Genomic DNA, 49436 nt, shown 5'->3' with positions numbered 1-49436 from the left:
CGGTGGCGGGTTCGGCGGGCAGGCCGGCAACGGCCCCGTCGCGGGCGACTTCGTGAACATCCAGGACGTCCAGCCCAACGTCTCCCAGCCCCGCCAGAAGCGCGGCGCCTCCCGCGGCACCTTCACCACCGACTGCGGCGTGAACGCAGGCGGCCTCTTCAACCCCGACAACGTCATCGTCGCCCCCGGCGTCGCCAACGGCGCCCACCACATGCACGACTACATCGGCAACCAGGCCAACGACGCCTTCGCCAGCGACGACGACCTCGCCAACGGCGCCACCACCTGCCGCAACCAGGGCGACCGCTCCACCTACTACTGGCCCGTCCTGCGCCTCCAGAACGGACAGCAGGAGAACGACGCCCAGGCCGACGGCGGCGGCAACGACCAGAACGTCGGCGAAATCCAGACCCCCACCCAGGTCACCCTCAACTTCGTCGGCAACCCGCGCAGCAAAGTCACCGCCATGCCCCGCTTCCTGCGCATCATCACCGGCGACGCCAAAGCCTTCGTCAACGGCAACGCCAACGCCAACGCCTCCTGGAGCTGCACCGGCTTCGAGGACCGACAACTCAAGGACAAGTACCCCATCTGCCCCGAAGGCAGCCAGGTCGTCCGCACCTTCACGTTCCAGAGCTGCTGGGACGGCCAGAACACCGACAGCGCCAACCACCGCACCCACGTCGCCTTCGCCGACGCCAACGGCCGGTGCCCCAGCGGCTTCCGCGCCATCCCCCAACTCGTCCAGCGCATCGTCTACGACGTGCCCCCGCCCGTCCTCGACGGCGACAACCCCGTCGTCTTCGCCGTCGACTCCTTCCCCGAACAACTCCACAAGCCCGTCACCGACCACGGCGACTTCATCAACGTCTTCGACGAGGCGCTGATGGCGGAGCTGGTGGCCTGCGTCAACGAGGGCCGTCAGTGCGGCCCGGACGACGCGGGCGGCACTTTGCCGGACGCGGGCGAGCAGCCCCCGGGCGACGGCGACGGCCAGGACACCGGCGGTCAGGACGGCGACGGGGGCGACGGCGGACAGAACGGAGGCGGACAGAACGGCATCGCGCCCGAGCAGCCGGGCGACTCCGGTGGTCAGCCCGGGCAGAACGCCGGCGCGACCGGTGGCAACGGCGGCCAGGACGGCGGCGACCCGGGCCAGGGCGGCAACGGTGGCAGTGGCGCCGACGTGCCCGGCGCACCCGGGCAGCCCGGCGCCCCGGACCAGCCGGGCGAGGGCCAGGGCCAGGGCCAGAACCAGGCCGGGCAGGACGGATCCGGTGCGGGCGGCGGCCAGGACGTACCCCCCGGCGCCGCTGAGGACAAGGGCGTCCCGGCGGACCGCCCGGCGGCCGGGCGTCCGGCAGCGGAGGACGGCGGGGCCACCGCGCCGGACGTCCGGCGCGCGCCCGATGTCCTGGGCGACGGCGGCGAGAAGCCGGCGGCCGGCAAGGGCGACGCGCCCGCCGTCCGCGAGGACGCCCCGGAAGGCGGGGAGGCTTCGGCGGCGCCCGCCCCGGCGCCGTCGGCGGCGGACCGTACGGACACCCCGCAAGGGTCCGGTGCCGGTGACGGCACGGCGCCCTCCCCCGCGGGCGGTACGGCGCCCCAGCAGTCGGCGGGCGGTTCACTCGCCTCCACCGGCGCCCAGTTGTGGCCCTCGGCCGTGGGCGCCGCGCTCCTCGCCGCGGGCGTGGTGCTGCTGAGGATGCGCAACCGGCGTGAGCCGGTCAGGGGCCGCTGACCGCATCTCCGGGACCCGGCCGCAGGGCATCAGGTGCCGCGGCCGGGCCCCGTCGTGCCGTCCCCGGTCAGGGCGCGAGGTACGGCAGGTCGTCGTAGCGTTCCCCGGCGCAGAAGCGGGCCATCAACTCCGCGAATTCGGGGACGCGTTCGATGGGGGCGAGGTGGTCGGTCTCCTGGATCGTCAGGAACCGTGCGCCGGGCAGGTGCGCAGCGAGGTCCCGGCCCATCGCGGGGGTGGTGAGGGTGTCGTGCTCACCGGTCACCACCAGGGTCGGCACGGCCGGCAAGGGGTCCGCCCGGTACCAGTCGTGGCGCATCAGCCGGAGGTTGTGCTCGGCCGACTTGGCCATCTCCTCGGGGCTCTGCCCGGCGATCTGCTGGTGGACGAGGCGGGAGACGGCCGCGTGGCGGCGGACGGCGCCCGCCCCGGCCGGCGACATGAAGCGGTCGGCGAGTTCGCGGGCGACCGTGGCGGTGTCACCTGCCCGGATCAGCCCGTCCCAGCGGACCATCGCGGCCGCGTAGTCGGCCGGGATGGCCCGGGTCATGCCGACGAGCATCAGCCGGGCGACCCGCCGCGGATGGCGCTGGGCGACGCGCAGGCCCACGGCTCCGCCGAAGCAGGCGCCGACGAGGTTGACCCGGGGCAGGTCCAGTTCGTCCAGCAGATGGGCGACGGCCTCGGCGAGGAAGTCCGTACCCCGGTCGGCGGGCAGGAAGTCGGCCGAGCCGTACCCGGGCAGGTCGGCGGTGACGACGTCGCACACCTCGGCGAGCCGCCCCTCGTGCCGGGTCCAGGAGTACCGGTCCTGGGAGGACCCGCCGAGGACGAGCGCCGGTTCGGCCACCGGCGCGGTGCTGCGCACGACCCGCGCGGCGTAGCGATAGCCCTGGACACGGAGCCGGTGCTCCGTGACACCGGACCGGCGTACGTCGTCCGGACGGGCTGTCTGGCCGGGGAAGGGGTGCTGGACCGTGGTGACGGTAGGGGGCGACGTGCGCGGCACCTGGGCTCCTGTGCTTGCGGGCGGGTCGGGGTGTCCAACGACGCCGGAGCGGGAGAGGTGTGCCGGGGATGGTTCGCGAACAGATGTGCCCGGATCGGGCTTTGCGGGGCGGGGGGGGCGGCGCCGGGGCCGTCTTGCGGCCGCGCCCGGCCACGGGGCCGTCATGTGCCGGGGCGGCGTGGGCGCGGGGCCGCCGCCCGGTCGGGGGCGGGGGGCGGGGTGGCGAGGGCGGCGGCGAGCGGCGCGGCCCGGATGATCGCGGCGACCCGGTCGTGCGGGGCCGCGCCCGCGCGGTGGCCGGGCCGCGCCGCCGGGGTGCCGCCGTCAGCCGCGGGGCGGTGCGGATCGCGGGCGGGCGGCGACCCGCCGGCGGGGACGTGGCGCACGGTGCGGCCCGCCCCCGCCCGGGGCCCGGTCACGACGTGCCACTGCGGCGCTTGCGGCAGCGGGCCGCCGCGCGGCGCAGGAGCCGTTCCATTTGCGGGCCGACGCCGTCGGCATCGTGCACGGGGGCGGCGAAGGAGATCCGGACGTCGGCGTGGCTGCGCGGGTACTCGCAGCGCAGCGTGATGCCGTGGCGGTCCAGGGCGAGGGGGCGCACCCGCACGGCGCCCTGGAGCACCTCCGGGTCGAGGAGGCGGCTGAGCTGCTCCACGACCTCGTGGTGGTCGTCGTCGAGGTGGGTGAGCATCGCCGCCTCCTGACAGGCGAGCACATCCGGTTCGGCGAGGGCCAGTTCGTCCAGTCCGACGTACTCGACGAGGCCGCGCCGTTCGATGCCGGCCCGGGCGGCGTCGAGGCGGAGGACCAGGGCGCCGGCCGTGGGCTGCTCCTCGCAGGGGGTGAGCCAGCCCGAGAGGGTGACCCGGGAGCGGACCCGGTCCCGGACGCCGGTGGGGGCGACGTCGGTGAACTCCAGGAGTCCGGCCAGGACACCCCGGGGAGCGAAGGCGATCTGCACGGCGAGCGGGCTGTCGGCGGGCGGATGGAGCCTCAGCCGGCCCCGCCGGTCGGTGGTGTGCATCGCGATCAGGTCGTAGCTGCTGCCGTCGGTCGTCAGGCTGAGCGACGTGGCTGCGGCGACGACGGAGCGAATGCGCTCCGCGTTGCTCGGCCCGGCGGTGCGGACCTTGGCAAGGACCATCGGTAACTCCTAACTAAGGTAAGCCTAACCTAACAGACCTTGAGAGCCGCCTGAAGCCCTCCGGACGCACGAGCACCGGGCGACCGGCGCCCCGCCGGCACCTCGGCGCCCGGCTCGGACCTGGTCGCGCGGCCGCCTTCTGCGGCCGCTGCGCGCCGCCGGGCAGGCGGGCGGCCCGGACGGGCGGAGCGTCCACCGCTGCATGCCGGACCGGGACCCGACCCGCCGCCGGCCATCCGGTGGTCCAGGGGGACGCGGGCCGCGCCGGGGCCCGAGGCGCGGGCCGGTGCCCGGCTCCGCGGGCCGGGCCGGGTCCCGAGCCGGGGGATGCGAACGCCCGGAAGCAGGGAGGAGCGGGCCGGGGACCGGCCCGGCGAGCGCCGGGCGCGCCCGCTCAGGCGAACGGCCCGCCGGACACGACCGCGCCGTCGGTCCACGTGCCCAGGACCTCGATGTCCCCGATCCGGGAGGGATCCACGGCGCGCGGGTCGTCGCCGAGGACGACCAGGTCGGCGCGCTTGCCCGGGGTGAGGCTGCCCAGGGTGTCCTCCCAGTGGCAGGCCCGCGCGGCGGCGACCGTGCAGGCATGCAGGGCCTCGTCGACGGTGACGCCCTCGTCCGGGCCGATCACCCGCCCGGAGGCGGAGGCCCGCTCCACCATGAACTGGACGGCGAGCAGCGGGGATCCGTCGGCGACGGGTCGGTCGGAGCTGCTGACCAGGGGGATGCCGTGATCCAGGAAGGACCGGCCGCGGTAGAGCCATGGGGCCCGCCCCTCCCCCATGACGGCCGCGTAGTCGTCGCCGAAGTACCGCAGGAAGCTCGGCTGGACGACCGCGCTGAGGCCGAGGCGGGCGAAGCGCGGGAGCTGGTCGGGGCGGACCAGCCCGGCGTGCTCGATGCGGTGACGGGCGCCGGGGCGCGGCCGGTGGCGCTGGGCGCGCTCCACGGCGTCCAGGGCGAGGTCGGCGGCGCGGTCGCCGATGGCGTGGACGGCGAGCTGCCAGCCGGCCCGGTGGCCGTCCACGATCAGGGCGGTGAGGGCCTCGGGGTCGTCCTGCAACTGGCCGGTGTGGTCCAGCCCTTCGTACGGCTCGGTGAGGGCGGCGGTGCGGGCCATCATGCCGCCGTCGGCCCAGATCTTCAGTGCGCCCAGGGAGAGGCGGTCGCCGCCGAAGCCGGTGCGCAGTCCGAGGTCGAGGGCCCGGGGGATGCCGTCGCCCCGGTGCGCGGCGACCGGGCGAAGCCGGTCGGCGGAGACCATCAGCTGCACCCGCAGGGGCAGCAGGCCCTCGTCGTGGGCGAGTTGGTAGGCGCCGAGTTCGACCGGGCTGTGGCCGAAGAGGGCGCCGCCGACACCGGCCTCGGCGCAGGCGGTGACGCCCTCGGCGAGACAGGTCCGGGCGGCGCGGCCGATCGCCTCGGCCAGCTCCCGCTGGGAGTGGGGCAGGCGCAGCGCGCGGGCGGCCCCCATGGCGGCCTCGACGAGGAGGCCGTCGGTGTGCGGGACGCCGGCCGGGAGGAGGTCGAGGACGGCGGTGCTGACCACGCAGCCGTGCCCGGAGTCGTGCAGCAGGAAGACCTTGCGCCCGTGGGCCGCCCTGTCGAGTTCGGCGGCGGTCAGATGGCGGCCGAGGGCCCGCTGGTCGTATCCGGCCAGGGTGACCCAGTCCCCGGGTTCGCCGGTGCGTGCGGCGGTGTCCGCCACGACGGCGAGGACCTCGTCGGCCCCCCGCAGGCCCGCGATGCTGACGGTGTTCTCCTTGAACCCCGTCCAGGCCAGGTGCACATGGGCGTCGACGAAGCCGGGCAGCACGGTGGCGCCCCGGAGGTCGATCACCTCGCGTGCGGGCAGGGCCGTGACGGCCTCGTCGAGGCCCACGATCCGGCCCCGCCAGATGCCCAGTTCACGGGCGAGGGGGCGGGCGGGGTCCATGGTCACGAAGCGCGCGTTGGTCAGCCTGGTGCAGAGCACGTCGGGGGTCCCGCTTCGCCGTGGGGTCAGTCGGTGGAGGCCGCGAGGGAGCGCGGGCGCAGGTCCTTCCAGTGCTCCTCGACGTACTCCAGGCACGCCTCGCGGGTGGTCTCCGGGAGGGCGACCGTCCAGCCGCCGGGGACCTCGGCGAAGGAGGGCCAGAGGGAGTGCTGCCCCTCGTCGTTCACCAGGACCAGGAAGCGGCCCTCGGGGTCGTCGAACGGGTTGGTGCTCATGTGCCGGTGCCTCCTCGGCCGTCTGCTGACTTCACGTCACATACCGTGCGGAAAGGAGTGGTTGAGCCCTCGGGGCAGTGGGTTTTAGGTTAGGCTCACCTAATGCAGGCCGAGCCTAACGTCTCTGCGCACCCCTCACAAGAAGACCCCGCCCCGGGCCCCGGCGAGGGGTTCGCCCTGCCCGGCGCACCGGGCTCCGAGGAGTTCTGGGCGGCGGTGCGCACCCCCGTGATGGTGCCCGGCCCCGGCGGCGGCTGGCGGGCCCTGTTCCTGTGGCGCGGCTCGTCGCCCGCCGGGATCGACTTCGAGAGCTGGTCGCCACCGGTCTCGCTGCGCCGCTGGGCGGGCACGGACTGCTGGTACGCGGAGGTGCGGATGCCCGCGCGGCTGCGGGTGACCTACCGGTTCCTCGCGGACGGCACCCCGGCCGCCGACCCGTTCAACCCGGTCGGCGCGGGCCCCGGCCGGTCCATCGCCTCGACGCCGGACGCCCCGGAACAGCCGCACTGGCCCGCCCTCGGCTCCGACGAGGCACTGCCCCTCCCCCGCACCAGGCTCCGCTGGGCCGGCGGACGCCTCGGCGGACGGCGCACCGTGCGGGTGCACCCGGTGGGCGGCGGGGGGCCGGTGGTGCTGCTCCTCGACGGCGACGACTGGCTCTATCTGCACCCGGCGGCGCAGGCTTTCGACGCGGCCTTCGAGGCCGGTGAGCTGCCGCCCGTCACCCTGGTCTTCCTGCCGGCGAAGGACCGGGAGGCCGAGTTCGGGTGCGCGCCCGCGCTGTGGGAGGCGGTCCGGGACGAACTCCTGCCGCTGGTCGCGGAGTCCGGGGTGCCGGCCGGTCCGGACCGGCTGGTGGTCGCCGGGCAGAGCCTCGGCGGGCTGAGCGCACTGTACGCGGCGCTGGAGTTCCCGGAGCTGGTCCGGCGGATCGCCGTCCAGTCCCCCTCGTTCTGGTGGACGCCGGGTGCCGCGGGCCTGGCGGACCCGCTCGGCGGTCCGGCCGGGGGACTGATCGCGGAGCGGCTGCGCCGGGGCCCCGATCTGTCCGGGCTGCGGTGCGCGTTCGACGTGGGCGAGCACGAGAGCCGGATGCTGCCGCACTGCGAGCCGGTGGAGGCCCTGACCGAGCGGGCGGGTGCGGTGGTCAGGGTCTCGCGGTCGGCGGCGGACCACGACCGGGCAGGCTGGCGGCACGCGCTGCTGCGGGACGTCGCCTGGGCACTGGGCTGAGCCGGACGGCCGGACGACCGGACGGCACCGGACCGCCGGGCTACCGCGCGACCGCCCGGCAGTAGTTTTGGTCGGTGGCGAGCAGGTTGCGGTGGGTGTCCTCCGCGGTGACCACGCCGTCGTCCAGGACGAGGACCCGGTCGGCGGCGTCCAGCAGGGCGGGGCTGCTGGTGATCACCAGGGTGGTGCGGCCCCGGCGCAGGGCGGCGACCCGGCGGGCGATCAGTTGCTCGGTGACCGCGTCGACGGCGGTCGTCGGGTCGTGCAGCACCAGGATCCCGGTGTCGGCGGCCAGGGCGCGGGCCAGGGAGAGGCGCTGCCGCTGGCCCCCGGAGAGATTGGCGCCCCGGTCGCGGACCGGGTAGTCCAGCCCCTCGGGGTGGAGGGCGACGACGTCGGTGAGCAGGGACGCCTCGACGGCCTCGGCGACGGTCCGGCTGGTGCCCGAGGGGTCGATGTTGCTGCGCAGGGTGCCCGCGAAGATCTCCCCGTCGTACGGGTTGACCAGCAGGTGTTCACGGACCGCCTCGACCGACAGGTCCGCGAGCGGCTGCCCGCCGAGACGCACCGCCCCCTCGTACGCGCCGGGCGGGACGTTCAGCGCGAGGACCGCCGCGAGGTCGGCCGCCGCGCGCGGCTGGTAGGCGGCGACGGCGACGAACTCGCCCGGGGCCACGTCGAACTTCAGGGTGCGCAGGGCGCCGTGGCGGACGCCGTCCACCTGGAGTCCCCCGCCCGGGGCCGGGCGTCCGCCACCGGGGACGGCGACGGGCGGGGCGGACAGGACCAGGGCCATCCGGTCGGCCGAGGCGCGGGCCGTCATCACGTACTTGGGCATCTCGGAGAACATCTTGAGCGGTTCCATGATGAACTGCGCCAGGCCCACGGCCATCACCAGTTCCCCGATGGTGATCTGCCGCTGGAAGGCCAGCCAGCCGGCCGTCAGGGAGACGGCGGCGGCGAGGACGGCGTTGAGGGCGAGCGCGGTGCCCGCGTAGACGCCGTTCACCCGGGCGACGGTGATCGCCTGGCGCTTGGCGTCCGTGCTGAGCCTGCGGTAGGAGCCGAAGGCCGCGTGGTTGCCGCCGAAGCCGTGCAGCGGGCGCAGGCCGATGATCAGATCGGCCACCTTGGCTCCGGCGCGCGCGACCCGGGCCTGCTGTTCCCGGGTCCCGGCGCCGATCCGCCGGGACATCACACTCAGCACGGCGAGGATGGCGACGGTTCCGGCGACGACCAGCAGCCCGAGCCGGAGGTCGGCCAGGCTCAGCGCGACGGCGGTGACCACCACGGCGGCGAGGGAGCTGACGAGCAGCGGCACCACCTCGATGATGTCGGCGGTCTGGTCGGCGTCCTCGGTGGCGACGGTCAGCACCTCGCCCGATTTGAGGCCGCCGCCCCGGGCCACCGGCTGGAGGGCGCAGGAGGCCACCCGTACCCGCCAGCGGTGGGCCTCGGTGGTGTTGGCCTTCTGCAGGATGCGCATGCCGAAGCGCCACGACAGGGACACCGTCGTGATGATCACGGCGAGGGCACCGATGGACAGGGCGAGGGCGCCGGGGCTGCGGTCCTTGAGGGCGTGCTCGACGATCAGGCCGAGCGCGATGGGGAAGGCGGTCTCCCCGGCCTGGTACAGGCCCATCAGGACGGTGCCCCAGACCATCGCCCCGACGTTGCGGCGCAGCGCGGTCCGCAGGATGGCCGATCCCGGGCGGGGCCGCTGGGTGTCAGGAGTGTTCATCAAGGTGACGGGCAATCGCTTCCGGGGTTCGCAGGGTGAACAGATCGCGGATGGTGACCACAGGACCGTACTCCCGGCGGAGCAGGCCGATCAGCCGGACCGCCGTCATGGAGTGCCCGCCGAGGGAGACGAAGTCGCCGACCGCGCTCACCTCGTCGTCGTCCAGGTCCAGGGACTCGGCGAAGAACTCGCAGACCGCGGTCTCGGTCGCGGTGCGCGGGCCGCGCTCGCCCGCCGTCCTCAGCGCGCCGAGGGGCCGGGCCTCGGGCAGCGCCCCGGTGTCGGCCTTGCCGTTGACGGTGAGCGGGACGGCGTCGAGGCGGGCGTAGTGGGTCGGGCGCAGGAAGTCGGGCAGGGCGGCACCCACTTCGGCGGCGACGTCGGCGAGGTGGGCGCCGTCGAGGACGAGGTAGGCGGCCAGCCGGTACGCGCCGTCGGCACGGGGGTCGGGCTGGGCGACGACGGCGGCGGAGCGGACCGCCGGGTGGGCTGCGAACGCGGCCTCGACCTCGCCGGGTTCGACGCGGTGGCCGCGGATCTTGACCTGCTGGTCGGTGCGGCCCAGGTACGCCAGGTTGCCGTCGGGCCGCCGGGCGACCAGGTCCCCGGTGCGGTACATGCGTGCGCCGGGCGCGCCGAAGGGGCAGGCGACGAAGCGGTGCGCGGTCTGGGCGGGCTGGCCGAGGTAGCCGCGGGCGATGCCGGCGCCCGCCACGTACAGTTCGCCGGGGACGCCGTCGGGCAGGGGCCGGAGCCAGGGGTCGAGGACGTACACATCGGTGTTGTCGATCGGCACGCCCACCACGGGGTCCTGGCATTCGAAGGTGCCCACGCCGAGGGTGTTGATGGTGTACTCGGTGGGCCCGTACAGGTTGTAGCCGACCGTGCCCTCGGTCTCGGCGAGCCGCTGCCACAGGGCGGGGGTGACGGCCTCGCCGCCCAGCAGAACCAGCGCGGGCCGCCGGCCGGGGGTGTCGAGCAGGCCCTCGGCCACCAGCTGCTGGGCGTAGGTGGGCGTCACATTGATGACGTCGATGCCGTGTTCGAGGCAGTAGGCGGTGAGCCGGGGCGCGTCACGGCGCAGTTCCTCGTCGCAGATGTGCACCTCGTGGCCGTCGGCGAGCCACAGCAGCTCCTCCCACGACATGTCGAAGGCGAAGGAGACGGTGTGGGCGATCCGGAAGACCCGGTGGCCGTGCCCGGCGAGGACCGGTTCGAAGATCCTGCGCCGGTGGTTGATCAGCATGTTGGTGAGACCGGCGTACTCGGTGACCACGCCCTTGGGCTTCCCGGTCGATCCGGAGGTGTAGATGGTGTAGGCGGGGTGCCGCAGGCGGTCCGGGTCGCCGGGGGTGAAGGTGGTGAACGGGTCCGCGGTGGGCAGCGGGCGGTCCAGTTCGATCAGCTCGCCGCCGAGCGGGGCCAGCCGGGGGGAGACGGCGCTCACGGTGAGGATCACCTGGGGGCGGGCGTCCGCGACGATCGCGGCGATCCGCTCGTCGGGGTGGTCCAGCTCCAGGGGGACATAGGCGGCGCCGGTGCGCAGCACCGCGAAGAGGGCGGTGATCGAGTCCAGGGAGCGGGGGATCGCGAGGCCCACGGTCGTCTCGGGGCCGATACCGCGTGCGGCGAGGACACCGGCCACGGCGCGGCTGCGGTCGCGGAGTCCGGCGAAGGTCATGGTCGAGCCGCCGGCGACCAGGGCGGTCCGCTCGGGGGCGCGGCCGGCGGCCCGGTCGAAGCGGTCGACGACGGTGTCCGTGCCGATCCCGGTGCGCGGGGCGGGTACGGGAGGGGGTGCGAGTCCGGGCAGGGCGCCGAGCGGGCCGCTCGCGCGGGCCAGGTCCAGCAGGACACGCAGATAGGCGCCGAGGAGTTCACGGGCGGCGGCCGGGTCGCCGTCGCGCTGCTCCAGTTTGACGGTGAGCCGGTCGCCGGGGGTGACGACCCAGGTGTACGGGTAGTGCGTGGAGTCGTCGGCCTGTACGGAGGTGATGCCGTGCCGGGCGTTCATCGCGGCGAAGGCGTCCAGGTCCAGGAAGTTCTGGAGCACGAACAGGTTGTCGAACAGGGTGTCGTGGCCGCAGGCCCGCTGGATCTCGCCGAGTCCCAGGTGCTCGTGGTCCATCGCCGCGGCCCGGGCCGCCTGGACGGCCGTCAGATACTCCCGGGCGGTGTGGTCGGGGCGGGCCCGGGTGTGCATGGGCACGGTGTTGAGGAGGACGCCGACGATTCCGGCCGCCCCCTCGCTCTCCCGGCCGGAGACGGTCACGCCGAACACCGCGTCGCTCCGGCCGGTGTACGCGCCGAGGAGGAGGCCGAAGGCCCCGGTGAGGAGGGAGTTCAGGGTGACGCCGTGGGTTCTGGACGCCTCGCGCAGCAGTCCGGACTCCTCGGCGGAGAGGGTGTGGACGAGGGTGTGCGGCAGCGCGTCGGAGAGGGCGGGCGAGGGGCCGGCGAGCAGGGTGGGGCCGGTGAGGCCGGCCAGGTGGCCGGCCCAGAAGCGTTCCGCGGGGGCGGGGTCCCTGGCGGCGAGGGCGCGGGCGTGGTCCTCGAAGGAGGGCGCGGCCGGGGTGTGCGGCAGGGGGGTGCCGTCGGTGGCGGCCCGGTAGGCGTCGAAGAGGTCCCGGAGGACGATCTCGCGGGACCAGCCGTCCCACAGCAGCAGGTGGTAGCTGAGCAGCAGGCCGTCCCGGCCTCCGGGCAGGCGCACCACGGTCAGCCGGATCAGCGGGGGCGCGGCCGGGTCGAAGCCGGTCTCCCGGTCCCGGGCGCGCAGGGCCGCCACGGCGGCGTCCGCTCCCGCCCCGGCCCGGGCTTCGGCGCCGGTGCCGGCGCCGGTGCTGGTGCCGGCGCCGGTGCCTTCGGTGAGGTCGACGGTGCGGACGGGGACCCGGCGGCCCGCGCCGAGGACCTGGACCGGGTTGCCGTCGTCGCCGGTGCCGAAGCCGGCGCCCGCGACCGGGTGCCGGGCGGTCACATACGCCATCGCCTCGGCCATCGCCTCGGGGTCCAGTCGCCGGTCGAAGGTGAACCAGCTCTGGGCGACGTACTGTCCGGCGGTGCCCCCCAGCTGGGCCTGGAAGTAGAGGCCGCGCTGGAGCGGGGTGACGGGCGCGGTGCGTTCGGCCGTCGCCGAGACCGCCGCGATCTCCTCCAGGGCCGCCAGCCAGTGGCCGGTGAGCTCGTCGGGGACGCCCGCGGCGAGGGTGAAGCGGGCGTGCAGGCGGCCGGTGGCGTCGTCGGTCCACGCGTCGACCTCGACGGCGTACGGGCTGTGCCGCTCGCCGCCGGTGATGCGCGGCACCTCGGACTCGCCGCCGCGGCCCAGGTAGTTGAAGAGCACCTGCGGCCGGGCGGTGAGCAGGGGCGCGGTCTGCGGGTTCAGGTAGCGGAGCTGCCCGTAGGCGAGGTGTCCGTGCTCGTCGGGCCGGCGGCCTGCCAGTTCGCGGGCGGCGGCGACGGGGTCGGTGTGCGCGGTGAGCCGTACGGGGGCGACGGCGGTGAACCAGCCGACCGTGCGGGTGTAGTCGTGGTGCGGGAGGACGGGGACCCGGCCGTGGCGCTCCAGGTCGACGGCGAGGTCGGTGGGCTCGGGCTGGATCCGGGTGAGCGCGGCGCGCAGCGCGCCGCACAGCAGTTCGGTGAGTCCGGTGCCGAGGGCGCCGGGCGCGGTGCGGGTGAGCCGGTCGCTCGCCTCGGCCGCCAGGACGGCCGTGGTCTCGCGCGTCGCGCCGGTGGCGGGCAGCAGCGGCGGCGCCTGGAGGGTGGTGATCCAGTGGCCGAGGCCGCCGGCGGCCCCGGCGGCCCGCGCGGTCAGCGCTTCGGCGTACTCGGCGTAGGAGGTGGTCGGCGGGGGCAGGGGCGCGCCGCGCAGGGCGGTGGCCAGGTCGTCGAGGAGGATCAGCCAGGAGACCGCGTCCACGGCGAGGTGGTGGGCGGTGACCACCAGGGTGCGGGTGGCCTCCAGCCAGGTGAAGGCGACCGTCTCCCCCGCTTCGGGGTCGAGCCGTCCGGCCGCCTCGTTCGCGGCGGCGGTCGCCGTCGGCGCGTCGGCGCGGGCGAGGGTGACCGGGCGGACGGGTTCGGTGCGCAGGGACCACACGCCGTGGTGGACGTCCAGCCGCAGCCGGAGGGCCGGATGGGCGGCCACGACCGCGTTCACGGCGCCTTCGAGGCCGGCGAAGGTGATGTCCGCGTCCACGGTCAGGGTCCTGGCCTGGGCGAACCGGACGAGGGAGCCGCCCAGTTCGCGTTGGCGCAGGACGATCGGCGTCGGGGTCACCGGGCCGTCCTCGGCGAGCGGTACCGCGGGTGCGGCGGGCCGGGGGGCGGCCGTCGCAGCCAGGTGCCGGGCGATGGCGCGCGGGGTCTTGTGCAGGAACACGTCCCGGGGCGCGATCGGCAGGCCGAGGGCGCGGGCCCGGTTGACGACGGCGATGGCGACGATGCTGTCGCCGCCGGCCCGGAAGAAGTCGGTGTCCTCGTCCACGGCGGAGCCGGGCAAGGCCTCGGCGAACACGGCGACCAGGGCGGCGAGAGCGGAGCCGGCCGCGGGCTCGTGTGCGCCGGCCGCCGCGTCGGTCGCCGCCGGACCGGTAGCCGCGTCGGTCACCGCCGGACCGGCCTCCGCCGGAGCGTCCTCGGGGGCGGCGGCCCGCTCAGCGAGGGCCTGCCGGTCCAGCTTCCCGTTGACGGTGAGCGGCAGGGCCTCGGCCGGCAGGACCCGGCCGGGCACCAGGTGCGCGGGCAGCTTCCCGGCGAGCAGGGCGGCCAGATCGGCGGGGACCCGGCCCACGACGTGCGCCACCAGGTGGTCCCCGCCGGACGCGACAGTGACGGCCGCGTCGACCACACCGTCCACGTCCCTGATGGCGGACTCGACCTCACCCGCCTCGATCCGGAAGCCCTTGACCTGGACCTGGTCGTCGGCCCGGCCGGTGAACTCCAGCTCGCCGTCGAGGGTGCGGCGGGCCAGATCACCGGTGTGGTACATCCGGGAGCCGTCCCGCGCGAACGGGTCGGCGACGAACCGGGACGCGGTGAGGCCCGGGCGGCCGAGGTAGCCGAGGGACACCTGGTCGCCCGCGACGTAGATGGCGCCCACCCGGCCCGGCGGCACCGGCCGGAGCCGGTCGTCGAGGAGATGAGTGACCAGGCCGGGGATCGGGCCGCCGATCGGGCTGGCCCCGCCCCCCGCGCCGAAGTCCTCGTCGGTGAGCACCCGGTGGGTGACGTGGACGGTGGTCTCGGTGATGCCGTACATGTTGACCAGCTCGGGCGTCCGGGTGCCGTGCCGCGCGACCCAGCTCCGCAGCCGCCCGAGGTCCAGGGCCTCACCGCCGAAGACGATCCGCCGCAGCGCGGGCAGCGGCGCGCCGCAGTGCCGGTCGGCCTCGGCGAACTGGTGGAAGGCGGACGGGGTCTGGTTGAGCACGGTCACCCCGCGCTCGCGGACCAGCCGGTGGAAGTCGACCGGGGAGCGGGTCAGTGCGTGGTCCGGGACCAGCAGCTCGGCGCCGTGCGCCAGCGCGCCCCACAGCTCCCAGACCGCGAAGTCGAAGGAGAAGGAGTGGAACTGGACCCAGACGTCGCCGGGGCCCCAGTCCATGGCGGGGCCGGTCCGGGCGAGCAGGGCGACCACGGCGGAGTGCGGGACCACGACGCCCTTGGGGCGGCCGGTCGACCCGGAGGTGTAGATCACATAGGCGGGGTCGTGCGGGCGGGGTCCCGGACCCGGCACGGCGTCCCCCGGCTCCCTCTCCCCCGGCACCATCACCCGGGCCCGTATCCCCGCGCGGTCGAGCAGCGCCGAGAACCGGTCCCGCTGCTCCTCGTCGACGAGGACGACGTCGGGGGCGGAGTCGGCGAGGAGGAACGCGAGCCGTTCGTCCGGATACGCCGCGTCCAGCGGGACGTACGCGCCGCCCGCCGTGACGGTCGCGACCAGGGCGACGACCTGGTCCGGGGAGCGGGGCACGGCGACGGCGACCCGGGTACCGGGTCCGGTCCCGGCCACGCGCAGGGCGGCGGCCAGCGAGTCCTTGGCGCGGGCGAGTTCGCCGTAGGTGAGGGAGCGGGTGGTGCCGTCGAGGCCGCAGTGGGTGACGGCGGTGGCGTCCGGGTCGCGCCGCGCGGCGGTGTCGAAGAGGGCGTCGAGGGTGGTGGGGGCGACCGGTTCCGGACGGGCGGCCGCGGGTGACGCGAGGTCAAAGACCGGGGCGTCCGGGCGGGTGAGCAGGGTGGTCAGGGTCCGGGCGAAGGTGTCCAGGATGGCGTGGGCGCCGGCCCGGCGCAGCAGCGCTGCGTCGTGGATCAGGTTGAAGCGCGGGTGGCCGTCGGGGGTGCGCTCGACGACCAGCGTCAGCGGGTAGTGCGGGGCGCCCTCGTTGACGACGGCGCTGACGGCCAGGGTGTCGCCGGGCCGCCGCAGCTCGCGGACGTCGGTGGCCACGTCGAAGACCACCAGGGTGTCGAAGAGGGCGCCGGCCGTGCCGGCCCGGCGGGCGGTCCGCGCCAGGGAGACGTGCTGGTGCGGCAGGACCGCGTTCCGGTGCTCCCGCACCGAGGTGAGGAGTGCGGCGGCCGTGGTGTCCGGCGTCCAGCGGGCGCGGACCGGGACGGTGTTGATGAAGAGCCCGACCATGTCCTCGATACCGGGCACGTCCGCGTCACGGCCGGAGACCGTGGAGCCGAAGACCACGTCGCTGCGGTGCAGGAGTCCGCCGAGGGTGAGGGCCCACGCGCTGTGCACGGCGACGCTCAGGGGCACTCCGGCCGCACGGGCGGCCGCGTCCAGGTCGTGCGCGAGCCCGCCGCCCGGGCCCTCGGCGTGTGCGCGTTCGCCGCCCGGGCTCTCGGCGTGCGCGGGCCCGCCGCCCGGCTCCTCGTCCCGGACGGCGAACGGATCGTCGTCCCGGACGGCGCCCGGCTCCAGGACGGCGTCGGCGAAGCGGTCGGACGGGGTGTGGCCCTCGGCGACCAGGGAGCCGCCGGGGAGCCCGGCGAGCTGCTCGCCCCAGACGCGGTCGCTCTCCTCCTCGTCGCGCCCGGCGAGCCACCGGACGTAGTCGGCGAAGCCGCCGAGGGGGTGCACACTGCCCGGCGCGTGGTACTCGGCGAGCAGGGCGCGGAGCATCGTCGGCACCGACCAGCCGTCGGCGACGATGTGGTGCACGGTCTGCACCAGGACGTTCCGGCCCCCGCCCGCGCGGACCAGGGTGTAGCGCATCAGCGGCCCGGCCGCGAGGTCGAATCCGGTGCGGCGGTCCCGTTCGGCGAGGTCGCGCAGTTCCTCGCCGGTGATGCCGGGCCGGTCCAGGACGGTGAACGGGGCCTCGGCGCCGCTCTCCAGGACGGAGACCACGCGCCCGTCGGCGAGGGCGACGAACCGGGCGGCCAGGTTGGGGTAGAGGGCGAGCAGCCGGGTGGCGGCGGCCGCGAGCCGGCCGGGGTCCGCCTCGCCGTCCAGGGTGAGGAGTTGCTGTTCGACGTAGGCGCCGGCCGAGTCGTCGTCGAAGACCGAGTGGAAGTACAGGCCCTCCTGCAAGGGGGTCAGGGGCAGGATGTCGCGCAGGTCCGGGCCGTCGAGGGCGTCGACGTCGGCCTGGGTGAGGGGCAGCGGGGCGAAGTCGCCCGGGGTGTGGCCGCCGCCCGTCTCCAGGGTGGCGAGGGCGGCGAGGCCGGTGAGGGTGTCGCCGAAGTAGCCGGCGAGGGTGGTGATGTCCTCCTCGGTGAAGACGCCCTCGGGCCAGGAGAGGGTGGTGACCAGGCGGTAGCCGCCGTCCGGGGCGGGTTCGGCGACGGCGTTGAACTCCAGGGCGCGCGGCAGCCGCATCCGCGGGTCGCGCCGCTCCCCCAGCTGCCCCGCCGGAGTGGCGAGTTGCCAGTCCCCGGGGGTGCCCGCGTCGAAGCGGCCCAGGTAGTTGAAGAGGACCTGGGGCGCGGGGGTCTCGCAGCCGGTGGCGTCGAGATGGCGCAGGGCGCCGTAGGAGAGACCCGCGGCCGGCACGCGGGCGAGGTCCTCCTTGACGGCCTTCAGCGCGGCGGCCAGCGGGGCGGGGTCGGCGGGGTCCCCGGGCGGGCCGGGGTCCACGGTCACCGGGAACAGGGTGGTGAACCAGCCCACGGTCCGGGAGAGGTCGGGCTCGAAGCCCGCCGTGTCCGCCACATGGCGGCTCTCGCGGCCGTGGCCCTCCAGTTCGATGTGGGCGAAGGTCTGGTCCTGGCCGAGGTCGCGGCGCCGGCGGGCGAGGGTGACGGCGAGCGCGGTCAGCAGCACGTCGTTGACACCGGCGTGGAACCGGGCGGGGACGGGCCCCAGCAGCGCGGCGGTGACCTCGGGGCCGACGGCGACGGTGCGCAGCCGTTCCCGGGCGACGGTGTCGGCGGCGGTCAGGGCGCGCCGGCCGAGCGGTGCGTCGGGTCCCGGCAGGGGGCGCAGGTAGTGGGGGCGGTCCGCGTCGAAGGGGGTTTGTGCGAGGAGCTGGGTCCAGCGCCGGAAGGAGGTGCCCACCGGGGGCGGTGCGACGGGCTCGCCCGCCTGGACCTGCCGCCAGGCGGTGGCGAGGTCGTCCATGAGGATCCGCCAGGAGACGCCGTCGACGACGACATGGTGGGCGACGAGGACGAGTTGGCGTGCCGCGCGGCGCCAGACGGCGCGCAGCATCACGCCGTGGTCGGGGTCGAGCCCTTCGGTGGCGAGTGCGGTGCAGGCGTCGAGGGGGAGGTCGCTCTCCTGCCAGTGGGCGGTGGCCCGGTCCGCCGGGGGGATGTCGAAGCTCCAGCGATCCCCGCGCACCAGCCGTGCGCGCAGCATGTCGTGGCGCCGGACGAGGGCGGTGAGGATCCGGTCGAGGGCGTCGGCGGTGAGACCGCGCGGGGTGGTGAGGACCACGGACTGCACGAAGCCGTCGATGGCGTCCGTGGTCTCGCCGAGCCACTGGACGATGGGCGGGCCGGCGAGCGGGCCCGTGGGGACGTCGTCGTGGTCCGCGGCGCCCTCGCCCTCGCGGCTCGCCGCGGCGGCGAGGGCGCCGACGGTGCTGTGGGCGAAGATCTGGCCTGCCGTGACGTTCAGTCCCGCCTCGCGCAGGGCGCTGAGGAGGGATATCGCGAGGATGCTGTCGCCGCCGAGTGCGAAGAAGTCCTGGTCGGTGCCGACGGCGTCGAGTCGCAGGACCGAGGCGACGGCGGCGCAGACGAGGCGCTCGTTCTCGGTGGCCGGGGGGACGACCGCTCCGGTGCCGAGGACGGGTTCGGGCAGGGCGGCCCGGTCGAGCTTGCCGTTCGCGGTGAGCGGGAACTCCGGCAGCACGACGATGTGGGCGGGCACCATGTACTCCACCATGTGCCGGCCGGCCCACTCCTTGACCTGCTCGGCGCGCAGGTCCTCGCTCCCGGCGGCGGGGATCACATAGCCGGTCAGATAGGTGGCGCCGGCCGCGTTCTTCCGGGCGACGACGCAGGTGTGGCGGGAGCCGGGGTGTTCGGCGAGGCCGGCCTCGACGTCCTCGATCTCCAGACGCATCCCGCGGATCTTGATCTGGTTGTCGGCGCGGCCGAGGAAGTCGAGGGAGCCGTCGGGGGCCCGGCGGGCGAGGTCGCCGGTGCGGTAGAGCCGGGAGCCGTCGTTGGCGAAGGGGTCGGCCACGAAGCGGGAGGCGGTGAGTCCGGGCGCGTTCACATAGCCGCGGCCCAGGAGGAAGCCGCCGACGTACAGTTCGCCGCCGACGCCGACCGGGACCGGGCGCAGTTCGTCGTCGAGGACGTAGAGCCGGGTGTTGGGGTTGGCCCAGCCGATGGAGGTCGACAGGCGTTCCGCCTCGCCCCGGTAGATCACGTGGGAGACGCCGATGGTGGTCTCGGCGGGGCCGTAGCCGTGGTACAGCGGGATGTCGAGCCGGGTGCGGAAGCGCTCGTACAGCTCGGGGGTGAGCACCTCGCCGCCGCACCAGACGTGCCGCAGGCTGCCGAGGCGGCCGGAGTCGCCGGCGATCTCCAGCAGGACGTCGAGCATGGAGGAGACCAGGTAGGTGAAGGTGACGCGCTGCTCGGCGATCACCTGGAGCAGGTGGTGCGGGTCGCGTTCGCCGCCGGGACGCAGGACGACCAGCCGGCCGCCGGAGACCAGCGGCAGGAATATCTCGTTGAGGGAGATGTCGAAGGAGAGCGGCGCCTTGAAGAGGGAGGCGTCGTCGGGGCCGAAGCCGAGGATCTCGTGGACCTGCCAGAGCAGGCGTTCGCTGATCGCCTCGTGGCGGATCATGGCGCCCTTGGGCCGGCCGGTCGAGCCGGAGGTGAAGATCACATAGGCGAGGGCCGCGCCGGGGACGGTGGCGTCGGGGCCCTCGGCGGGGAGGTCGCCGTACGCCCAGCCGTCGAGGTCGACGGCGACGGCCTCCGGCTCGCCCGGCTCCCCCGGGCCCGTGCCGCCGCTCCCGCCCGGGGCGTTGAGCTGGAGGACCACCCGGGCGTCCTGGACGACGACGGCCCGGCGGGCGGCGGGCCACTGCGGGTCGAGGGGGACGAAGGCGCCCTTGGCCCGCAGGACGGCGAGGAGGGCGACGACCATCTCGGCGGAACGGGGCAGACTGATGCCGGCGACCTGCTCGGCGGTGAGGCCGCGCGCGATCAGATGGTGAGCCAACTGGGCTGAATACACGCCTAATTGACGATACGTCAGAGTGCGGTGTTCGTCGGTGACGGCGACCGCGTCCGGCCGCAGGCGGGCCTGTTCGAGGAAGAGTTCGACGACGGTGGGGCGGACCCGGTCGGCGTCGGTGTCGTTCCACTCGGCCAGCAGGGCGGTGCGGGCCGCCGCGTCGCAGGGGCCGATGGTGCCGACGGGCCGGTCCGGGAAGTCGGCCAGGTCGTCCAGGGCCCGCTGGGCGTCGGCGAGCGGGACGCCGTCGGGGACGGTGATGCTCCGGCCGTCGGGGGCGGCCCGCCAGTCCCGGCTTCCGCCGCCGCCGTTGTCGGCCCAGCCGAGGACGTCGGTGAAGGAGGTGGCGGGGGTGAGGCCGATGCCGTCCGGGCTTCGGCCCGTCGCCCAGTAGGAGAGTCCGATGGCGCATGCTTCGGCGATGGTCCGGTCGCTGTAGTCGCCGGTCCGGCGGCGTACCGCGGCGAGGCGGGAGAGGGAGAGTGTGACGTGAGGAGCACGCGGATCCGTCATCGAAGACTCAGCATCCTTCCAAGGCATGCAGGTTGGCCTAACCTGACTGAACGTCCGTCTCACTGCCCTCGCGCCAGGCGCGCCACAGCCGCGCGTACCTGCCTCCCAGGGCCACCAGCTCCGCGTGCGTCCCCTCCTCCACCACGCGTCCCGCGTCCAGCACCGCGATCCGGTCCGCCGCCATCGCCTGGGTCAGCCGGTGGGCGACGAACAGGGTGGTGCGGCCCGCGCACGCGGCGAGCACGGCGCGCTCCAGTTCGGCGGCGCCCTCGCTGCCCGCCTCCGCGGTCGACTCGTCGAGCACCACGACCGGTGAGCGGCTGAGGACGAGCCGGGCCAGGGCGATTTGGGCGGCCCTGGTGCCGTCGAGGCGTTCGCCGCCCTCGCCGACCGGGGTGTGCAGCCCCTCGGGCAGCAGGCCGGCCCAGTCGCCGGCGCCGACCGTCTCCAGGGCGCCGAGCAGCACGGCGTCGTCCGCGTCGGGGGCGGCGAGGCGCAGGTCGTCGGCGAGGGTGCCGGAGAAGACGTGCGTCTCCTGCGTCAGGATGGTCACCAGGGTCCGCGCACCGGCCTCGTCCAGGCCGGCGAGGTCGTGCGGGCCGATGCGCACGGAGCCGGCGCCCGGGGTGCCGATACCGGCGACCAGCGCGGCCAGGGTGGACTTGCCGGCGCCGGTCGCCCCCACCAGGGCGAGCGAACCGCCCGCGGGGATGGTCAGGTTCACGTCCCGAAGTACCGGCCGGCCGGTGCCGGGATAGCCGAAGGTCAGTCCCTCCACCCGCACCGGGTGGGGCACGGCCGCGGCCTCCGCCACGGTGGTGTCGCCCACCAGGCGCTCCTCGGCGGGCTCTCCCAGGACCCCGACCAGGCGGGTGAGGCTGGCGCCGGACTTCTGGGCCTCGTCGAAGGTGAACATGATGGCGCCGAGCGGGGTGAACAGCCGGTGGAACATCAGCGGGGCGGCCGACACCTCGCCGAGGGTGGCGGCGTCGGCCTCCAGGAGGGCGTAGCCGACCAGGAGGATCAGGACCAGGCCGATGAACTCGGCGCGGTTCTCCCGGCCGACGAAGCGGCCGAAGAAGCGGAACACCTCGACGCCGAGGTCGCGCACCCGCCAGGACTCGCTGGTGACCTTCTCGCGGACGGCGTCCTCCAGGCGGTAGGCCCGGACGGTGTCGATGCCGTTCAGCCCGCTGATCAGGGCCTGGGCGCGGTCGGCCTGGGCGATGCGCTGCCTGCGGTACAGCGGGGCGGAGCGGGGCAGGTACCAGCGCAGGGCCAGGGCGTAGGCGGGCAGCGCGCCGGCGCCGGCGAGGCCGAGCCGCCAGTCGAGGCCGAACATGCCGGCCGTCGCGATGAGGACCAGGACCCCGGCCGAGAACACGGTGGGGACGGCGGTCCGGATGCCCTTGGAGAGGACGGCGACGTCGTCGCCGACCCGGGAGAGGACATCGCCCCGGCCGACCTGTTCGACCCGGGCGCTCGGCATCCCCAGCACCGCGCGGACGGCTCGTTCGCGCAGCGCGGCGAGAAGTTCCGCACCGAGCCGCCCGATCAGATACGTGGAGACGGCGGTGGCCGCCGCGCCGAGGAGCGCGGCGGACACCATCAGGATCCCGACCGTGACGAGCACCGAGGACGCTTCGTCCCCGACCACCCCGTCGACCACCCGGCCGAGCAGGAGCACCGGGAGGACCTGGAGGGCTGCCCCGGCCACCGTGGTCAGCACGGTGGACGCGGCGAGCCAGGGGGTCTCGCGGCAGTGCGCGGCGACCCACCGGGCGGCCTCTCCTCCCGTCGCCGTGCGCAGGTTGACGGGGGTGGCGGGGGTGTCGGTGACAGTCACTCGGGGACCACATCATGCCGGGGACGGGACGGGTGGACGAACACGCTACCGGGCCGATGCGACGAGCTCGTCGATGGCGTAGGGCAGGGACAGCAGGGTGCTCTGGGAGATGGCGGCGCCGACCGCGGGGCCTTCGCTGTCCAGCAGGTAGGAGACCTTGCCGTTCGTGACGGCGGGGAGGTTGGCGAAGAGTTCGAACTTCTTCAGGGCGTCGGTGTCCGCCTTGTCGTTGATGACGAAGATGCGGTCCACGTCGACCAGGTCGATGCGCTCCGGGGAGAGCTGCACGGAGAAGCTGCCGCCGGCGGCCTTGTCGATCTCCGCCTGGTAGCCGTACCCGATGCCGGTGACGAGCCGTCCGCGGACGTCGGTTGAGGTGAACGGGGTGACCGTGTCCTTGTACCAGGACAGGGCGACGGCCTTCTCGCCGGCGAAGGCGGGGTTCGCCTTCTTGGCCGCGTCGAGCTTCTCCTGGATGCCCTCGACCATCGCGGCGCCCTCGGTCTCCTTGCCGAGCGCCTTGGCGATATGGAGCGCGTTGTCCTGCCAGGGGGCGCTGAAGGGTTCCTTCTCGGCCTTGGTGCGGCCCACGGTGGGGGCGATCTTCGACAGCTTGTCGTAGGCGGCCCGGTCGATCTCGGAGTAGACGGCGACGATCAGGTCCGGTCGCAGGGAGGCGATCTTCTCGTAGTTGGGGCCGGCGTCGCCGTTGTTCATGACGACCTCGGGGCGGGCCTCGCCCCACTTGTCCTTCACCCACGGCCACTGGGTGTTGATGTCGGGGGTCTGTCCCGCCGGGTTGGGGTACTGGTCGACCATGCCGACCGGTTTGATGCCGAAGGCCAGGATCGCCTGGTCGTCCGTGTAGCCGACGGACACGACCCGCTGGGGGGCCTTCGCGACCTTCGTCGATCCGAAGGCGTGCTCGACGGTGACCGGGAACGCTCCGGCGGCCGGGGTGTTCTCGCTCTTGCCTTCCGTGTTCTCGTCCGCCGCCTTCGTGTCCGGCGCGTCGGATCCGCAGCCCGCGAGAAGGCCGGCGCCGAGGGTCGCGGCGGAGAGGACCACCGCAAGTCGCCGCCATGGATTCACCGGCGTCGTTCGATGGAGAAGCATCCGGACTCCCTTGCTTTCGTGCCGTCCACGGCACCCTGCGTCGAGGGCAGCCAGACACTATCCCGTGCAAGTGAGGTAAGCCTAGCCTAACCGTCCAACTTTCCAACCCTGTAAGGAAGTTGACGGATTCACCCCTGGTCAGCGCCGTGCGGGAGCCCTTCGGCGCCCTCTCGGACATGCGTACGACCGATAGGTACGACGAGTGGTCCCCCGCCTGTCGGGTCCTCGATCACCACGGCCTGCAGCCCGAACGCCTCGTGCAGCAGCCCGGCGGTGATCACGTCCCGCGGATGCCCCTGTGCCAGGATCGAACCCGCCCGCATCACCACGAGGTTGTCGCTGTAGCGGGTGGCGAGGTTGAGGTCGTGCAGGACCATCACCACGGTGCGGCCCGACTCGTGCAGATCGTCGACCAGGTCCAGCACGTCGATCGCGTGCGCCAGGTCCAGATAGGTGGTCGGCTCGTCCAGCAGCAGCAGATCGGTGCCCTGGGCCAGGGCCATCGAGATCCAGACGCGCTGCCGCTGGCCGCCGGAGAGGGAGTCGACCGGGCGGGCGGCGAGTTCCAGGACCCCGGTCATGGCCAGGGCGCGTTCCACCACCCCGGCGTCGTCCGAGGACCACTGGCGCAGCCAGCTCTGGTGCGGATGGCGGCCCCGGGCGACCAGGTCCGCCACGGTCAGCCCCTCGGGCGCCACCGGCGCCTGGGGCAGCAGACCGAGCTTTTTCGCCACGTCCCTGGTCCGCAGGCGGCCGATGTCCTCGCCGTCCAGCACCACGGCTCCGCTAATGGGCCTGAGCAGCCGGCTGAGGGTGCGCAGCAGGGTGGACTTGCCGCAGCCGTTGGGGCCGATGATCGTGGTGATCACGCCCGGCGGGATCGTGACGTCGAGACCGTCGATGACGGCGCGGCCGCCGTATCCGACCGTGACGCCCCGGGCGGCCAGCCGCGGGGCTCCCCCGGCACCCGTCCCGTTTCCCGTCCCGGACTCGCTCCCGGTGGTGGACTGAGCGGTCACACGCCCCCCTTGGTCGGTTCCTCTTGGTTCATGACCGCTGCCCCAGGTTCGCCCGCACCAGCAGATAGACGAGGAACGGCCCGCCGATCGCGGCCGTGACCACCCCGACCGGAAGGGTGACCGGCACCACGGAGCGCGCGACCAGGTCCGAGCCGGTCAGCAGCAGCGCCCCCAGGAGACCGGAGGCGACGAACGGCGGTGTGGGGACGCGGGCCAGACGCATCGCCACCTGCGGGGCCACCAGGGCGACGAACGGCACCGGGCCCGCCGCGCTCACGGCCGCGGCGGCCAGCAGCACGGCGCACAGCAGCAGGACGGCCCGCACCCGGGTGTACCGGACGCCCAGCCCGGCGGCCACGTCGTCCCCCAGGTGCATCGCCTTGAACGGGAACGCGACGGCCGCGACGACGCACCCGAGGAGGAGGGTGCCCCACAGCACGATCCGCACCTCGTCCCAGGAGCGGCCGTCCAGCGAGCCGATCAGCCACGCCTGGGCGCGGGCCACGTCCCTGATGTCGGCCGAGACCAGCAGCCAGGTGGTGAGCGCCTGCATCACGGCGGTCACCGAGATGCCGATCAGGATCAGCCGGAAGCCGTCGATCCCGCGCCGCCACGCCAGGAAGTACACCAGCAGCCCGGTGCCGAGCCCGCCGAGCAGCGCGGCGGCGGACAGCCCCACCGCGCCGGCGACGGCGGCCGCCGCCCCTCCCGAGACGGTCACCGCGAAGACCGCGACCGCGCCGGCCCCCGAGGTGATCCCCAGGATGTCAGGGCTGGCGAGCGGATTGCGCGCCACGGACTGGGTGATCGCGCCGGAGACCCCGAGGGCGGTCCCCACCACCAGGCCGGCCAGCGCCCTCGGCATCCGCAGGTCCATCACCACGAACTCGTCGACCGGTTCGCCCCCGCCGAGGATCGTGGCGACCACCCGGGACAGGGCGAGGGGGAAGTCGCCGACGGCGATGGAGAGGCAGAACGCCAGGAAGGCCGCGGCCGCCAGCAGCAGCGCGACCAGGACCGGCCAGGGCCGCCACACGAACGACACGGGGCCGAGCCGTACGCCCGGCGCGACCGCCGCCTTGACGCCCGCCCCGTCCGCGTCCGTCTTCGTCACGCCGGACCCGCTCACGCCCGACCCGCTCACGCCCGCCCCGTTCATGCGCTCCTGAACTTTCCCCGCCAGACCAGGACCGCGAAGAAGGGGGCGCCCAGCAGGGCGACCACCACCCCCGCGTCCAGTTCGCCCGGCCGTACCACGAGGCGTCCCACGATGTCGCAGACGAGCAGGACGACACCGCCGAGCAGACCCGCGTACGGCACCAGCCAGCGGTAGTCCGGTCCGGTCGAATAGCGGGCCACATGGGCCACCATCAGCCCGAGGAAGGCGATGGGGCCGCAGGCCGCGGTCGCCGCCCCCGCGAGCAGCGTGACGGCGGCGATACCGGTGGTCCGGCTCAGCGCGATGTTGACGCCCAGCGCCCGGGCCACGTCCTCGCCCAGGCTGAGGAGGTTGAGGGCGGGCAGCACGAGGAGCGCCATCCCCAGTCCGGTGGCGATGAACGCGCTCACCGGCCAGATGACGTCGAAGCCGACGCCGGTCAGCGAGCCCGCGTTCCAGAACCGCAGCGCGTTCAGGGACTTCTGGTCGGTCAGCGCGACCGCCGTGGTCATCGCCAGGAGGAACACCGCCACGCCCTGTCCGGCCAGGGCGAGCGTCAGCGGGTTGCCCGCGCCCCGGCCGATGCCGGCGAGCCCGAAGACGACGACTCCGGCGACCGCCGCGCCGGCGAAGGCGAACCAGACGTACTGGAAGGGGTCGGTGAACCCGAGGACGGCGATCACCGAGACCACGGCGAAGGAGGCTCCCGCGTTGATCCCCAGCAGGCCGGTGTCGGCGATGGGGTTGCGGGTGTAGCCCTGGATCAGGGCGCCGCCGACGCCGAGGGCGGTGCCCGCCACGACCGCGAGGACCGTCCGGGGCAACCGGACGGTCTGCACGATGAGCCTGACCTCGGTGAGCCGGCGGTCGGGGTCCGGGTCCGCGAACAGCCCGTGCCAGACCTCGGCGGGGCTCAGCGCGCGGGCGCCGACCGCCAGGGACACCGCCGCGGCGACGACGAGGACCCCCAGCAGGGCGCCCGCACCCGCGACCCGCCGACGGCGGGCCTCCGTTGCGCCCCCGGGCACGGGGCGTTCCACTGCGATCGCGCACATGTCGACGTACGTCATTCCTCTGCTCGGCCGGGGCGGCGGAAAGCCGGTAAGCCGGTGCGGCGGTCCGGGCGGCGGGGCGGACCCCCGTCAGCGGGCCGCGTTGCCGATGCCGCCGGCGGCGGGACGGGACTCGTCGGAGTGGGCCTTGACGCTGCGGTCGAGGAGCGAGTCCAGGATCTCGCCGACCCGTATCGCGGTGTTGGACAGCAGGGACGTGGTGATGCCGTGCGTGTGCTCCGTGCCGCCCTGGAGGTAGATCCCGCAGCGCAGGTCCGGGTCGGTGACGACGCGGTAGTCGCGCTCGACGCGCACCCGCCCGGCGTCGTCGCGGAGGCAGCGCCCGGCGATCTCGCCGAGGAGCCCGAGGGGGTCGGCGGGGCTGTAGCCGGTGGCGAACACCACGGCGTCGGCGTCCAGGGGCGTCTCCTCACCGGTGACGAGGGAGGTCACGGTCGCGCGCACGCCGTCCGGGGTCTCCCGCACGCCGGTGACCCGGGAGACGTTGAGGAAGCGCAGGCGTTCGGTTCCCAGCACCTTCTCCCGGTACATCTGCCGGTACAGATCGTCGATCAGGTCGATGTCCACCACGGAGTAGTTGGTGTTGCCGTGATAGGCCATCAGCCGGCTCTTGACGTTCTCCGGGGCGGCGAAGTAGTCGTCGACCGCGCCGGGGTCGAAGATCCGGTTGGCGAAGCTGCTGTCGTCGGCGGGGCTGTAGCCGTAGCGGGTGAAGACGGCGCAGACCTCGGCCCCGGGGAAGCGGCGGTGCAGATAGGCGACGTTCTCGGCGGCGCTCTGCCCGGCGCCCACGACGACGAACCGGGAGGGCGAGGCGTCCGTGAGCGCGTCGACCTTGCGCAGCAGGTCCGAGTTGTGCCAGACGCGTTCACCGCGCGGGACGCCCTCCGGCATCAGGGGGCGCAGCCCGGTGCCGACGACGAGGTTGCGGGCCCGGTGGACGGAGAGCCCCGCCGCCGAGCGGACGGTCACGTCCAGGTGCTCCACGGTGCCGTCGCGGTCGACGGGCGTGACGGAGACGACCTCGTGGCCGTAGGAGACCAGGTCACCGACCTGGGCCGCGGCCCACTCGAAGTAGTCGTGGAACTCGACCCGCAGGGGGAAGAGGCTCTTGTGGTTGATGAAGTCGACGAGCCGGTTCCTGCTCTTCAGGTAGCACAGGAAACTGAACTCGCTGGCCGGGTTCCGCAGCGTCACCAGGTCCTTGAGGAAGGACACCTGCATGGTCGCGTCGTCGATCAGCATGCCGCGGTGCCAGCCGAAGCCCGCCTGCTGCTCGAAGAAGTGGACGGTGACCTGCTCCTGCCTGCCGACGTGGGCGTTGTGCTCGCCGACCGCGATCGCCATGGCCACGTTGGAGGGGCCGAAGCCGATGCCGATGAGGTCGTGGACCAGTGGTGCGTCGCCAGGAAGAACCTGAGACATGTCACTCCCAATGCATGCGGGTCATACGGGAAGCCGCCGGACGGGGGTGTGGGACGGACGAGGGGACGGGCCCCCGGAGGGCAGCCCGGAGCGGAACTTAGGTGAGCCTAAGCTCATCGTACGCCGGTGTCGACAGGGCGAGAAAGGTGCTCTCGCTACGTGACGGATCGTCAACAGTGTCCGCAACACGCCCCGTTGCCACCTTAGGCAAGCCTTGCTTTACTTGCCGTCGGTCCCCCACCTGCCCCGAGGAGGAACCCGATGCGGGTCGTCATGTTCGGCTACCAGACCTGGGGGCACCGCACCCTGCAAGCCCTCCTGGACTCCGGACACGACGTGGCGCTGGTGGTGACGCACCCCAGAAGCGAGCACGCCTACGAGAAGATCTGGAGCGACTCCGTCGCCGGCCTCGCCGAGGCGCACGGAGTCCCCGTGGCGATCCGCAACCGGCCGGACGACGACGAGCTGTTCGAGCTCCTCACGGAGGCCGCCCCGGACATCATCGTGGCCAACAACTGGCGCACCTGGATCCCGCCGCGAATCTTCCGCCTCCCGCGCCACGGCACCCTGAACATCCATGACTCGCTGCTGCCCGCGTACGCCGGCTTCTCCCCCCTGATCTGGGCCCTCATCAACGGGGAGTCCGAGGTGGGCGTCACCGCGCACATCATGAACGACGAACTGGACGCCGGTGACATCGTGAGGCAGGAGGCGGTCAAGGTCGGCCCCACGGACACCGCCACCGACCTCTTCCACCGGACCGTGGACCTGATCGCCCCGGTCACCACCGGCGCCCTCGCCCGGATCGCCGCAGGCGAGACGGAGTTCACCCCGCAGGACCGCTCCCGGGCGACCTTCTTCCACAAGCGCTCGGAGGAGGACATCCGCATGGACTGGTCCTGGCCGGCCGAGGACCTCGAACGCCTGGTCCGGGCCCAGTCCGACCCGTATCCGAGCGCCTTCACCTTCCACCGGGGCAGGCGGCTGGAGATCCTCGCCGCCGTGGTCTCGAAGGGCCGCTACGGCGGCACCCCGGGCCGTGTCTTCTACCGCGAGGGCGACGGGGTGGTGATCGTCGCCGGGGCCGACGCCCGGACCGGCCGAAACCGCGGACTGGCCGTCACCCGGGTACGGACCGAGGACGGGCGGGAGTTGCCCGCGACGGAGTACTTCACCGCGATGGGCGGCTATCTGACCGGCCGGCCCTGAGACCCGGCCGGCGCGGGCGCACCCCGGGGACAGGGCCGCCCCGGGTGCGCAAGCGTGCGGCCCGTGGTGATCTGGGGTGGCCTGGGGTGCCCTAGGAGTGGCCGGTCCAGATCTCGTCGTCCTCGGCGGCGTGCTCGCGGCAGTCGGGGTTGTGGCAGGGGCCGGGCTTGTAGACGGGGACGAACATCCCCATCGTCTTGTGCCGGGTGACCTCGGCCTCCACCGGCTGACCGCAGGCGGGGCAGACGTGTCCGGCCTGCCGTGCCTGCGTGTCCTCGTCCTTGCGCATATTCACCAGAATAGGCGAGTTTGCCAAATAATGAGACAAAGTTTGCCGCGGTTCACTCCTCGGCGGCCCGCTCCGTCTCCTTCGCCCCCTCCGGGGGCCTGCGGATGCTGAGGAAGACGGAGACGGCGAGCACCACCGTGATGACCACCAGGCTCACCGGCGAGGGGATCTCCGGGATGTCCGGGCTGACCATCTTGTGCAGCGCCTGAAGGATCAGCTTCACACCGATGAAGGACAGGATGAGCGCGAGGCCCTTGCTGAGGTAGTGGAAGCGGTCGAGCAGTCCGGCCAGGAGGAAGTACAGGGCGCGCAGGCCCAGGATGGCGAAGGCGTTGCTGGTGTAGACGATGAAGGTGTCGTCGCTGACCGCCAGGACGGCGGGGACGCTGTCCACCGCGAACACCAGGTCGGCCGCCTCGATCGCCGCCACCACCGCGAGGAGGGGTGTGGCGACCCGCCGGCCGTCCTCCTTCACGAAGAAGTGCGGCCCGGCGTACGCGTCCCGAACGGGCACGATCCGGCGCAGCATGCGGACCGCGAAGCTCTGCCCGGGATCGAAGCTCTCGTCCTGGCCCGTGAGGATCTTGTATGTGCTGTAGAAGAGGATCGCCGCGAAGAGGAAGAGGACCGCGGTGAAGCGGCTGACCACGGCGACACCCGCGGCGAGGAAGATGCCGCGGAAGACCAGCGCGCCGATGACGCCGAAGAACAGGACCCGGTGCTGGTACTCCCGGGGCACCTTGAAGTAGGCGAAGATCAGCGCGAAGACGAAGAGGTTGTCGACGGACAGGCTCTTCTCCAGGAGCCACGCCGTCGTGTACTCGACACCGGGTGTGGGGCCGAGGACCAGGAAGACGACTCCGCCGAAGACGACGGCCAGGCCGATCCACACGGCGCTCCAGGCGGCGGCCTCCTTGAACCCGATGACATGGGTGTCGCGGTGCACGAGGAGGTCGACGGCGAGCGACACCACGACGGTCACGGCGAACGCGATCCACAGCCAGGCCGGCACATCCAGCACGCGACAACCCCCTCACCGGGCGGGTGTGGTCAGTGACCCCTCCGGAAAGTCTCACCCACGGCGCGGCCCTTGTCTCCCCCACGCGCGCACGCGCCCCCGGAACGAGGGGTCCCCGTTCCGGGGGCGCGGTTCCGGGGGTGCGGCGGCGGGCGGCTCAGTGCGCGGGCGGGCCGTCGGCGGCGCGGAGGTCCTTCTTGGAGACCTTGCCGACGCCCGTGCGCGGGAAGGCGTCCACGAACACGACCCGGTCCGGCACCTTGTAGGCGGCGAGCCCCCGCTCGCGGACGAAGCGGCGTACCGCCGAGCCCTTCAGCGGCTCGGCGCCGTCCCGGAGGATCACATAGGCGCAGGTCCGCTCACCGAGGTAGGGGTCGGGTTCGCCGACCACACTGGCGTCGTGCACCGAGGGGTGGGCCAGGAGGTGGTTCTCGACCTCCTCGGCGGCGATCTTCTCCCCGCCGCGGTTGATCTGGTCTTTGGCCCTGCCCTCGACGACCAGGTGCCCGGTCGGGGTCAGCCGGACGACGTCGCCGGTCCGGTAGAAGCCGTCCGCGGTGAAGGAGCGCGCGTTGTGGTCGGGGGCCCGCCAGTAGCCGCGGATCGTGTAGGGGCCGCGGGTGAGCAGATGACCGGTCTCCCCCACGGGCAGGTCGCGGTCCTCGTCGTCGACGACACGGATCTCGTCGTCCGGCGAGATGGGCCGGCCCTGGGTGGTGACGATGGTCTCCTCGGGGTCGTCGAGGCGGGTGTAGTTGACCAGCCCCTCCGCCATGCCGAACACCTGCTGGAGGGTGCAGCCGAGCGCGGGCCGGACCCGGCGGGCGGCCTGCTCGCTGAACTTGGCGCCGCCCACCAGCAGCACCTGGAGGCTGCCGAGGTCGTACGGGGTCGACGCGGCGGCCTCGGTCCACACCAGGGCGAGCGGCGGCACCAGGCCGGTGATGGTGACCCTCTCCCGTTCGATGAGGGGGAAGGCGGTCTCGGGGGCGGGCCGCGGGCACAGGACGACGGTGCCGCCGGCGTACAGGGCCCCGAGGGTGCCCGGGGAGGAGAGCGGGAAGTTGTGGGCGGCGGGCAGCACGCACAGGTAGACGCTGTTCTCGTCGACGCCGCAGAGTTCGTTGGAGCCGCGGACCGAGTACAGGTAGTCGTCGTGGGTGCGCGGGATCAGCTTGGGGACCCCCGTGCTGCCACCGGACAGCTGGAGGAAGGCAAGGCCGCCGGGGGCCGGGCCGGGGACCCGGTCCAGGGCGGCCGGGTCGGTGGGCACCCCGGCGAGGGCCTCGTGCTCTCCGGGGTCGCCGCCGGCGACCAGGACGTGCCGCAGCGCGGGCGCCCCGGCCCGGACGGCGGTCGCCAGGGTGCGGTAGTCGTAGCCCTCGTGCTCGGCCGCGACGACATAGGCGACGGCCTCGGTGAAGCGGCAGAAGTAGCCGATCTCGGACTCGCGGTGGGCCGGGAGGGCGAACACCGGGAGGGCGCCGATCCGGAACAGCGCGAAGATCACTTCGAAGAACTCGGCCGTGTTGGGCAGCTGGACGACCACCCGGTCGCCCGCGCCGACGCCCCGGGCGAGCAGACCCGCAGCCAAGCGGTCGGCGCGCAGGTCGAGTTCGGCGTACGTCCAGCGTCTCTCCGTAGCCGGGTCGACGACCGCGACGCGGTCCGGGTGGGCCTTGGCGCGTTCGCGGAGCATCCCGCCGAAGGTCTCGCCGCGCCACCAGCCTGCGGCGCGGTACCGCTCGGCGAACTCCTCGGGCCAGAGCGGGGCGTCGGCCCGGGCCGGGGCGAGCGCTTCCGGGGCGGCGGGGGCGGCCGCCGTCGCGGGGGCCTCGGGCGGCCGTCCGGTGGCGGGGTGGTGCGTGGCGGCTTCGGGTGCCGTCGGCACGGGGACTCCGTTTCTCCCGGGTGCCGTACCGGGGCACGGCGGGGGTGGGGGTGGCGTGCGAGTGAGGGTGGCGTGCGGCGGTGTCACCGGAGGGTGGCGCCGCCGTCGACGTAGAGCTCCTGCATGGTGATGTGGCGCGCGCGGTCGGAGGCGAGGAAGAGGACCGCCTCGGCGATGTCCTCGGGCGCGGCGATCCGGCCGAGCGGGATGCCCGTGCGGTAGGTGGCGGGGTCGCCGTCGACGACGCGGCGGGGCGCCTCCTCGTCGGTCCACAGGGCGCGCTGCATGGCGGTGTCGGTGGATCCGGGCGCGACGATGTTGCATCGCACGCCACTGCGGGCGAGTTCGAGGCCGAGGCACTTGGTGTACATGGCGGCGGCGGCCTTGGAGGCGGCGTAGGCGGCCATGCCGGTACGCGGGACACCGGCGGCGTTGGAGCCGACGGTGACGATGCTGCCGCGTCCGCGGGCGCTCATCCGGGGCGCGGCGGCGCGGCAGGTGTGGAGGACGCCGGTGGTGTTCACGGCGAAGGTGGCGGCCCAGTCCTCGTCGGTGAGTCCGGCCGCCGGCCCGGGGCGGAGGATGCCGGCGACGTTGACGAGGATGTCCAGCGGTCCGTGGTCCCGTTCGGCGGCGGCGACGGCCTCTTCGACGGCTGCGCGGTCGCTGACGTCCACCGCCCGGGCACTCACCGCTCCCCCGGCGGCGCGCGCCGCGGCGCCGGCGGGCCCGATGCCGTCCGTGGTGCGGTCAGTGGCGACGACGTGGGCGCCCTCGGCGGCGAGGGCGCGGACGACGGCCGCGCCGATCCCCCGGGCGGCGCCGGTGACCAGGGCGGTACGGCCCGCGAGTTCGGATCGGGCACCGGATGTGCGGTCGGGCATGAGCCACTCCCCCCATGACTTAGGTAAGCCTAACCTAATGCATGGTTCTCGTACATCCGCACCGCCCCCACCCCGGGACGGCACCGGGGCCGCCCGCCGTCGGGGCAGGGTCAGCGGCGGGCGGCCGGGCGCCTTCAGCCGCAGGGGCGTCCGGGGCGCCAGGTGCCCGGGCTTCCCGGCCGCGCCGTCGCCCCCGTCTTACGTCGTGCTCCCGCAGCCCCCAGGCGGGCGTCAGCCGTCGAGGCTCACCAGCACCGCGCAGGCGCACAGGGCCCCCGAGGTGAGGAGGGCGGCCACCGCCGCGCACAGAAGGCGGCGGCGCAGGCTCTCGTAGCGGGCGGTGTACTCCGCGCGGAGTTCGCCCGCGCGGGAGACCAGGGCCTCCAGGACGCGGCGGGTGAGGGCGACGCGGTCCTGGACGTAGAGGCGGACGACCTCCTCGCGCTGGGCCGTGGTCAGCCACGGCATGCGGTCCGCGAAGGCGCTGGCCTCCCGGCGGGCCTCCAGGACGCGGCCCTGGGCCAGCAGAAAGCCCTCCAGGCGGGCGATGCCGGACGCGGCCTCCTCGCGCACCTCGTGCGGGGCGGATCGGTTCATGACCGCGCTCCCCTACCTGTTGTCGCCTTGGCCGAGCGGGGGTGCGGCCCCCTTGCCCGGCTCGACGACATCGCGCCGCCCGGTGTCGCTCGCATGGTCCAGGGTCGCGACCTCGGGATGGTGCAGGTCGAACGCCGGGGACTCGCTGCGGATCCGGGGCAGGGTGACGAAGTTGTGCCGGGGCGGCGGGCAGGACGTCGCCCACTCCAGAGAACGGCCGTAGCCCCACGGGTCGTCGACGCCGACCATCTTCCCGTACTTCTCGGTCCTCCAGACGTTGTACAGGAACGGGAACATGGAGAGGCCGAGCAGGAACGAGCTGATCGTGGAGATGGTGTTCAGCGCGGTGAAGCCGTCGGCCGCCAGGTAGTCCGCGTACCGGCGGGGCATGCCCTCGGCGCCCAGCCAGTGCTGGACGAGGAAGGTGCCGTGGAAGCCGATGAACAGGGTCCAGAAGGTGATCTTCCCGAGCCGTTCGTCGAGCATCTTGCCGGTGAACTTGGGCCACCAGAAGTGGAATCCGGCGAACATCGCGAACACGACCGTGCCGAAGACGACGTAGTGGAAGTGGGCCACCACGAAGTACGAGTCCGAGACGTGGAAGTCCAGCGGCGGGGAGGCGAGCAGAATTCCGGTGAGACCACCGAAGAGGAAGGTGACCAGGAAGCCGATCGTCCAGAGCATCGGCGTCTCGAAGGAGAGCGAGCCCTTCCACATCGTGCCGATCCAGTTGAAGAACTTCACCCCGGTCGGTACCGCGATCAGGAACGTCATGAACGAGAAGAACGGCAGCAGCACACCGCCGGTGACGAACATATGGTGCGCCCACACCGTCACCGACAGCCCCGCGATGGCGATGGTCGCACCGATCAGGCCGATGTAGCCGAAGAGGGGCTTGCGGGAGAAGACCGGGATGACCTCGGAGACGATGCCGAAGAACGGCAGCGCGATGATGTACACCTCGGGATGCCCGAAGAACCAGAACAGGTGCTGCCACAGCAGCGCCCCGCCGTTGGCCGCGTCGAAGACATGGGCACCGAACTTCCGGTCCACTTCGAGGGCGAACAGGGCCGCGGCCAGCACCGGGAAGGCGAGCAGGACCAGGACACCGGTCAGCAGCACGGTCCAGGTGAACATCGGCATCCGGAACATCGTCATGCCCGGGGCGCGCATGCAGATGATCGTGGTGATGAAGTTGACCGAACCGAGGATCGTGCCGAAGCCGGAGAAGGCCAGACCCATGATCCACAAGTCGGCGCCCACACCCGGCGAGCGGACCGCGTCGTTCAGCGGCGCGTACGCGAACCAGCCGAAGTCCGCCGCACCCTGCGGGGTGAGGAAGCCTGCCAGTGCGATCAGCGAACCGAAGAGGTACAGCCAGTACGCGAACATGTTCAGCCGCGGGAACGCCACGTCCGGCGCGCCGATCTGCAACGGCATGATCCAGTTCGCGAAACCGGCGAACAGCGGCGTCGCGAACATCAGCAGCATCACCGTGCCGTGCATCGTGAACGCCTGGTTGAACTGCTCGTTCGACACGATCTGCAGGCCCGGCCGCCCGAGTTCGGCCCGCATGACGAGCGCCATCAGGCCACCCACCAGGAAGAAGCCGAAGGCGGTCGTCATGTACAGGGTGCCGATGGTCTTGTGGTCCGTGGTGGTCAGCCACCGGATCACCACGTTTCCGGGTTCCTTCGCCCGGACGGGCAGTTCGTTCTGGTACGCGTCCTCGTCCTCGGCCGAGCCGAGTCGAGGAGAGGAACCCGTGGACACTGTGAACTCCCCGCACAAGTGGGCGCCGTCGGCGCGTGAACCGGACCGGGCGTCCCGCTTCCGGGCGCCCGCCGCAAGGCATACGCCGGAAATGTATCGGTACGCCAGGTCCGATCCGTGTCACGACATAGGCCGTTCGGGAAATTCCCGCCGGTGGGGGCGCCGGGGGCGCGGCCCGGGGTCACCCGGACGGGGGGAGGGGCGGCGCTGTCAGGGGGAACCGGAGCGGATCGCCGCGGCGGCCATGGCGGTGACCGCGTCGCCGGCCCGCGCGTAGACCCCGAGCGGGACGTCGCTGGTGTCGACGTTGGCGCGCAGCAGCCGCCGGCCGGCCGCGCCGGAGGTCGCGGCGCACATCGGCACGCCGCGGCGGGCGCACTCGCGGTGCGCCCGGACCACCGCGCTCACCGCGGCCGGGCCGACGACGGGCATGGCCAGGTCGACGACCACCGGGAGCGGGGCGTACGCGCCGACGAGCCGGGCGATGCCGGCGCAGACACCGGAGCGTTCGCTGATGTCGACGTCGGTGGTGAGCGTGATCACGAGGACACCGCGTTCCAGCGCGTGAGCCAGCACGGCAGCCTCCGATCACCGGGCTCCTGGCGAGGTTCCGCGTATTCAAGCCGCCCCGCCCGGGGCCCGCAACGCGCCACGCCACCGGGGAACGGCGGGAGTCGGGCGGGAGCCGCGTCCGGCGGAGTCGGCGAGGAGTGGCGGCCTGCTTCGAGGTCAAGGTCCTGACGGCGGTGCGGATGATCCGCGCGTATCTGCCGGGTATGAAGAGCCGGGGCTTCGGCCGGGTGCTCAATGTGGCCAGCGACTCGGCCCTGGTCACTCCGGCCGAGATGATCCACTACGGGATGGACAGGACCGCCCTGCTCGCCGTGGCCCGGGGGTTCGCCAAGGACGCCGCGGGCACGGGGGTCACGGTGGGACTCCCTGATCGCCGGCCGACGCACACCGGTGGGGTGGAGGACTTCGTTCGCGAGCCGGTGGGCGACGACCTGCCGTGGGACGAGGCGAAGTGGGAGTTCATCGTCCGCCACCGGCCGCAGTCGCTGATCCAGCGTCTGATCGAGCCGGAGGAGATCGCCCATATGGCCGTCTGCCTGGTCTCTCCGCTCGCCTCGGCGACCACGGGCGGCGCGGTCCGGGTGGACGGCGGCTGTGCGGTCCGGGTGGACGGCGGCTAAGTGGACTCCACCCTTCCGTAGCGGCGCCCGGACCGGGGCCCGGCGGAGCCACGCCCGTGGGCCCGGCGGGCCCGGTCCGGTCTGCGGGGTGGGAATCCAAGGTCGCATGATGGAGGGAACACCAGACACAGGCTCTGTCGCTCGCCACAGGACCGCGGCGGACCCGCCTCCGGACCGGGGCGGGCCCGGGGGCCGGGTCCGGGAGTGAGGCTCGTTGACCGGGAAGACGTCCCCGCGCCCTCGGCGCACCCCGTCCGCGGGGCAGTCGCTGCTGGGCGTGCGCACGGTCGCGGGCCAGGTGCTGCTGCTCCAGGTCGTGGTCGCCGTCGTGCTGATCGCCGCGGCCGTGGTGGCCCTGCTGCTCCAGGCGTCCCACGACAGCGAGCAGGAGGCCCGGAACCGCTCCCTCGCCGCCGCCGCGGCCCTCGCCCGCTCGCCGGGCATGGCGGACGCCCTGACGGGCCGGGACACGGCGGGAATGCAGGCTGCGGTCGCCTCGGCGGCCCGCGAGGCGGGCGTCGACTTCGTCACCATCACGGCCCCGGACGGCACCCGGTACGCGGACACCGACCCGGAGCTGGTCGGGTCCAGGGCGGACGGAGTGGAGCGGGCCGCCGGCGGGGAGGCGTTCACGGAGATCTTCGAGGGCGCGCCCAGTGACGCGGCACGCGCGTTCGTGCCGGTCACGGACCCGGCAGGCCGGGTCGTCGGGCTGGTCGGCGCGGGGGTGCAGATCGAGACCGTGGGCAACGCGGTCGAACGCCAGCTCCCGGTCCTGCTGGGATCCGGCCTCGCGGCGCTGGCCCTCGCCACGGTGAGCGCCGTCCTGGTGAGCCGCCGCCTCGCCCGGCAGACCCGGGGCATCGGGCCGGCCGAGATGACCCGGATGTACGAACACCACCACGCGGTCCTGCACGCCGTCCGGGAGGGCGTGGTCATCGTGGACGCGGACGGCCGTCTGGTGCTCGCCAACGACGAGGCGCAGCGGCTGCTCCGGCTGCCCCCGGACGCGGTGGAGCAGCGGGTCTCCGAGCTGGGCCTGCCGCCCGCCGTCACCCGGCTGCTGGTCTCCGACCGGGAGGTCAGCGACGAGGTGCACCTGGTCGGCGACCGCCTGGTCTCCGTGAACACCCGTCCCACCGCCCCCTACGGCGGCAACGCGGGCAAGGTTGCCACCCTGCGGGACACCACCGAGCTGCGGCGGCTGTCCGGGACCGCCGAGACGGCCCGGGAGCGGCTGACGATCCTGTACGACGCGGGCGCCCGGATCGGCGCCACCCTGGATGTGCGGGAGACGGCCGAGGAGCTGTCGCGGGCGGTGGTACCCCGGTTCGCGGACTTCGTGACGGTGGAGCTGCTGGACTCGGTGCTGCGCGGCGACGAGCCGTCCGGCGCGGTCGCCGAGATGCGGCGGGCGGCGGTCAGCGGGGTGCGGGAGGACCACCCGTTCCAGCCGGTCGGGGACGTGATCCGGTTCGCCGTGCCGGGGACGCCGATGCAGGAGGCGCTCGCCGATCCGCACGCGGTGGTCGTCCCCGATCTGCCGGCCGCCTCCGGCTGGCGGGCCCAGGACCCGCGGGGCGCGGCGGCGGCCCTGGCGTACGGCATCCACTCGCTGGTCGTGGCCCCGCTGCGGTCCGGGGACGCGGTGCTGGGGCTGGTGTCCTTCTGGCGGGGGAAGGGGACCCGGCCGTTCGAGGACGACGAGCTGTCGTTCGCCGAGGAGCTGGCCGCGCGGGCGGCGGTGGCGATCGACAACGCGCGCCGGTTCGGCCGCGAGCACGCGATGGCGGAGACCCTCCAGCGGAGCCTGCTGCCGCATGTGATGCCCCGGCAGCTGGCGCTGGACGTGGCGTACCGGTACCTGCCGTCCCACGCGCGGGTCGGCGGCGACTGGTTCGACGTCATCCCGCTGCCCGGGGCGCGGGTGGCGCTGGTGGTCGGGGACGTGGTGGGGCACGGGCTCCAGGCGGCGGCGACCATGGGCCGGCTGCGTACGGCGGTGCACAACTTCTCCACGCTGGACCTGCCGCCGGACGAGCTGCTGGCCCATCTGGACGAGCTGGTCAGCCGGATCGACCAGGACGAGCCGGGCGGCGGCGCGGGTGACGGCATCACCGGGGCGACCTGCCTGTACGCGGTGTACGACCCCTCCTCGGGGGCGTGCAGCATGGCCCGGGCGGGCCACCCCTCCCCCGCGCTGGTGCTGCCGGACGGCACGGTGGAGTACCTGGACGTGCCGGTGGCCCCGCCGCTGGGTCTCGGCGGGCTGCCGGTGGACACGGCGGAGTGGGTGCTTCCGGAGGGCAGCCGGCTGGTCCTGTTCACCGACGGGCTGGTGGAGCAGCGGGGCCATGACATCGACGAGGGTCTGCGGACCCTGCGCCGCACGCTCGCCTCGCTGGCGGACCGCACCCCGGAGGAGATGTGCGAGGCGGTGGTGCGCGCGATGCCCGACGCGGACCGCCGGGACGACGTGGCCCTCCTGGTGGCGCGGACCGCGCGGCTGGACCCCTCCCGGGTCGCCGAGTGGGACGTGCCCCGGGAGGCGGCGTCGGTGGGCCCGGTGCGCGGCGCGTGTCTGCGGCAGCTCCAGGCGTGGGGGCTGGACGAGGTCGCGTTCACCACCGAACTGGTGCTGAGCGAGCTGATCACCAACGCGGTCCGCTACGGCAGCGACCCGGTCCGGGTCCGCCTGCTGTACGAGCGCAATCTCGTCTGCGAGGTCTCCGACGGAAGCAGCACCTCCCCGCATCTGCGCCGGGCGGCGGCGACCGACGAGGGCGGGCGGGGGCTCTTCCTCGTCGCCCAGCTCTCGGACCGCTGGGGGACGCGCTACACGCCGACCGGCAAGGTCATCTGGGCGGAGCAGGGCCTCGGCGGCCAGGGGCCGGGCGGCGGGCCGGGGGCGGCCCCGTGACCGGCGGCCCGTGACCGGCGGCCCCGGCCGCCCGGCCCGCGCGAGGCCCGTCGCCGTGCGGGGCGGGCACGCGGGGGCCAGGCTGTAACGGGGGCGCGGCCCCCGCACCGGACCGGACGGAAGGACCAGTCATGCGCATCCTGCTGATCGGGGCGGGCGGTGTCGGTACGGCCGTGACGCGGATCGCCGCGCGCCGCGACTTCTTCGAGCGGATGGTCGTCGCCGACTACAACCCGGCGCGGGCGGGAGCGGCCGTCGCCGCGCTGTCCGGCACAGCCGGGGAGTCCCGCTTCACCGCCGCCCGCGTCGACGCCTCCGACGAGACGGCGGTCGCGGAACTGCTGGCGCGCGAGGGCTGCGACGTCCTGCTGAACGCGACCGACCCCCGGTTCGTGATGCCTCTGTTCCGGGCGGCGCTCGCGGCGGGCGCCCACTACCTCGACATGGCGATGTCGCTGTCCCTCCCCCACCCCGAACGCCCGCACAGCGAGACCGGGGTGAAGCTCGGCGACGAGCAGTTCGCCCTCGCGGAGCGCTGGGAGGAGGCGGGCCGGCTCGCCCTGGTCGGCATCGGCGTGGAGCCCGGCCTGTCGGACGTGTTCGCCCGGTACGCGGCGGAGGAGCTGTTCGACGAGATCGAGGAGATCGGCGTCCGCGACGGCGCGAACCTCACCGTCGACGGCTATGAGTTCGCTCCCTCGTTCAGCATCTGGACCACGATCGAGGAGTGCCTCAACCCGCCCGTGGTCTGGGAGGCCGACCGGGGCTGGTTCACCACGCCGCCGTTCAGTGAGCCGGAGGTGTTCGACTTTCCCGAGGGGATCGGCCCGGTGGAGTGCGTGAACGTCGAGCACGAGGAGGTGCTGCTGATCCCGCGCTGGGTCGGGGCGCGACGGGTGACGTTCAAGTACGGGCTGGGCAGCGAGTTCATCAACGTCCTGCAAGTGCTGCACCAGATCGGCCTGGACCGCACCGAGCCGGTGACGGTCACCGCGCGGGACGGCCGCCGGGCGGAGGTGTCGCCCCGGGACGTGGTGGCGGCGTGCCTGCCCGACCCGGCGACCCTGGGCGACCGGATGCACGGCAAGACCTGTGCGGGCACCTGGGTGACGGGCACCCGCGAGGGCCGGCGGCGCGAGGTGTACCTGTACCACGTGGTGGACAACGCCTGGTCGATGCGGGAGTACGGCTCACAGGCGGTGGTCTGGCAGACCGCGATCAACCCGGTCGTCGCCCTCGAACTCGTGGCGGGCGGCGAGTGGTCCGGGCCCGGGGTGCTCGGCCCGGAGGCGTTCCCGCCCCGGCCGTTCCTGGACCTGCTCACCGCGTACGGGTCGCCCTGGGGGATGCGCGAGCAGTGACGCCCGACCGGCGGCACCGCCCGCCCCGCCACGGCCCGCCGGGCCGCCGCCCGTCGTGCGTGCGGCCCGGCTCACTCGAAGCGGGAGGCGTCCCCCGCTCCCCGGCGGACGATCTCCGGCTCGCCGCTGGAGAAGTCGATGACGGTGGTCGGCTCGGTGCCGCAGTCGCCGGAGTCGACGACCGCGTCCACGACGTGGTCCAGCCGCTCCTTGATCTCCCAGCCCACGGTCAGCGGTTCGGCCTCGTCGGGCAGGAGCAGGGTGCTGGAGAGCAGCGGTTCACCGAGTTCGGCGAGGAGGGCCTGGGTCACCGTGTGGTCGGGGATCCGGACGCCGACGGTCTTCTTCTTGGGGTGCTGCAGCTGGCGCGGCACCTCCCTGGTCGCGGGCAGGATGAACGTGTAGCTGCCGGGCGTCGCGGCCTTGACGGCCCGGAACACGTCGTTGTCGATGTGCACCAGCTGCCCCAGCTGCGCGAAGTTCTCGCAGACCAGGGTGAAGTGGTGCCGGTCGTCGAGGTTCCTGATGGTCCGGATCCGCGCGATGCCGTCCCGGCTGCCGAGCCGGCAGCCCAGCGCGTAGCAGGAGTCCGTCGGGTACGCGACGAGGGCGCCGCCGCGGATGCTGTCGGCCACCGCGCTGATGGTGCGCCGCTGGGGGTTGTCGGGGTGCACGTCGAAGTACTTGGCCATCTGCTGAGTCTAGGACACCCCCTAGGGGTGGAACGGGGGCCTTGAGTGCGTCCCGGCGGGGCACTCGTCCGGCGGAGGAGGAGAAGCATGACCACCAAGCGACACGACAGGACGGACGAGGCGGCGCGGCTGCTGGGCGTCTATCTCAACGACCATCTGACCGGGGCGACGGCCGGAGTCGAGATGCTGCGCCGGGCCGCGGCGGGTTCGGCCGACGACGACCCGGCGGGACGGATGCTGGCGGAGCTGGCCGAGGAGGTGGCCGAGGACCGGGCGGCGCTGCTGGATGTCATGGCGCGGCTCGGTCTCCCGGTGCACGGGTACAAGATCGCGCTGGGGCGGCTGGGAGAGCTGGCGGGGCGGCTGAAGCCGAACCGCCGGGCGGTCTCCCGTTCCCCGCTCAGCGGGGTGCTGGAGGTCGAGACGATGCTTGTCGGCGTGGAGGGCAAGGCGTCCTGCTGGCGCCGCCTGCGGTCGCTCGCCCCCGCGGACCCCCGGCTGGACGCGGCCGGGCTCGACGAGCTCCTCGCCCGCGCCGCCCGCCAGTCGGAGCGGCTGGAACGCCTGCTGGACGAACGGGCGGACCGCGTGTTCACCGCCGCCTGACACAGCGCCGGGCGGGCGGTCCGGTGGCGCCCGCGTGAGCCCGGCGGCGCCTGCGGCTGCCGGGCGCGGACCGCGGACCGCCCGCGCCGCCTCCCGGACGGGCCGGGCGGGCGTCACAGGCCCGGGGCGGGGCACCCCCGGCAGTGGCGGACGGCCTCCAGCAGGCGCTGCACCGCCCGCGACGGCGCGGCGAGGCGCAGCCGGCGGCCGTCACGGCACCAGAGGCCGAGGGCGCCGAGGAGGGCGGAGTCCGCGAAGACCACCCGGGAGGTGTCCAGGATCAGCCGGGTGAAGCCGGCCGCCGCCGCGGAGGCCATGATCGCCCGCAGCGGGGAGACGGTGACGTAGTCGATCTCGCCGCGCAGGGCGACGCACAGCAGCGTCCCGGCGCTGGTGCAGGAGTGGACGACCGTGTCCACGGGCGCGGGGGCCGTGCCGGGGGCGGACGGGGAGTCGTCGGGGGCCTGCGGGGAGGTGGTGCGCGGGCTGCTCATGCCGTGATCAACTGGCCTGCGCAGTACGGGGAACGATCTTCCGGTGTCCGTTCACCCCTCGGTGGGAACGCGATCCCCGGTGCGGGGGACACGGGCCACCCTCACGCACCAACCGGGCGCGGCCGGACGGACGGGCCGCCCGGTTCCCGGCGCCGCCCCCGCCACACCCCGCGAGGGCGGACACTTGAGCCATGGATGCGACAGCACCGGGCACGGGCGGGCTGCGGCGGCAGCTCGGCTCGCGGCTCTTCCTCCGTGTCGCGGGCCCGGCCGGCCCCGAGACCAGGGCCCGGATCCACGGGGCTCCGGGGCCGCGCTGGTTCGCCCCCGACCGGCCCATCCGCGTCGTGCACGGTGACGCGTCGATGTTCATCGGAGGGCTCAGCGCGCTGCTGCTCCAGTCCCTGCACCCGCGCGCGATGGCCGCGGTGGCCGCGCACTCGGGGTACCGGGGCGACCCGTGGGGGCGGCTCCAGCGCACCAGCACCTTTCTCGCCGTGACGACGTACGGGCCGGCCGAGGAGGCCCGGCAGGCCGTGGACCGGGTCCGGGCGGTGCACCGGTCCGTCCGCGGCCTCACTCCTGCGGGTGAGGAGTACTGGGCGGCGGACCCGCATCTGCTGGGCTGGGTGCACGCGGCCGAGGCGGACAGCTTCCTCCGGGCCCATCAGCTCTTCGCCCGCCGGCCCCTGGACCCGGCGGGCTGCGACGGCTATCTGGCGGACACGGCGCGGGTCGCGGCCGCCCTGGGCGTCGAGGACCCGCCGCGCAGCCGCGCCGAGCTGGCCGCCGTCCTGCACGCGTACCGGCCGGAGCTGGAAGCGGGCGCGCAGGCCAGGGAGGCGGCCCGGTTTCTGCTGCTGCACCCTCCGCTGCCGTGGGCCGCACGGGGTCCGTACGCGCTGCTGGCGGCCAACGCCCTGGCCGTGCTCCCGCCGTGGGCACGCGCCCTGCTGGGGCTGCCGCGGGTGCCGGGGCTGGTGCCGGGCGTCCGGCTGACGGGCCACGCGGTGACCCGGGCGATCCGCTGGGTGCTGACCCCGCCGCCGTACACCGTGGACCGCGCGGGCGGCGGCGCCGGGGCGGGTCCCGTCCCCGGCGGGAAGCCCGGCGCGGGGCCCGGCGGCGCCCCGGAGGTCCGGTGAGCCGGGTACCCGCCGGGCAGGAGGGGCTGTCCGGCGGGCGACGGGATCGCCCCGCCGCCACCCGTCGCGGAACGCGCGGCCGGGCCGCTGTTCCCCGGGCTCCCCGGCGGCCCGGAGGCTGTTGACCGTCCGGGAGAGCCTCGCGGAGCCGGCCGCCGCCTCGCCGCGCGGCCGGGTGGTCATCGCCCGCTTCCCCGGACGCCCGGGGGGGGTGGAGACCGCGTCCCACTGGCGCATCCCCGGGCTGCACGGCAACGAGGGCGGCGCCGGGCGGTGGGTGCGGGTGAAGCTGGAGGTCCCGGTGCTCGGGGAGCGCAGGACCTTCACCGTCCGGCCCGACGGCCGCTCCGCGGACCGGATCGCCCCCGGCGCGGCGCACGGCCGCGCATCCGCTGCGCGTTCCGAGCCGCCGCCCGGGTTCGGCACGGCGGGCGGGTGCATCCGTCCGGGACGACCATGGGGAAGGGGGACGTGTGAGGGAGGTGCGCACCGGGCGGCCGTGCGGTTGGCCGGTGCGCACCGGACGGCCGTGCCGGGCACGGCCGCCGACAGGATCGAGCGCCGCGCGGCGGACGGACGGAGGCCGGGATGACGGCGGAGGCCACGGACACCCGGGAGACCGGCGGCGGGCTGCGCTGCCTGGTGACGGGAGCGACCGGTTACATCGGCGGGCGGCTGGTGCCGGAACTGCTGGCCGCGGGCCACACCGTCCGCTGCCTGGCCCGTTCGCCGGAACGGCTGCGCGACCATCACTGGGCCGGTCGGGCGGAGGTCGTGAAGGGCGATGTGCTGGACGCGGGCTCGGTCGCGGACGCCATGCGGGAGGTGGACGTCGCCTACTACCTGGTGCACGCGCTCGGCACCGGCGGCGGGTTCGAGGCGACCGACCGGCGGGCGGCGCGGATCTTCGCCGAGCAGGCGCGGGACGCCGGGGTGAAGCGGGTGGTCTACCTCGGCGGGCTGACACCGCGCGGGGTGCCGGCCGGGGAGCTGTCGGCGCATCTGCGGTCCCGGGACGAGGTGGGCCGGATCCTGCTCGACGGGGAGGTCCCGGCGACGGTGCTGCGCGCGGCAGTGATCATCGGCTCGGGTTCGGCCTCCTTCGAGATGCTGCGCTATCTGACCGAGCGGCTGCCCGTGATGGTGACGCCGAGCTGGGTCCGGACCCGGATCCAGCCGATCGGGGTCCGGGACGTGCTGCGGTATCTGACCGGCTCGGCCCGGATGCCGGCGGAGGTGAACCGGGCCTTCGACATCGGCGGACCGGACGTGATCACCTATCTGGACATGATGCGCCGCTACGCGGAGGTGGCCCGGCTGCCGAAGCGGCTGATCGTGCCGGTGCCGGTCCTGACCCCGCGCCTGTCCAGCCACTGGGTGGGGCTGGTGACGCCGGTGCCGCACTCCATCGCCCGGCCGCTGACCGAGTCCCTGCGGCACGAGGTGGTGTGCGGGGAGCACGACATCGCGCAGTACATGCCCGACACGGCGCAGCAGCCGATGGCCTTCGAAACAGCGCTGCGCCTCGCGCTCCAGCGGGTGCGGGACGCGCAGGTGACGACCCGCTGGTCGTCCGCCTCGCTGCCGGGCGCGCCGAGCGACCCGCTGCCGACCGACCCGGACTGGACGGGCGGCAGCCTGTACACGGACGAGCGGGAGCGGGTGGCGGACTGCCCGCGTGAGTCGCTGTGGCGGGTCGTGGAGGGCATCGGCGGGGAGAACGGCTGGTACTCCTTCCCGCCGGCCTGGGCGGTGCGCGGCTGGCTGGACCGGTTCGTGGGCGGGGTGGGGCTGCGGCGGGGCCGGCGGGACGCGCAGCGGCTGCGGGTCGGGGACTCCCTGGACTTCTGGCGGGTGGAGGAGATCGAACCGGGCCGGCTGCTGCGGCTGCGGGCGGAGATGCGGCTGCCGGGTCTGGCCTGGCTGGAGATGCGGGCCGACGACGAGGGCGCCGGGCGGTCCCGCTACCGGCAGCGGGCGGTGTTCGCGCCCCGCGGGCTGCTGGGCCACGCGTACTGGTGGTGCGTCTCGCCGTTCCACGCGGTGGTGTTCGGCGGGATGGCGCGCAACATCACCACCAAGGCGGAGCAGGACGCGGACCCGGCGGAGGGGGAGGCGGGCCGTCCGGCCGGGCCGGCTGAGCAGGCGGCGGGGGCGGCGGGCCCCGCCGCGCCGCAGGAAGCCGGCTCGTGACGGCCCCCGTCCACTGGCTGTTCGGGGACCAGCTGGGTCCGGCGTTCCTCGCACCCGGCGAGGGCGGCCCGCACCGGGACGCGCCCGTGGTGATGATCGAGTCCCGCGCGGTGTTCCGGCGCCGCCGCTTCCACCGGGCCAAGGCGCATCTGGTGGTGTCCGGGATGCGGCACCGGGCGGCGGAGCTCGGCGAGCGGGTGACCTATGTGCGTGCGGACACCTACCGGGAGGGGCTGGCGAAGGCCGTAGGCGAGGGGGCCGAGGTGACGGTCCGTCACCCGACCTCGCGGGCGGCCCTCGGACTGGTGAGTTCGCTGGAGGGGGTCACGGTCCTGCCGCCGGCCGGATTCCTGGTCCCCACCGCCGACTTCGCGGCCTGGGCGGACAACCGGGGCGGCGAGCGGCTGCGCCAGGAGTCGTTCTACCGCTGGGTGCGGCGCACCCACGATCTGCTGATGGACGGGGACGAGCCGGCGGGCGGGCGGTGGAACCTGGACCGGGACAACCGGGAGCCCCCGCCGCGCGGTGAGACGCGCCTGGGCGAGCCCGCCCCCTACCGGCCCCGGGAGAGCGCGATCGACGAGGAGGTGCGCCGGGACCTGGACCGCTGGGAACGCGACGGGGAGGCGTCCTTCGTGGGCCGGGACGGCCCCCGGCTCTTCCCGGCCACCCGGCGCGAGGCGCTTGCCGCGCTGCGCCGGTTCGTCGCGCACCGGCTCGCGGACTTCGGCCCGTACGAGGACGCGATGCTCCACGACGACCCGGTGATGAGCCACAGTCTGCTCTCCTCCTCGCTCAATCTGGGGCTGCTGGACCCTGCCGAGTGCGTGGAGGCGGCGGAGTCCGCCTGGCGGGCCGGTGCGGCGCCGCTGAACAGCGTCGAGGGGTTCGTGCGCCAGATCGCGGGCTGGCGGGAGTACGTGTGGCAGCTCTACTGGTACTTCGGCGAGGAGTACCGGCACGCCAACCGTCTGCGGCACACCGGGGAGCTGCCCGGCTGGTGGAACGAGCTGGACGCGGACGCGGTGACCGCGCGCTGCCTGTCCACGGTGCTGGCCCAGGTGCGGGACACCGGCTGGACGCACCACATCCCCCGGCTGATGGTCCTCGGCAGCCACGCCCTCCAGCGGGGCTGGGACCCGGCGGCGGTCACCGACTGGTTCCACCGCTGCTTCGTGGACGGCTACGACTGGGTGATGCTTCCGAACGTGGTGGGGATGTCGCAGTACGCGGACGGCGGACGGATGACGACCAAGCCGTACACCTCGGGCGGCGCGTACATCCACCGGATGAGCGATCTGTGCGGCCCGTGCGCGTACCGGCCGGACCGCCGGACGGGTGAGCAGGCGTGCCCGGTCACCGCCGGGTACTGGTCCTTCGTCCACCGCCACCGGGCGCTCCTCGCGCGCAATCCGCGTACCTCGCAGGCGGCGCGGGGGCTGGAACGGCTTGGGGATCTGGACGAGTTGCTGCGGGCGGAGCGGGCGCGGGGCGCGGGGCCTCCGTAGCGCCCGTTCGCGGCGGGCGGGGGCGGGTCGGCGGGCACGGCGCGGGCGGGACAGCGGGTGCGTCAGCCGGCGGGGCGCGGCGCGGGCGGGGCGCGTCAGCGGGCACGGCGGTCGAGGACGAGGGCGGTCCCGCCGTCGTCCGGACGGATCAGCTCCGCCTGGCCGGACAGGGCGTCGGCGACGGCCCGGACCGCCGCGCCGAGGTCGCCGCCGGGCGGCAGGGGCGGCGGGCTGCCGATGACGGCGCGGTCCACCAGGCCGGTGTCCAGATGTCCGAGCCGCGCCTCCACCACCCGGACGCGGCGCTTGCGCTGCTCCTTGCGGACGGCGGTCAGCCAGGCCGTCAGCCCGGCCTTGGCGGCGCTGTAGTCGGCCATGCCCGCCTGGGGCGCGGTGGCGACGACACCGGTCAGGGCGAGGACGGCGCCGTCCTCGGGCAGCAGCGGCAGCGCGGCGCGCAGCAGGGCGGCGGGGGCGAGCAGGTCGACGGCCGCCAGGTGTTCGGCGTACAGGTCCGGCACCGTGTCGGCCGGCCCGAAGGCGACCGCGCCGATCGCGCAGACGACGGCGTCCAGTCCGCCGAGTTCCGCGGCCGCCCAGGCGGGCAGCCCGGCGCAGGCGTCCAGGTCGTAGGCGTCGAAGGTGCGCCGGGGCGCGGGAGCGTGGCGTTCCGCGACGTGGTCCAGCCGTGCGCCGTCCCGGCCGGAGAGCGCGAGGACGGCGCCCCGGCGGTGGAGTTCGGCGGTGACTGCCTGTCCGATGGCGCCCGTGGCGCCCGCCACGAGGACGCGTGCTCCCGCGAGGTCCACGGCGTCTCCTGTCCGGTCGTGAGCCGCCGGGCGGCTCGGTGTGCGTGCTCCCGGACCGGATTCGGCCCGCGGGTCCCGCACGGATGCGGCGCGGCCGGGCGGGCGGCCGTGTGCCGGGCGGTCGGCCGGTCGCGGCGCCGGTCGGGTCGGGTCGGGTCGGGTCAAAGTGCAGGTCAGGTCAGGTCAGGTCGGCCAGGATCTCGCGTGCCGCGCGGGCTCCGGAGGCGAGGGCGCCCTGGACCGAGCCCGTGGCGCGGTGGTCGCCGCAGACATAGCGGCCCGGGGTGTGGCGGGTGGTGCGGCTGAGGGGCCACGGCGGGGGCATGGCGGGGAGGGCGTCGTGGACGGTGTACGCCGCGATCCGCTGCCAGGGTGCGGTGTCCGTCCCGTACGCCTCCGCGAGCACACCGAGGAGTTCGTCCTCCCGGCCGGGGCGGTCGGGGCCGAGGACGGAGGTCGACACCAGGGAGCGGCCCTCGGGGGCGTATCCGGGAGCGACGCGGCTGAGGACGCAGGTGTTGAGGAAGCGGTGCCCGGCGTCGACGAGCAGGGTCGGTTCGGCGAGCGGCGGGGTGGCGGTCGCGTGGTAGTAGGTGGTGACCGTGCGCGTCGCGGGGACGGTGAGCCCGGGGAGCAGCTCGGCGGCGGCCCGGGGTCCGGTGGCGACGACGACCGCGCGGGCGGCGCGTTCGGTGCCGTCCGCCAGGAGCGCGCCGGTGTCCGTGAGTTCGCGTACCGGGCTCTCCAGGGCGACCGTGCCGGGCGGCAGCGCCCCGGCGAGCTGCCGGGGGACGGCGCCGATGCCGTCGTCGGGCAGGCAGAGGCTGCCGCGGACGAAGCTGCGCCACACCAGGTGGAAGAAGCGGGCGGAGGTGGCGAGTTCGTCCTCCAGGAAGACGCCGGAGAGGAAGGGCCGCAGCAGGGTGTCGACCGTGCGCTCGGAGACGCCGGCCTCGGCGAG

General features: G+C 74.3%; 33 protein-coding genes and 1 pseudogene (1 of these 34 cut by a window edge). 10 read left to right on the top strand and 24 right to left on the bottom strand.

Features of this window, described 5'->3' with window-relative positions; genetic code table 11:
• On the top strand, window positions 1-1741 hold a 1741-nt coding region (locus C593_RS30350), incomplete at its 5' end, for a DUF1996 domain-containing protein (RefSeq protein ID WP_018849773.1).
• 67 nt (window positions 1742-1808) lie between these two features.
• On the opposite strand, the gene C593_RS0123465 is transcribed toward C593_RS30350, so the two are convergent.
• The 5 genes from C593_RS0123465 to C593_RS0123445 all read right to left on the bottom strand — a co-directional run bounded on the left by C593_RS0123465 (window position 1809) and on the right by C593_RS0123445 (window position 6105).
• Window positions 1809-2750 carry an alpha/beta hydrolase gene (locus C593_RS0123465; RefSeq protein WP_018849772.1) on the bottom strand — a complete coding sequence of 314 codons (942 nt, stop codon included), beginning with the start codon at window positions 2748-2750 and terminating at the stop codon, window positions 1809-1811.
• A 161-nt stretch (window positions 2751-2911) separates the two neighbouring features.
• Window positions 2912-3169, bottom strand: coding sequence for a hypothetical protein (locus C593_RS30345; RefSeq protein ID WP_018849771.1), 258 nt, complete (start codon window positions 3167-3169; stop codon window positions 2912-2914).
• Window positions 3166-3894, bottom strand: coding sequence for a DUF2470 domain-containing protein (locus C593_RS0123455; RefSeq protein ID WP_018849770.1), 729 nt, complete (start codon window positions 3892-3894; stop codon window positions 3166-3168). Before C593_RS0123455 ends, C593_RS30345 begins: the two co-directional genes overlap by 4 nt.
• Before the next feature lie 394 nt (window positions 3895-4288).
• Window positions 4289-5869: an amidohydrolase gene (locus C593_RS0123450; protein ID WP_018849769.1), complete on the bottom strand. Its 1581-nt coding sequence runs from the start codon at window positions 5867-5869 to the stop codon at window positions 4289-4291.
• A gap of 26 nt (window positions 5870-5895) precedes the next feature.
• On the bottom strand, window positions 5896-6105 hold the full coding sequence (locus C593_RS0123445; protein WP_018849768.1) for an MbtH family protein: 210 nt from the start codon (window positions 6103-6105) through the stop codon (window positions 5896-5898).
• Between the two features lie 102 nt (window positions 6106-6207).
• On the opposite strand from C593_RS0123445, the gene C593_RS0123440 reads away from it, so the two are divergent.
• The gene (locus C593_RS0123440) at window positions 6208-7338 is read left to right on the top strand and encodes an alpha/beta hydrolase-fold protein (RefSeq protein WP_078521814.1); all 1131 of its coding nucleotides are present in this window, start codon (window positions 6208-6210) and stop codon (window positions 7336-7338) included.
• 40 nt (window positions 7339-7378) lie between these two features.
• On the opposite strand, the gene C593_RS0123435 is transcribed toward C593_RS0123440, so the two are convergent.
• From C593_RS0123435 to C593_RS0123400, 8 genes are all read right to left on the bottom strand, one after another.
• On the bottom strand, window positions 7379-9079 hold the full coding sequence (locus tag C593_RS0123435; protein WP_018849766.1) for an ABC transporter ATP-binding protein: 1701 nt from the start codon (window positions 9077-9079) through the stop codon (window positions 7379-7381).
• The gene (locus C593_RS0123430; RefSeq protein ID WP_018849765.1) at window positions 9066-20255 is read right to left on the bottom strand and encodes a non-ribosomal peptide synthetase; all 11190 of its coding nucleotides are present in this window, start codon (window positions 20253-20255) and stop codon (window positions 9066-9068) included. Before C593_RS0123430 ends, C593_RS0123435 begins: the two co-directional genes overlap by 14 nt.
• Window positions 20256-20292: 37 nt before the next feature.
• Entirely contained in the window at window positions 20293-22101 is a 1809-nt protein-coding gene (locus tag C593_RS0123425; protein ID WP_018849764.1) for an ABC transporter ATP-binding protein, read from the bottom strand.
• A gap of 45 nt (window positions 22102-22146) precedes the next feature.
• Complete coding sequence (locus tag C593_RS0123420; protein ID WP_026278002.1) at window positions 22147-23217, bottom strand: iron-siderophore ABC transporter substrate-binding protein; 1071 nt, start codon at window positions 23215-23217, stop codon at window positions 22147-22149.
• 128 nt (window positions 23218-23345) lie between these two features.
• On the bottom strand, window positions 23346-24236 hold the full coding sequence (locus C593_RS0123415; RefSeq protein ID WP_018849762.1) for an ABC transporter ATP-binding protein: 891 nt from the start codon (window positions 24234-24236) through the stop codon (window positions 23346-23348).
• Between the two features lie 28 nt (window positions 24237-24264).
• Complete coding sequence (locus C593_RS0123410) at window positions 24265-25395, bottom strand: iron ABC transporter permease (RefSeq protein WP_018849761.1); 1131 nt, start codon at window positions 25393-25395, stop codon at window positions 24265-24267.
• Window positions 25392-26450 carry an iron ABC transporter permease gene (locus C593_RS0123405; RefSeq protein ID WP_026278000.1) on the bottom strand — a complete coding sequence of 353 codons (1059 nt, stop codon included), beginning with the start codon at window positions 26448-26450 and terminating at the stop codon, window positions 25392-25394. Before C593_RS0123405 ends, C593_RS0123410 begins: the two co-directional genes overlap by 4 nt.
• A gap of 87 nt (window positions 26451-26537) precedes the next feature.
• Entirely contained in the window at window positions 26538-27893 is a 1356-nt protein-coding gene (locus C593_RS0123400) for a lysine N(6)-hydroxylase/L-ornithine N(5)-oxygenase family protein (RefSeq protein ID WP_018849759.1), read from the bottom strand.
• 261 nt (window positions 27894-28154) lie between these two features.
• On the opposite strand from C593_RS0123400, the gene C593_RS0123395 reads away from it, so the two are divergent.
• Window positions 28155-29102 carry a methionyl-tRNA formyltransferase gene (locus C593_RS0123395; protein ID WP_018849758.1) on the top strand — a complete coding sequence of 316 codons (948 nt, stop codon included), beginning with the start codon at window positions 28155-28157 and terminating at the stop codon, window positions 29100-29102.
• Between the two features lie 91 nt (window positions 29103-29193).
• Here the strand turns inward: C593_RS0123395 and C593_RS30340 are convergent, their stop codons facing one another.
• From C593_RS30340 to C593_RS30335, 7 genes are all read right to left on the bottom strand, one after another.
• Entirely contained in the window at window positions 29194-29391 is a 198-nt protein-coding gene (locus tag C593_RS30340; protein ID WP_018849757.1) for a hypothetical protein, read from the bottom strand.
• A 52-nt stretch (window positions 29392-29443) separates the two neighbouring features.
• Complete coding sequence (locus C593_RS0123385) at window positions 29444-30412, bottom strand: TerC family protein (RefSeq protein ID WP_018849756.1); 969 nt, start codon at window positions 30410-30412, stop codon at window positions 29444-29446.
• 154 nt (window positions 30413-30566) lie between these two features.
• Window positions 30567-32300: a (2,3-dihydroxybenzoyl)adenylate synthase gene (locus C593_RS0123380; RefSeq protein ID WP_018849755.1), complete on the bottom strand. Its 1734-nt coding sequence runs from the start codon at window positions 32298-32300 to the stop codon at window positions 30567-30569.
• Between the two features lie 83 nt (window positions 32301-32383).
• Window positions 32384-33184 (bottom strand): 2,3-dihydro-2,3-dihydroxybenzoate dehydrogenase, encoded by an 801-nt coding sequence (locus tag C593_RS0123375; RefSeq protein ID WP_018849754.1) that lies wholly within the window; start codon window positions 33182-33184, stop codon window positions 32384-32386.
• Between the two features lie 231 nt (window positions 33185-33415).
• Entirely contained in the window at window positions 33416-33781 is a 366-nt protein-coding gene (locus tag C593_RS0123370) for a hypothetical protein (protein ID WP_018849753.1), read from the bottom strand.
• 12 nt (window positions 33782-33793) lie between these two features.
• Window positions 33794-35554, bottom strand: coding sequence for an aa3-type cytochrome oxidase subunit I (gene ctaD, locus C593_RS0123365; RefSeq protein ID WP_018849752.1), 1761 nt, complete (start codon window positions 35552-35554; stop codon window positions 33794-33796).
• Window positions 35555-35764: 210 nt separating this feature from the next.
• Window positions 35765-36130 carry a hypothetical protein gene (locus C593_RS30335; protein ID WP_018849751.1) on the bottom strand — a complete coding sequence of 122 codons (366 nt, stop codon included), beginning with the start codon at window positions 36128-36130 and terminating at the stop codon, window positions 35765-35767.
• A 146-nt stretch (window positions 36131-36276) separates the two neighbouring features.
• Here C593_RS30335 and C593_RS30330 point away from each other — a divergent pair.
• The 3 genes and pseudogenes from C593_RS30330 to C593_RS0123345 form a co-directional block, all read left to right on the top strand.
• Window positions 36277-36747 (top strand): annotated as a pseudogene (locus tag C593_RS30330) (SDR family NAD(P)-dependent oxidoreductase); the annotation flags it as partial.
• Window positions 36748-36961: 214 nt separating this feature from the next.
• Window positions 36962-39667 carry a SpoIIE family protein phosphatase gene (locus tag C593_RS0123350; protein ID WP_018849749.1) on the top strand — a complete coding sequence of 902 codons (2706 nt, stop codon included), beginning with the start codon at window positions 36962-36964 and terminating at the stop codon, window positions 39665-39667.
• 131 nt (window positions 39668-39798) lie between these two features.
• Window positions 39799-41028 (top strand): saccharopine dehydrogenase NADP-binding domain-containing protein, encoded by a 1230-nt coding sequence (locus C593_RS0123345; RefSeq protein WP_018849748.1) that lies wholly within the window; start codon window positions 39799-39801, stop codon window positions 41026-41028.
• 71 nt (window positions 41029-41099) lie between these two features.
• On the opposite strand, the gene C593_RS0123340 is transcribed toward C593_RS0123345, so the two are convergent.
• Complete coding sequence (locus tag C593_RS0123340) at window positions 41100-41720, bottom strand: L-threonylcarbamoyladenylate synthase (RefSeq protein WP_018849747.1); 621 nt, start codon at window positions 41718-41720, stop codon at window positions 41100-41102.
• Window positions 41721-41807: 87 nt separating this feature from the next.
• Between C593_RS0123340 and C593_RS0123335 the strand changes: the two genes are divergently transcribed.
• Complete coding sequence (locus tag C593_RS0123335; RefSeq protein WP_018849746.1) at window positions 41808-42326, top strand: hypothetical protein; 519 nt, start codon at window positions 41808-41810, stop codon at window positions 42324-42326.
• 113 nt (window positions 42327-42439) lie between these two features.
• Here the strand turns inward: C593_RS0123335 and C593_RS30325 are convergent, their stop codons facing one another.
• Complete coding sequence (locus C593_RS30325; RefSeq protein WP_018849745.1) at window positions 42440-42820, bottom strand: STAS domain-containing protein; 381 nt, start codon at window positions 42818-42820, stop codon at window positions 42440-42442.
• 191 nt (window positions 42821-43011) lie between these two features.
• Between C593_RS30325 and C593_RS0123325 the strand changes: the two genes are divergently transcribed.
• The 3 genes from C593_RS0123325 to C593_RS0123310 all read left to right on the top strand — a co-directional run bounded on the left by C593_RS0123325 (window position 43012) and on the right by C593_RS0123310 (window position 47666).
• Window positions 43012-43965 (top strand): oxygenase MpaB family protein, encoded by a 954-nt coding sequence (locus C593_RS0123325; RefSeq protein WP_018849744.1) that lies wholly within the window; start codon window positions 43012-43014, stop codon window positions 43963-43965.
• A 588-nt stretch (window positions 43966-44553) separates the two neighbouring features.
• A complete protein-coding gene (locus C593_RS0123315) occupies window positions 44554-46158 on the top strand; it encodes an SDR family oxidoreductase (RefSeq protein ID WP_018849742.1) in 1605 nt (534 codons plus the stop codon).
• Complete coding sequence (locus C593_RS0123310; RefSeq protein WP_018849741.1) at window positions 46155-47666, top strand: cryptochrome/photolyase family protein; 1512 nt, start codon at window positions 46155-46157, stop codon at window positions 47664-47666. The genes C593_RS0123315 and C593_RS0123310 overlap by 4 nt, the downstream gene beginning before the upstream one ends.
• 95 nt (window positions 47667-47761) lie before the next feature.
• Here the strand turns inward: C593_RS0123310 and C593_RS0123305 are convergent, their stop codons facing one another.
• On the bottom strand, window positions 47762-48475 hold the full coding sequence (locus tag C593_RS0123305; protein WP_018849740.1) for an SDR family oxidoreductase: 714 nt from the start codon (window positions 48473-48475) through the stop codon (window positions 47762-47764).
• Window positions 48476-48653: 178 nt separating this feature from the next.
• Window positions 48654-49436 carry the 3' portion of an NAD(P)/FAD-dependent oxidoreductase gene (locus C593_RS0123300; RefSeq protein ID WP_018849739.1) on the bottom strand. It continues 477 nt past the right edge of the window, so 783 of the gene's 1260 nt are visible here — the last part of the coding sequence; its start codon lies off the right edge, out of view — the gene reads right to left on this strand; it ends in the stop codon at window positions 48654-48656.

Source organism: Streptomyces sp. CNT372, assembly GCF_000377145.1.
The sequence above is the reverse complement of the archived record's forward strand: the minus strand, read 5'-3'. Positions and strand labels throughout refer to the sequence as shown.

Bases quoted from the DNA above. Each gene is read 5' to 3' on its own strand.
- C593_RS0123440 (WP_078521814.1), top strand. From the start codon at position 6,208: ATGCAGGCCGAGCCTAACGTCTCTGCGCACCCCTCACAAGAAGACCCC.
- C593_RS30340 (WP_018849757.1), bottom strand. From the start codon at position 29,391: ATGCGCAAGGACGAGGACACGCAGGCACGGCAGGCCGGACACGTCTGC.
- C593_RS0123445 (WP_018849768.1), bottom strand. From the start codon at position 6,105: ATGAGCACCAACCCGTTCGACGACCCCGAGGGCCGCTTCCTGGTCCTG.
- C593_RS0123395 (WP_018849758.1), top strand. From the start codon at position 28,155: ATGCGGGTCGTCATGTTCGGCTACCAGACCTGGGGGCACCGCACCCTG.
- C593_RS0123340 (WP_018849747.1), bottom strand. From the start codon at position 41,720: ATGGCCAAGTACTTCGACGTGCACCCCGACAACCCCCAGCGGCGCACC.
- C593_RS0123315 (WP_018849742.1), top strand. From the start codon at position 44,554: ATGACGGCGGAGGCCACGGACACCCGGGAGACCGGCGGCGGGCTGCGC.
- C593_RS0123420 (WP_026278002.1), bottom strand. From the start codon at position 23,217: ATGCTTCTCCATCGAACGACGCCGGTGAATCCATGGCGGCGACTTGCG.
- C593_RS0123345 (WP_018849748.1), top strand. From the start codon at position 39,799: ATGCGCATCCTGCTGATCGGGGCGGGCGGTGTCGGTACGGCCGTGACG.
- C593_RS0123455 (WP_018849770.1), bottom strand. From the start codon at position 3,894: ATGGTCCTTGCCAAGGTCCGCACCGCCGGGCCGAGCAACGCGGAGCGC.
- C593_RS0123375 (WP_018849754.1), bottom strand. From the start codon at position 33,184: ATGCCCGACCGCACATCCGGTGCCCGATCCGAACTCGCGGGCCGTACC.
- C593_RS0123410 (WP_018849761.1), bottom strand. From the start codon at position 25,395: ATGAACGGGGCGGGCGTGAGCGGGTCGGGCGTGAGCGGGTCCGGCGTG.
- C593_RS0123435 (WP_018849766.1), bottom strand. From the start codon at position 9,079: ATGAACACTCCTGACACCCAGCGGCCCCGCCCGGGATCGGCCATCCTG.
- C593_RS0123405 (WP_026278000.1), bottom strand. From the start codon at position 26,450: ATGTGCGCGATCGCAGTGGAACGCCCCGTGCCCGGGGGCGCAACGGAG.
- C593_RS0123370 (WP_018849753.1), bottom strand. From the start codon at position 33,781: ATGAACCGATCCGCCCCGCACGAGGTGCGCGAGGAGGCCGCGTCCGGC.
- C593_RS0123430 (WP_018849765.1), bottom strand. From the start codon at position 20,255: ATGACGGATCCGCGTGCTCCTCACGTCACACTCTCCCTCTCCCGCCTC.
- C593_RS30325 (WP_018849745.1), bottom strand. From the start codon at position 42,820: ATGAGCAGCCCGCGCACCACCTCCCCGCAGGCCCCCGACGACTCCCCG.
- C593_RS0123400 (WP_018849759.1), bottom strand. From the start codon at position 27,893: ATGTCTCAGGTTCTTCCTGGCGACGCACCACTGGTCCACGACCTCATC.
- C593_RS0123335 (WP_018849746.1), top strand. From the start codon at position 41,808: ATGACCACCAAGCGACACGACAGGACGGACGAGGCGGCGCGGCTGCTG.
- C593_RS0123325 (WP_018849744.1), top strand. From the start codon at position 43,012: ATGGATGCGACAGCACCGGGCACGGGCGGGCTGCGGCGGCAGCTCGGC.